This window comes from Tangfeifania sp., from assembly GCF_055108615.1.
On the sequence record NZ_JBSQIC010000029.1, the window covers coordinates 1 to 41,676 of the forward strand.

Annotated in this window: 42 protein-coding genes and 2 pseudogenes; 25 read left to right on the forward strand and 19 right to left on the reverse strand. The window is 40.0% G+C overall.

What is annotated here, in order from left to right; translation table 11 throughout:
• From ACTCNA_RS08355 to ACTCNA_RS08370, 4 genes are all read right to left on the reverse strand, one after another.
• Positions 1-1,445 (reverse strand): SusC/RagA family TonB-linked outer membrane protein (locus ACTCNA_RS08355; RefSeq protein ID WP_462947449.1); only part of this gene is annotated, 1,445 nt, incomplete at its 3' end.
• 697 nt (positions 1,446-2,142) lie between these two features.
• Positions 2,143-2,868 carry a YjjG family noncanonical pyrimidine nucleotidase gene (locus ACTCNA_RS08360; protein WP_462947450.1) on the reverse strand — a complete coding sequence of 242 codons (726 nt, stop codon included), beginning with the start codon at positions 2,866-2,868 and terminating at the stop codon, positions 2,143-2,145.
• Complete coding sequence (gene rsmI / locus ACTCNA_RS08365; protein WP_462947451.1) at positions 2,861-3,559, reverse strand: 16S rRNA (cytidine(1402)-2'-O)-methyltransferase; 699 nt, start codon at positions 3,557-3,559, stop codon at positions 2,861-2,863. Before rsmI ends, ACTCNA_RS08360 begins: the two co-directional genes overlap by 8 nt.
• Complete coding sequence (locus ACTCNA_RS08370; RefSeq protein ID WP_462947452.1) at positions 3,552-4,364, reverse strand: hypothetical protein; 813 nt, start codon at positions 4,362-4,364, stop codon at positions 3,552-3,554. The genes rsmI and ACTCNA_RS08370 overlap by 8 nt, the downstream gene beginning before the upstream one ends.
• Positions 4,365-4,439: 75 nt before the next feature.
• Here ACTCNA_RS08370 and ACTCNA_RS08375 point away from each other — a divergent pair, with 75 nt between their 5' ends.
• Positions 4,440-5,045 (forward strand): thymidine kinase, encoded by a 606-nt coding sequence (locus tag ACTCNA_RS08375; protein WP_462947453.1) that lies wholly within the window; start codon positions 4,440-4,442, stop codon positions 5,043-5,045.
• A gap of 16 nt (positions 5,046-5,061) precedes the next feature.
• Positions 5,062-7,536, forward strand: a complete 2,475-nt coding sequence (locus ACTCNA_RS08380; protein ID WP_462947454.1) for a bifunctional UDP-N-acetylmuramoyl-tripeptide:D-alanyl-D-alanine ligase/alanine racemase — start codon at positions 5,062-5,064, stop codon at positions 7,534-7,536.
• A 3-nt stretch (positions 7,537-7,539) separates the two neighbouring features.
• On the opposite strand, the gene ACTCNA_RS08385 is transcribed toward ACTCNA_RS08380, so the two are convergent.
• Together ACTCNA_RS08385 and ACTCNA_RS08390 are read right to left on the reverse strand one after the other, a co-directional pair.
• Complete coding sequence (locus tag ACTCNA_RS08385) at positions 7,540-8,226, reverse strand: Crp/Fnr family transcriptional regulator (protein ID WP_462947455.1); 687 nt, start codon at positions 8,224-8,226, stop codon at positions 7,540-7,542.
• Positions 8,227-8,591: 365 nt separating this feature from the next.
• Complete coding sequence (locus ACTCNA_RS08390) at positions 8,592-8,945, reverse strand: hypothetical protein (RefSeq protein WP_462947456.1); 354 nt, start codon at positions 8,943-8,945, stop codon at positions 8,592-8,594.
• Positions 8,946-8,977: 32 nt separating this feature from the next.
• Here ACTCNA_RS08390 and ACTCNA_RS08395 point away from each other — a divergent pair, with 32 nt between their 5' ends.
• From ACTCNA_RS08395 to ACTCNA_RS08415, 5 genes are all read left to right on the forward strand, one after another.
• Entirely contained in the window at positions 8,978-9,196 is a 219-nt protein-coding gene (locus ACTCNA_RS08395) for a DUF433 domain-containing protein (protein ID WP_462947457.1), read from the forward strand.
• 120 nt (positions 9,197-9,316) lie between these two features.
• The gene (locus ACTCNA_RS08400; RefSeq protein WP_462947458.1) at positions 9,317-9,775 is read left to right on the forward strand and encodes a transposase; all 459 of its coding nucleotides are present in this window, start codon (positions 9,317-9,319) and stop codon (positions 9,773-9,775) included.
• A gap of 792 nt (positions 9,776-10,567) precedes the next feature.
• Positions 10,568-10,768, forward strand: a complete 201-nt coding sequence (locus ACTCNA_RS08405) for a transglycosylase (protein ID WP_462947459.1) — start codon at positions 10,568-10,570, stop codon at positions 10,766-10,768.
• Positions 10,769-11,026: 258 nt separating this feature from the next.
• Positions 11,027-11,212, forward strand: coding sequence for a CsbD family protein (locus ACTCNA_RS08410; RefSeq protein WP_462947460.1), 186 nt, complete (start codon positions 11,027-11,029; stop codon positions 11,210-11,212).
• A gap of 8 nt (positions 11,213-11,220) precedes the next feature.
• Positions 11,221-11,529 (forward strand): lmo0937 family membrane protein, encoded by a 309-nt coding sequence (locus ACTCNA_RS08415; protein ID WP_462947461.1) that lies wholly within the window; start codon positions 11,221-11,223, stop codon positions 11,527-11,529.
• Here ACTCNA_RS08415 and ACTCNA_RS08420 read toward each other — a convergent pair.
• From ACTCNA_RS08420 to ACTCNA_RS08435, 4 genes and pseudogenes are all read right to left on the reverse strand, one after another.
• A pseudogene (locus ACTCNA_RS08420) lies at positions 11,428-12,267 on the reverse strand (IS4 family transposase); the annotation flags it as partial. The gene ACTCNA_RS08415 and the pseudogene ACTCNA_RS08420 overlap by 102 nt on opposite strands.
• 262 nt (positions 12,268-12,529) lie before the next feature.
• Positions 12,530-13,945, reverse strand: a complete 1,416-nt coding sequence (locus ACTCNA_RS08425) for an MATE family efflux transporter (protein WP_462947462.1) — start codon at positions 13,943-13,945, stop codon at positions 12,530-12,532.
• Positions 13,946-14,329: 384 nt separating this feature from the next.
• Entirely contained in the window at positions 14,330-14,965 is a 636-nt protein-coding gene (locus tag ACTCNA_RS08430) for a DUF3267 domain-containing protein (protein WP_462947463.1), read from the reverse strand.
• A gap of 2 nt (positions 14,966-14,967) precedes the next feature.
• Complete coding sequence (locus ACTCNA_RS08435) at positions 14,968-16,410, reverse strand: oligosaccharide flippase family protein (protein WP_462947464.1); 1,443 nt, start codon at positions 16,408-16,410, stop codon at positions 14,968-14,970.
• Between the two features lie 100 nt (positions 16,411-16,510).
• Here ACTCNA_RS08435 and ACTCNA_RS08440 point away from each other — a divergent pair, with 100 nt between their 5' ends.
• A complete protein-coding gene (locus ACTCNA_RS08440) occupies positions 16,511-17,644 on the forward strand; it encodes a glycosyltransferase family 4 protein (protein WP_462947465.1) in 1,134 nt (377 codons plus the stop codon).
• Positions 17,616-18,419, forward strand: coding sequence for a PQQ-dependent sugar dehydrogenase (locus tag ACTCNA_RS08445; protein WP_462947466.1), 804 nt, complete (start codon positions 17,616-17,618; stop codon positions 18,417-18,419). Before ACTCNA_RS08440 ends, ACTCNA_RS08445 begins: the two co-directional genes overlap by 29 nt.
• A gap of 78 nt (positions 18,420-18,497) precedes the next feature.
• On the opposite strand, the gene ACTCNA_RS08450 is transcribed toward ACTCNA_RS08445, so the two are convergent.
• The 3 genes from ACTCNA_RS08450 to ACTCNA_RS08460 all read right to left on the reverse strand — a co-directional run bounded on the left by ACTCNA_RS08450 (position 18,498) and on the right by ACTCNA_RS08460 (position 20,681).
• Positions 18,498-19,205, reverse strand: a complete 708-nt coding sequence (locus ACTCNA_RS08450; RefSeq protein ID WP_462947467.1) for a LolA family protein — start codon at positions 19,203-19,205, stop codon at positions 18,498-18,500.
• Positions 19,206-19,302: 97 nt separating this feature from the next.
• Positions 19,303-19,536, reverse strand: coding sequence for a hypothetical protein (locus ACTCNA_RS08455; protein WP_462947468.1), 234 nt, complete (start codon positions 19,534-19,536; stop codon positions 19,303-19,305).
• 29 nt (positions 19,537-19,565) lie between these two features.
• A complete protein-coding gene (locus ACTCNA_RS08460) occupies positions 19,566-20,681 on the reverse strand; it encodes an Sb-PDE family phosphodiesterase (protein WP_462947469.1) in 1,116 nt (371 codons plus the stop codon).
• 204 nt (positions 20,682-20,885) lie between these two features.
• On the opposite strand from ACTCNA_RS08460, the gene ACTCNA_RS08465 reads away from it, so the two are divergent.
• The 3 genes from ACTCNA_RS08465 (at position 20,886) to nagB (ending at position 25,353) form a co-directional block, all read left to right on the forward strand.
• Entirely contained in the window at positions 20,886-22,106 is a 1,221-nt protein-coding gene (locus ACTCNA_RS08465) for an ROK family transcriptional regulator (RefSeq protein WP_462947470.1), read from the forward strand.
• A gap of 68 nt (positions 22,107-22,174) precedes the next feature.
• Positions 22,175-24,496, forward strand: coding sequence for a glucosamine-6-phosphate isomerase (locus tag ACTCNA_RS08470; RefSeq protein WP_462947471.1), 2,322 nt, complete (start codon positions 22,175-22,177; stop codon positions 24,494-24,496).
• 38 nt (positions 24,497-24,534) lie between these two features.
• Positions 24,535-25,353, forward strand: coding sequence for a glucosamine-6-phosphate deaminase (gene nagB / locus ACTCNA_RS08475; protein ID WP_462947472.1), 819 nt, complete (start codon positions 24,535-24,537; stop codon positions 25,351-25,353).
• 221 nt (positions 25,354-25,574) lie between these two features.
• Here nagB and ACTCNA_RS08480 read toward each other — a convergent pair whose 3' ends face one another.
• From ACTCNA_RS08480 to yidD, 4 genes are all read right to left on the reverse strand, one after another.
• Positions 25,575-26,384 (reverse strand): metal ABC transporter permease, encoded by an 810-nt coding sequence (locus tag ACTCNA_RS08480; protein WP_462947473.1) that lies wholly within the window; start codon positions 26,382-26,384, stop codon positions 25,575-25,577.
• Position 26,385: 1 nt separating this feature from the next.
• A complete protein-coding gene (locus tag ACTCNA_RS08485; protein ID WP_462947474.1) occupies positions 26,386-27,132 on the reverse strand; it encodes a metal ABC transporter ATP-binding protein in 747 nt (248 codons plus the stop codon).
• Positions 27,132-28,007 (reverse strand): metal ABC transporter solute-binding protein, Zn/Mn family, encoded by an 876-nt coding sequence (locus tag ACTCNA_RS08490; RefSeq protein ID WP_462947475.1) that lies wholly within the window; start codon positions 28,005-28,007, stop codon positions 27,132-27,134. Before ACTCNA_RS08490 ends, ACTCNA_RS08485 begins: the two co-directional genes overlap by 1 nt.
• An 87-nt stretch (positions 28,008-28,094) precedes the next feature.
• Positions 28,095-28,373: a membrane protein insertion efficiency factor YidD gene (yidD, locus tag ACTCNA_RS08495; protein ID WP_462947476.1), complete on the reverse strand. Its 279-nt coding sequence runs from the start codon at positions 28,371-28,373 to the stop codon at positions 28,095-28,097.
• 346 nt (positions 28,374-28,719) lie between these two features.
• Between yidD and ACTCNA_RS08500 the strand changes: the two genes are divergently transcribed.
• Entirely contained in the window at positions 28,720-29,700 is a 981-nt protein-coding gene (locus ACTCNA_RS08500; RefSeq protein ID WP_462947477.1) for an ROK family protein, read from the forward strand.
• 639 nt (positions 29,701-30,339) lie between these two features.
• A complete protein-coding gene (locus tag ACTCNA_RS08505) occupies positions 30,340-30,834 on the forward strand; it encodes a phosphoenolpyruvate carboxylase (protein ID WP_462947489.1) in 495 nt (164 codons plus the stop codon).
• Positions 30,835-30,976: 142 nt separating this feature from the next.
• Here ACTCNA_RS08505 and ACTCNA_RS08510 read toward each other — a convergent pair whose 3' ends face one another.
• On the reverse strand, positions 30,977-32,125 hold the full coding sequence (locus ACTCNA_RS08510) for an AraC family transcriptional regulator (protein WP_462947478.1): 1,149 nt from the start codon (positions 32,123-32,125) through the stop codon (positions 30,977-30,979).
• Between the two features lie 114 nt (positions 32,126-32,239).
• Between ACTCNA_RS08510 and ACTCNA_RS08515 the strand changes: the two genes are divergently transcribed.
• The 11 genes and pseudogenes from ACTCNA_RS08515 (at position 32,240) to ACTCNA_RS08565 (ending at position 40,430) form a co-directional block, all read left to right on the forward strand.
• Complete coding sequence (locus ACTCNA_RS08515; RefSeq protein WP_462947479.1) at positions 32,240-32,740, forward strand: hypothetical protein; 501 nt, start codon at positions 32,240-32,242, stop codon at positions 32,738-32,740.
• A 6-nt stretch (positions 32,741-32,746) separates the two neighbouring features.
• On the forward strand, positions 32,747-33,394 hold the full coding sequence (locus ACTCNA_RS08520) for a hypothetical protein (protein WP_462947480.1): 648 nt from the start codon (positions 32,747-32,749) through the stop codon (positions 33,392-33,394).
• Positions 33,395-33,413: 19 nt separating this feature from the next.
• The gene (locus ACTCNA_RS08525) at positions 33,414-34,766 is read left to right on the forward strand and encodes a T9SS type A sorting domain-containing protein (RefSeq protein WP_462947481.1); all 1,353 of its coding nucleotides are present in this window, start codon (positions 33,414-33,416) and stop codon (positions 34,764-34,766) included.
• A 175-nt stretch (positions 34,767-34,941) separates the two neighbouring features.
• A pseudogene (locus tag ACTCNA_RS08530) lies at positions 34,942-35,118 on the forward strand (zinc-ribbon domain-containing protein); the annotation flags it as partial.
• An 81-nt stretch (positions 35,119-35,199) separates the two neighbouring features.
• On the forward strand, positions 35,200-35,499 hold the full coding sequence (locus tag ACTCNA_RS08535; protein WP_462947490.1) for a hypothetical protein: 300 nt from the start codon (positions 35,200-35,202) through the stop codon (positions 35,497-35,499).
• Positions 35,500-35,518: 19 nt separating this feature from the next.
• Positions 35,519-36,193: a tetratricopeptide repeat protein gene (locus ACTCNA_RS08540; RefSeq protein WP_462947482.1), complete on the forward strand. Its 675-nt coding sequence runs from the start codon at positions 35,519-35,521 to the stop codon at positions 36,191-36,193.
• 17 nt (positions 36,194-36,210) lie between these two features.
• Positions 36,211-38,220: a hypothetical protein gene (locus ACTCNA_RS08545; RefSeq protein WP_462947483.1), complete on the forward strand. Its 2,010-nt coding sequence runs from the start codon at positions 36,211-36,213 to the stop codon at positions 38,218-38,220.
• A gap of 3 nt (positions 38,221-38,223) precedes the next feature.
• Positions 38,224-39,015 carry an AIM24 family protein gene (locus ACTCNA_RS08550; protein ID WP_462947484.1) on the forward strand — a complete coding sequence of 264 codons (792 nt, stop codon included), beginning with the start codon at positions 38,224-38,226 and terminating at the stop codon, positions 39,013-39,015.
• The gene (locus tag ACTCNA_RS08555; protein WP_462947485.1) at positions 39,012-39,485 is read left to right on the forward strand and encodes a hypothetical protein; all 474 of its coding nucleotides are present in this window, start codon (positions 39,012-39,014) and stop codon (positions 39,483-39,485) included. The genes ACTCNA_RS08550 and ACTCNA_RS08555 overlap by 4 nt, the downstream gene beginning before the upstream one ends.
• A gap of 32 nt (positions 39,486-39,517) precedes the next feature.
• Entirely contained in the window at positions 39,518-39,691 is a 174-nt protein-coding gene (locus tag ACTCNA_RS08560) for a hypothetical protein (RefSeq protein ID WP_462947486.1), read from the forward strand.
• A gap of 1 nt (position 39,692) precedes the next feature.
• The gene (locus ACTCNA_RS08565) at positions 39,693-40,430 is read left to right on the forward strand and encodes a hypothetical protein (protein WP_462947487.1); all 738 of its coding nucleotides are present in this window, start codon (positions 39,693-39,695) and stop codon (positions 40,428-40,430) included.
• A 25-nt stretch (positions 40,431-40,455) separates the two neighbouring features.
• Here ACTCNA_RS08565 and ACTCNA_RS08570 read toward each other — a convergent pair whose 3' ends face one another.
• A complete protein-coding gene (locus ACTCNA_RS08570) occupies positions 40,456-41,379 on the reverse strand; it encodes a hydroxypyruvate isomerase family protein (RefSeq protein WP_462947488.1) in 924 nt (307 codons plus the stop codon).
• Positions 41,380-41,676: the final 297 nt, after the last annotated feature.

Consider the following 41,676-nt stretch of genomic DNA (forward strand, 5'->3'; position numbering starts at 1 on the left):
CGACCAAATTCTTTTAAATTAAGATAATCCATACCATACCTGGATGTGAAAGTGAAGTTCTCTAAGAAATCGACAGAAAACCATGGTGAAATTACAGCCTTATACTGTTGGGTATAACTTCTATCTCCATAATAACTTCTTTGAGCAACGGGATTATAACCATTAGAAGTATTCATATTCCAGCTTCCATCAGGCATTTTAACAGGATCTATAGGCAATTGCATATAGGCTTGTGTAATAGGATCTGAAAAATACCCCCCTCCTGCTCCAAGATTAATTTCAGAATAAGAAGCAGTTAAATTCAATCCAAAAGAAATATTTTCAGAAGCCTGATTCTCAAAATTAAAACGTCCTGAATAACGTTTCATGTCTTTTCCAACTACAATTCCTTCGTCTTCGTAGTATCCTCCTGAAAGAAAAAATTTCATATCATCAGACCCACCACTTACTTCAAGATTATAATCTTGTGTTTTACCATTCCTGGTAACCTCATCATACCAATCTGTATCACTACCTTTATCCTCTAAACCCAAAAAGCTGCTTAACAGGTTATCATCCCATTCACTGACATCATCGATCCAACCCGTATTTTTGAACATATGCGCAAGAAAATCAATCCAATTCTCCCGATCTAAATGTCTGTAATTATTTCTACTTGGAATTGAAGAAAATCCACTTTTCGCATTAAAGGTAAACTTTGTATCTCCAACTCTACCATTTTTTGTATCTATTACAATTACACCATTCGCTGCTCTTGCTCCGTAAATTGAAGTAGCAGATGCATCCTTAAGAACAGAAATTGACTCAATATCATGAGGGTTTAAAGAAGCTAAAGGATTGATAGTTTGGTCTTCATCTGAACGCATCCCAAATGCTCCGGTTGACATTGGAACCCCATCAATCACATAAAGAGGTTGTGTCCCTGAATTAAAAGAACCTAATCCTCTAATTAATACTGAATTATAACCACCAGGCTGCCCTGTTTCAGCACTCATGGCCAATCCAGCAACAGAGCCTTGTAAAGACCTAATTGGATCTGCATCAGTTGTTTTAGTAACAACCTCTTGATCAACGGTTGAAGCAGAGCCAGTGAAAGCAACTTTCCGTGTTACTCCATACCCCGTAACTACAACCTCATCAACACCAATTACATCTGGAACCATTTGAACATCAACAGTAGTCCCTTCAATTTCTTTTTCTACTGTTTCCATTCCAATAAAAGAGAAAATTAAATTTTGCGCATCTTCCGGTACTCGAAGCGAGAACTCACCATTAATATCGGTAACAGTACCCAATGTGGTACCCTCAACAACAATCGAGACTCCGGGAATTGGCTCGCCATCCTCAGCAGAGGTAACCGTACCGGTTATTACCCTCGTTTGAGCATTTACTGCCAGGCTTCCCATGAAAAGGAGAATCGTGAAAAATAAAGTGATCTTTTTCATAGAAATAGTTTTAAATTATTAATTAAACAGTTATAAAATTTTATTTTTTATTAATTATGCTTCCTCTTTTTTATTCTTTTACAACATCCCCCAAAGCAAGTAAATAACTCGTATTTTCTATTTTTAAAAAATCAATAATAAATGTTAAAAAACATAAAAACAGGGGCAAATTTATAAAAACAATCGAATTACCCAAAATCTGTAATTAAGGATTGAAATAAAAACAAAAAATGAAAGAACAATAGTCAAAAAAGTTAATAAGAAAAAGCCAGGAGGAGCGATTAATAACCTAATCTATGAAGGGTCATTGTGAAAAAAGAAGAGTGAGTTCCTCCCGGCTATCTTTCTTTTAACTATCGTTACCTAAATTGACAGATTAAAATCTCCTTATTAAAAGCATGAAAGCTTCGGTTTTTTTTTTCATAAAAACAGTTTTAAATTAGCAATTAAACAGAAAGTATTTTCTTCAAAAAATATTAAAATCCCCCAAACTCAGTTCTTCTGATTTCAACTTATATTTTTTACATTTCTCCCAAAATAAACTTGTAATTTGAATTAACTAAATGTTAAAAAACATTAATCACAAATTTTAAAAAAAGAATTGAATAAAAAAACGAATGTCCCAATTTTTTTTATCCAAATAAACAAATTACTGAATACAAATATCGAGGATTCAAACTTGAAGTTATGGAAAGAGTTATAAAATTCTTTTCAAATTGATTAGTTTATCAACTAAATAAACCAAATTCCTGTTCTGCTTAATAAATTTTATTTTTTGTTCATCATTTTGTTTGCCGGCAATGTAAAAAACTGCGTCAATTCCAAAATCAGTGGCTCCTTTAATATCCACTTCCCAGTCATCGCCCACCATCAAACTTTTGTTTTTGGGGGCATTGGACGACTTCGCCGCATATTCAAATATTTGCCGGTGTGGTTTGGGCGACTGGATATCTTCTGAAATGAATACTTTGTTAAAATACTTTGCCAACCCGGTGACTTCAAGTTTTTTAAACTGCACTTCGCGAAAACCATTTGTTATTATCAATAACGAATATCCTTTCACCGTTAAATATTCAAGCAACTCAATTGCACCTTCAACCAGCTTTTTCTGTTTCGGCATTTCGTTCAGGTAAAGCGAGTTCATTTCACCGGCATCAACCCCGCTGACATTCAACTCATGGAATGTTTTCTGAAAACGTTGCCGCACAAGCTCTTTTTTTACAACCTTTTTATTTCTGTACGCTTCCCAAAGCTCATGATTATATTTTGAGTAGGTGTTAAAAAAAAGAGTGAAGTCTGTGCTTTCATTCAGCTCCGGAAACTTCTGAAATGCCGCGTGAAGCGCATGAAATGAATTGGTGTGAAAATCCCAAAGGGTATTGTCGAGATCGAAAAAAATATGAGAGTACCTTTTTTTACTCATTTTCCCCTTTTTTGGGCAGGCCTTCCACAACAATCACAATTTCTCCTTTCGGTGGGTTTTCGGTATAATAGTCAGCGAGTTCTGTCAAGGAACCTCTTTTAACTTCTTCGAATAATTTTGAAAGTTCGCGGCAAACACATGCATTTCGATCGTTCCCAAAATGTTCAGCCAAATGTGTCAATGTTTTCACCAGCCGGAAAGGCGATTCGTAAAACACCATCGTGCGCACCTCTTCGGCAAGTTGCTGAAGGCGTTTTTGCCGGCCTTTTTTACGTGGCAAAAAACCCTCGAACACGAACCTGTCGGTGGGAAGTCCCGAAACAGCAAGTGCCGGTATAAGCGCGGTTGCCCCCGGGAGGCACTCCACTTCAATTTCGTTTTTTACACACTCACGAACAAGCAAAAACCCGGGATCGGAAATAGCCGGCGTTCCTGCATCCGAAATCAGTGCAACTGTTTTTCCTTCGGTTATTTTAGTTACAATTGAACCGGCAATTTTGTGTTCATTAAATTTATGGTGGGAGGTTGCTTTTTTCTCAATCCCCAGATGGTTCAACAATTTGGAAGAAGTCCGTGTATCTTCAGCCAAAATCAGGTCGGCTTCTTTTAACACGGTTATGGCGCGCAGGGTAATGTCGTCAAGATTACCAATGGGCGTTGGAACCAATATCAGTTTTCCCGGTTCATCCATTTTGAAACCTGCGTTTTACAAGGTTCACAAATTTGAGGCTGGTTTCGTTCTTTTTCCATTTAAAATTTTTGCGCAAGTAATCCACCGCTTCTTTAATATTCTGCATCGAATCGAGTGTTTTCACCGTTTCCAGAAATTTATCACTGTCGCCGTCGAACAGCTCACGGATGTACTGAAACCGATCGTTGATTCCAATGGTGGACCGAATGCTACTCACCGGCCGGTTCGATAATTTATACTCCAGCTTATTCTGGTCGGTAATAATATCGTTCACTGATTTCCCTTTCAAAAAGCTATCGCCCAGACGTGAATTGGCCTCTGTCCTTTCGTTATCTTCCTCCAGCATATCATCATCTTTTTCTTCCTGCTCTACATCATCTTCCCGGTGGGTTTCTCCCGTTGCTGGCATTTCCTGATTTTCAGGCCCGGATTCAGGTTCTTTTTTTTCTCTTTCCTGAATACCTTCTGAAGTTGGCCTTCCCTGATTTATTTCCCGATGCCCGGCTTCTTCCCCTTCTTCGGCTTTTTCCTGTCTCGGCAATTCATCTTTTTGAACCGAAGCAGCTTCAATTGTTTGCTGAACTTTCTCAACCTTTTTCTGCTCAGCATCGGAGAGTGGCTCAGAACTATTCTTTTGCATTTTTGCTTCAAAAAGTTGCATCAGTTGCAGTAATCCTTTGGCACGGGAATGAACAAACTCCATTTCGAGTGAGTCGATGTTTTCCTGCGATTTCAGTTCGGCAATTAACTCCTCGAGTTCGCTCATGTCTTTCAACAAAATTTTTATGAGTTTTTTATCTTCCATTCTTTGCCGGGCTATATTTTTAAAGTTTAATTTTGTAAAAGTACAAATTTAAATTTCTTATTGAACAGAGGCTGCATGTTTATTGAAAGGGATGTAAACAGCCCAAAAAAGCTGGGCGCAATTGAGGTAGTGACGGGTTCCATGTTTTCGGGAAAAACCGAAGAACTGATACGCCGTTTGAAACGGGCGAAATTTGCCCGGCAAAAAGTGGAAATCTACAAACCGGCCATGGAAACCCGCTACTCGGAAGACGAAGTGGTTTCGCATGACGAAAACGCCATTCGCTCATCTCCGGTTGATAATTCATCAAATATTTTACTGCTCTCGGGCAACGTGGATGTTATTGGCATCGACGAAGCCCAGTTTTTCGATAAAGGGCTGGTTGAAGTGGTGGTGAAACTGGCCAACATGGGGATTCGGGTGATTGTTGCCGGGTTAGACATGGATTTTAAAGGGCTGCCCTTTGGCCCCATGCCCGGCTTAATGGCAGTGGCCGATCATGTTACCAAAGTGCACGCCATTTGCGTGAGATGCGGAAGTATTGCCCAGTTTTCGCACCGCCTCTCGGAACAGGAACAGGTTGTGTTGCTGGGTGAAAAAGAAGCTTACGAACCACTTTGCCGCAGCTGTTACACTAAAGCTATCAAAAGCCCCTCCAAACCTCCCCAAAAGGGAGGCTAAAAAAGGATTTTAATTCATGATCATAACAAATTCCATACTGGAAATTTCACAAATAATTGAGGGAAAACTATTTGCTCCTTCTGATTTTAGTGATTGGAGGATTGAGCAAATTATAACCGACAGTCGCACATATTTTGGTGGCAAAAATGCCTTGTTTTTTGCATTGGTTGGCCCCCGAAACAACGGGCACCATTTCATTCCGGATCTTATAAAAAAAGGAGTTGCTGCTTTTATTGTTTCAGAAAAGAAATTCATTACCGGAGACGCAGCCTTTATTTTAGTTGAAAACACCACCAGCGCGCTGCAAAAACTGGCGGCTTTTCACCGTGCCCGGTTTCATTATCCTGTAGTTGGGGTTACCGGCAGCAACGGAAAAACCATTGTAAAAGAGTGGTTGCACGAAGTACTTTCCGGCCAGCTTAAAATAGTTCGCAGCCCCAAAAGTTACAATTCGCAGGTAGGTGTCCCGCTTTCTGTTTTGTTAATGGACAACCACTACGACCTGGCCATTTTTGAAGCGGGAATTTCGCAACCCGGAGAAATGGCTAAACTTCAGCCCATAATAAATCCTGATGTGGGGATTTTAACCAATATTGGCGATGCACATCAGGAAAACTTCAAATCGAAGAAGCAAAAACTACTGGAAAAGCTGCAGTTGTTTAAATCGGCAAATCAACTCGTTTTTAGTATCGATAATGCCCTGGTGGAAAAAGAAACCCAAAACTTTTGTATTGAAAACTCAATTAAACAAGTAAGCTGGTCGCTTCAGAATAAAAATGCGCTGCTCAAATTTAAGCATCAAACCATTGACGGCAAGTCTAACCTATCGGTTGTTTATAATGATGAAAAGTTTGAAATTACCGTTCCTTTTACCGACGAATCATCCATCGAAAATGTTTGCCATTGTTTTGCTGCAACATTGTTGCTGGTGAAAAATGCAGGCAAAACGGTAAATGCTTATACAAAGCTGGCCCCGCTGGCTATGCGCCTCGAGATAAAAAAAGGGGTGAACAACTGCCTGCTTATCAACGACTACTACAATTCCGACCTCACTTCATTTTCGATAGCACTCTCGGTTTTGCACCAGCAGGCCAAAAAAGGGCATTTAAAAAAAATGGTGATTTTATCCGATATTCAACAAACCGGAATTCCGCAAAAAAAACTGTATCGGCAAGTCAATCAGTTGTTAGTGCAATGGCAAATTGATGAGATTGTTGGCATTGGCCCTGAAATTAAGGCCCACTCAAATGAATTCACGCTTCAAAAAAGCTTTTACCCGGCAACCGGAACTTTCATTAAACGCCGCTACAAAAATCAGTTTAACAATGCTGTTATATTAATAAAAGGTGCCCGCAGTTTTACATTCGAAAAAATATCTGCGCTGTTACAGCAAAAAGCCCATCAAACGGTTTTGGAAATTGATTTGAATGCACTGGAAAACAACCTGAATGTTTTTCGTGGCCTGCTGCGCCCCGAAACCAAAATTATGGTAATGGTGAAAGCATTTTCGTATGGCACCGGCGATGTGGAAATTGCCCAACTACTACAATACCAAAATATTGATTACCTGGCAGTTGCGGTTGCCGACGAGGGTGTTGAACTCAGGAATGCAGGCATACAAACGCCAATTATTGTTATGAACCCTGAACAGCATAGTTTTCAGAATATAATTGACTACCGGCTGGAGCCCAATATTTACGGAGAAGAGGTTTTGCTGGATTTTAAAAAAACTGTTTTGCAGAACGCATTAAGCCATTATCCTGTTCACCTTAAAATTGACACCGGGATGAACCGGCTGGGATTTAAAACCAGGCAGGAAATCAAAAATATAGTTTCAGAAATTTCATCCGGCAACCTGCTGAAAATTAAGTCTGTATTTTCACACCTCGCAGCAAGCGACAATCCGGATTTCGACACGTTTACACAAGAGCAATTCAATTGTTTTGAAATACTTTCAGAAAAAATAACCCGGGCATTTCCGTATAAAATTGACCGACACATTCTGAATTCTGCAGGAATTGAGCGTTTCCCCAACAAGCAAATGGAAATGGTGAGACTCGGAATTGGATTGTATGGAATTTCGGCAACCGGATTACCGTTACAAAATATCAGTACGTTTAAAAGCACCGTTTCGCAGGTTAAAAAAGTTAGCCCTGGTGAAACCATTGGTTACGGAAGAAAAGGAAAAATTGACCGCGAAAGCGAAATTGCCATTGTACCTGTTGGCTATGCCGACGGGCTCGACCGCAAATTAGGCAACGGTACCGGGCAGGCCTGGGTACACGGGCAGCGGGTTCCAATTACGGGCTCTATCTGTATGGACATGCTCATGCTCGATGTCACGGGTAAAAATGTTTCGGCGGGTGATGAAGTGGAGTTTTTCGGACCTCACATCACGGTTTCTGAGGTGGCAGAAAAAGCAGGTACCATTCCTTATGAAATACTGACCGGGATTTCGCAACGCGTGAAAAGGGTGTACCTGTTCGAATAAATCTTATCCTAATTTACTCACGCGTTCCAGGCGATGCGAATTCAGAATTTTTATTTTGCGCCCGTCGATGGCAATCATCTGCTCGTTGGCAAAAGTGGAAAGTGTGCGAATGGCATTCGAGGTCGTCATGTTCGACAAGTTGGCAATATCTTCGCGCGAGAGGTAAACTTTAAGGGTCGTTCCGTCGTGCTCAAATCCGTATTTATCTTTCAACAGCAGTAATGACTCAGCTAATCTTCCGCGAATATGTTTCTGTGTTAATGTTACTGTACGTGAGTTGGAAAAGCCCAGCTCCCTGGATAATTTCTGTATGAGGTAATACGAAAACGAACTGTTTTTGAGCGCTCTGTTCAAAACAAAATCGGGACTTACAGTGCAAATCATCGACTCTTCCAGCGTGACTGCCGATGCAATGTGGTTTTCTTCGGCAAACAAGGCACGGTACCCGATTATGCCAAGCGGTTTGGCCATGCGAATAATTTGCTCGCGACCCCCAACGCCTTCTTTAAAGATTTTAACTTTACCAAAAACCAGCATCATAAACCCGGTTGGTTTGTCCCCCTCTTTAAAAACAAATTCATTTTTTTTATAATGAGCCAACGAGATATGCTGTTCCAATTCCTCTTTTTCTTCCTGGTTTAACAGGTGAAAAATTGATTTTGGATTATCCAGAATATCTTGTATCCCCAACTCAGAATTTAACATATATCAGTCAATAACATGTTTTAGAGCATCAAAGTTATAAATTTTAGGAAAATTGTCCCTTATTTTTGCTTTTATTTTATGCAAGTAGCTGACATGCTCCTTTAAAACCATAAAATATACCTCTTGCCCCCTCAAAACGTTTTTCATTTAAAGAACAAAAAGAGTGGGGATTTGGCGCGATAATGAATCCGCTGCGGCTTTGCCTGATAGGCGGAAATATGGGCCCGATTTATTTGTGATTTGCGAAATACCGGGAAAAGAGGAAACGATTTCCAGGATTAAAAAAGGTATTGAAGATATAGGATAAATCCTGTAAAAGAAAACTTCACAACAAATGAAGTCCTCCTTTTTTAAACGACCATTTTGTTCACCGGAAAATCTTCTCTTACCAGCCCGTATTCCAATTGAATCACACGGCTTCCGTAATTCGCATATTTTTCATTGCGCGTTACCTGGGTGATGGCCATTCCCTCTTTGTTTAGTTTTTTCAGCAGATTCATTATCATTTCACCCTGTTCCGAATGCAAATTCCCGGTAGGTTCGTCGGCAAGCAACAGTTTCGGGCTGCCTATAATGGCACGTGTAATGGCCACCCACTTAACAAAGTCTTTGTTCAGCATGGTTAATATTTCGAAAACTTTTACACGGTTTACTTTACGGATGCCGATTTGGGAATATCGACCCCCTGGGTAATATGTCTTCATTTTTTTGTAATTTTGACTAAAAATTAATAGCCATGTTATTTAATGAGAGAATAACACTTGAACCCGGGAAACGAAGTGGAAAACCTTGTATAAGGGGCATGCGGGTAACCGTGGCTGATGTTCTGGGGTATTTGGCATCCGGGATGAGTTTTGAAGAAATCCTCGATGATTTCCCCTACCTTGAGCGTGAAGACATCCTTGCATGTTTAAGTTATGCCGCAAATAAGGAAAAAATTGAACTCAGTGCATAATGAGGTTACTATTCGACCAAACCCTTTCACCAAAATCGATGCTCAGCGATGAACTGGTAACCGAAATTAACGGGGTTATCGTGGAATTTGGTTACGGGGAAGTGTTTAAAAAAAGGGAAAATGCACCCCAGCGTAGAGTTAGGCAAGAAACTTGCAATAACCACCGACCAGTATGGGTTAATTGTTGATTACCAGATAATGGAAGCAGAACAAGACAGGGATATTGTTGTGAAACTGGCCGACAGGTTGCTTAACCACTACAAGATTGCTTCATGGAGTTTTGACAAGGGATTTTGGCTGAAAACAAACAAAGAACTTCTGGAACTGGAAGTACCACAGGTAATTATGCCAAAACTGGGGAGGCGCAACAAAGAAGAGGAAACCCTGGAGCACAGCCCCTCCTTTAAGCGGTTGAAAAACAAGCACAGCGCTATTGAATCAAATATTAATGAATTAGAAAACAGGGGGTTGGACCGTTGTCCCGAACGAGGCTACCATCATTTCCAAAGGTACACCGGGTTGGGCGTAGCGGCCTATAACCTGGGAAAAAATTGCTTGAACAGCAGCGGGAAGAATTGAAAAAAGCACGGGAAAAGTTGCGACAGGCTGCGTAAAACTATCAATCAAGCCAATTTTTGAACCCCAAAATGAAAATTTACGGGATGAAAATGCTCGAAAAATCAGAAAATAGTAAAAAAGTTAACTTTGGGAGGTTACCTAACCCATTTTGGGAGGTTACCTAACCCATAAATAACCTGTTCATAAAATAAAAAACACGGAAAAACAAAAAAACTACCCGCACTTATGGGTTGCTTTCTTAAACTTTTTTGAAATGAGTGAGTTTTCTTAGAGGCACTAACTAAACCAACAAAAAATGAACAAATGCTAATCTACCCATTATCTGAAAGAATATTTTTAAACATTCATTATTCATTGTAATCTTTGTTACTATTATAAAATACAGTGTCAAAAATGAACTGCAAATAAAATTACATCCCAAAAGGCTGTCTGTCAGAGTAAAGATGAAGCATCAGAAAAAATAAAAATTTAAACACAGGAATAATTCTACCCATTAATTGTAGAGCTAAATACTCATTATGGGGAATTGATCTGCAATTTTACCAACTCTGTTAACTATAAAATTTATTTTATTTAAAAAGTATTTGAATATCGCCTGTTGAAAAATAAACTAAAAAATTCCTTTATAAGTGTCGCAATTAATTAATTTTTAAACGGTTGGATGTATTTCCTTAAAATAATGACTGTCCCAAAAACAAATTATTTCATCAATCTTTCAGTGAATAAAACTTTCGTATGGCACAATATTGTCATAAATTCACTAAATTTATTAAATAAATAAAAATAATTATTATGAAAATTGCAGGAGCGGTTTTATCAATTTTGGGAATTATTGGGGTGGTTTATTTTGGAATACAGGCAATGAATGAATCGGAAAATTTCAGCGTTTTGGGTGCCGAAGTTGCGGTAAGCACAGCCAACTGGACACCCGTAATTGTTAGCGGAGTAGTTTTGGTAGTGGGAGTAATTTTATTGATTGTAAGGAAAAAATAATACGATTTTCCACATTTTCTGTCCCCCGTCCTTTCAATTAGTGTTATCTAATAAATCATTGATTTACAGATAAATTATTTTGCAAACAGTGTGTATTTTTTTCACACAATGCCCCAGTTTTTCGCCACATTTACTCATGTTGTGGAATTCAATTTTTTCTGAAAATCAGCGATTTAAGCCTCATGTAAATATTTTGGCATAAAATTCTCATCTTATTATTCAGGAACAAATTGTTAAATAATTTAAAATAAAATTGTTATGAATGAATTACTTATAAAAGGAAACTGGAATGAGATAAAAGGTAAGTTGAAACAAAAATACAGTGATCTTACCGATGATGATTTAATTTATGCCGAAGGAAAAGAAGACGAACTTTTGGGCCGGCTTCAGAAAAAAACCGGAAAAACCAAAGAGGAGTTAAAAAAAGAAATCAATAAGCTATAAAGAACGCTATGAGAGGTTTATTGTACATCATTGCCATCATCCTGATTATAGGATGGCTTTTGGGTTTCTTTGTATTTTCACTTGGTCACTTGATTCATATACTCTTAATCACTATCAACCGACAAAAACTAAATTTCTGTCGATTTTATTTTTATGTTATTCAAATTCAATTGTTTACAAGCTGGTTTTCTGTTTTTTTAAAACCTACCGCCCCATTAAAAGAGGGACCTTTGTACGGTTGCAGGGCTCTTGTTACGGCTAGTCCTGCGCTTGGCGTAGGCACGCCTGCCTTCGGTTACTACCCACATCAAGTCTAAATGACTTATCAAGTGTATCCGAATAAGTGCCGCTACAGTCGAAAATGCTTTTTTGCTTTTCGATAATACCCTGATTACATTGAGCAGCAAGTGGGCTATGAGCGTACACCAAATCTGCGTTTTTATGCCATTCTCCGTATCCGAATAGAAAAAATGCAACTGAAAATTCTGTTTCAGTTTTTTAAAAGTCGTTTCTATCGTCAATCGGTATTTGTAAATCAGGGCGACTTCTTCCGCCGTTATATCCCAATTGTTAGTGATGAATTTGTATTTTCGCCCCTGTTCGTCCCGGTAATAAACCAATCGCAGGCAAAGTGTTTTTTCCTGTTTCTCTTTTTTATATTTCAGGTGAATATGTTCAACCCTGTACACGCCATATTCATCTTTTTTTAGTGGTTTGTCAAAAATTACATCCTGAACTTCGGCCCTCGCATTATCTTTCAACCGGCAGACAAAATAGACTTCTTCCTCTGTCCACTCTGCAAATTGCAGGTAATAGTTGTAGGCTTTGTCGAAGACCAACATGCTGCCTTTTGACGGGTTCAGATGCTGTAAAAACTTCTTGTCGTGCATTTTTGCCTCGCTGATTTTGGCAAACACTGCCGTGTCGGCGTGTACATCGGTCAGCATGTGTACTTTCAAGCCCCCCTTTTTCTTGCCATCGCCTTTCGGATTACGGCCTACGCCTTTCATCACGTCCGAAAACAGCGTTATGGTGGTTGAATCGAAGGCATAAAACTTCTCAAAACTTACCTTTTCCTTTCGGCTGACCGACTAAATTCTTTGTTATATCTTTGCCCATGTTGCAGTTTTTTTGTAGCAAAACAAACTTACAACATTGGGGCGAAACCTTGCGGAAGTAGCCCCATTTTTACTGAAATTTTAACCGGTCAGTAGTGATTTTCCGTATTATATTTATTTCCTTTATTTCTGTTTTTAGTTCTCAGTTTTTCTAAAATTGGCTACAAAGTTAGGGGTGAATTTGATTTTTCAAAACCCCTTAATTTATTTCTTCTTCGATTATTGTTTCCTGTGATACCTCGTCAGATAACTTTGTCTCTTCAGTTATCACTTTAGTTTTCCATGTTCCCTTTGCAAACCATAAAATAGTTATGATTGCCGCAACAACATTGGATACAGGAAATGCTATCCACAAACCTACCTCTGCAAGTTTAGTGTGCATAGATAGGATATAGGACAATGGAAATCTTAAAATCCACAACGAGATTATTGACAGAACCATAGAAACCATGGTATTTCCTGTTCCTCTGAGAGCTCCACTTAAAGCCTGTTGTACTCCGATAAAACCAAATGCTAAAGCCATTATTTTAATAAATAAGGCACTTGACCGGATGGTTTCAATCTCCCCCGGAATGAATATTGCAGAAATTTGATTGGCAAAGAGGAATACAATTATACCCACAAGAGTTAAAAAGATAAAGCTAGTTAAACTGCTCAATTTTACAACTTTTTCAACCCTATCCAATTTTTTAGCCCCCATATTCTGTCCAACTAATGTTGAGGCAGCCATAGACAAGCCCATTGAAGGGATAATAACAAAACTACGGATTCTGTTTCCTATTCCATAGGCTGCAAGGGTATGTGTTCCAAAAGTTGCGACAAGAAAAGTCATTACTATCATTCCCAATGCTCTGGTTGACTGTTCAATTGAGGCTGGAAATCCAAGCTTAAACATTTTTTTAATCAGGGGCATATCTGGTTTCAGGTCTTTTAGATGTAATTGAATCTGATATTTCCCCTTTATCAATAACATTATACCGATTATCGCGGCAAGTCCCTGCGTTGTGATTGTAGCTACTGCGGCTCCGCCAACACCAAAAGCCGGTATAAACTTATATCCAAATATAAACAAAGGATCAAGAAATAGATTCAATATAACTGTTCCTAAAACAATATAGGCTGGCGTTTTCACATCCCCAACCCCTCTCATTAATGATTGGAAAACCATATACGTAAACATAAAAATCATTCCGATAAAAGAGATTTTCATATATGAGACTGCACTTGAATAAACGCCTGGCTCTGCACCCATTAAACCAATCAAAAAAGGAGATAGTATGTAACCAATAACTGCTAAAATAATAGAAATAATTACAACCATTATTAAAGTTTGAGAAGTAATGTGATTGACGGCTTTTTGGTCATTCTTTCCTTTATATTGGGCGACAAGAATTGTTCCTGCCATGGCTAATCCGCCACCCAATGAAATAATTAAAAAAATAAGGGGGAAACTAATGGAAACAGCAGCTACAGCATCTGTGCCAAGTCTTCCTACCCAAAAAGTATCAGTCAATTGATATGCTGTTTGTAAAATATTTGCAAATATTATCGGAACGGCTAAAACTATTAGCGATTTTAGAATAGACCCTTCAGTTAAGTTATTTTTTTGATGCATGTTAATTACCTGATAAATTAAAATTGGTTACCACTCAGCAGCGAAATTAACAATAAATTGTGTATAATTTTTTGACAATAACAGACAGCCAATAAATATTAACCCAACTTGTTAAAAATGCCACCCAAAATCAAAAAAAATGCAGTGTTCCCCCTGTAGGGGCAAAACAAATTTATAAAGCCCTGGGGTATAAAACCGTACCCTACTATATGAAAAAACCTGTGTTACCCGAAATATGAATATCTTAAACCCATCCGGCTGGAATACAGAATTTTATGATAGTAAGATAACAAGTTGGGTTAACTGATATTTTTATAAAAATGTAGATGAGCAAAACATTTACATTGCGAGTTGCAGAGGTCACTATAATTAACCCCCAAATACTCATTTCTCTCTGTAAAAGTAACTTTGCTTCTCATCCTTTACATCGAAAGTAAAAACCTCCTTTTTTGTATCATCATAAAAAACAGAAAGCAAGCCAATATCACCGGCGCAAAAGAGGCTGTGCGCACTCATAACAATCAGGAAAAAGTAAAACAGTGGCTGATTCCAATACAGAATTATTCCTGCAAGGGTAATAATTTTCACCACAATAAGTGGAGTCAGCGCTACAAAAGTAAATTGTTTCCGGTTCAGTACATGACGGTCGGCCTCGGCATAAAAAATGAATTTCTTCAAATACCCGCCAAAGGCAACATGTTTGGCACCGGTAAATTTTAGCGCGATTCCATGTAAAACTTCATGAATAATAATTAACAAAGAAAGGCTAAACCCGAGTGCCAAAAGCGAAATAAGCAATGGTTGGGCTTCATTGCGAAAAGCCAGCACGAGTGCACGGGCCAGAAAAAACATGCCGGTTAAAACCATCAACAACTGGTAAACGGCAAACATTTTTACAATTTTACTGTCGCTGCCGGTAAGTTGCTGCAGCACAAAATCTTTGATCTGCCCGTGATTCAGTTCGGCAATTATTTCATATTCTTCCCCATTTTTTAATTCTTCAACTGTTAAATTCGCCATTTCTATTCGTATCTGATTATTTTATAAAGGTCTTTTAAACTAATTAAACCTAAAAAGAAAGCAAAAATAACAGAAACAAAAATCATAAGCAGGTATCCGTAAACCCAGTTTGAAAAAAATTCAGACAACCAGCCGAAAAGAGCAACCGCCCCCACAAAAAACAACAGTTTGAAAATGTACATCCATTCAATTTTCAGCTTTAAAATAAAAACCGCAAGCGCAAGTTGTACTGCACCCGTAAAAAGCTGGGTAACCAGGCTGCTGTATGCCGATCCGTAGGCCTGAAGGCGTGGAATCAGAACAAGATTAAGAACTACATTCAGCACCATTCCTGAAAATGCCATAATATTAAGCTGCTTTAAGCTTCCGTTGGCCGTTAAAAGTGTTCCAAAAATGTAGGTAGTTGCAATCCCAATGAAGCCGATCATCAGGATTCCGAGAATATCTGACGAATAAGCAGTATTTGATGTATAGAGAAGCGACATGATTTCGCCATCGTAATAAACACTTGACAATGCAACTACTACAGCCGGCACTATCAGCAAAGAATAGGAAAGCTTCACCATATCGCCAATGGGCTCGCGCTGCTTAATCATTCGTGCAAAAATAGGAAGCAGCAACCCTGCAAACAGGGCCCCGAACATGGATACCGCATCGAGCAATCGAAAAGCCTGTGCATAAATTCCGGCTTGCTCTTTACCGTTTGAACCGGGAAGCAGGCGTTCGAGCATCACCGAATCAATGCGGTTATACAACGACATCAGCAAAATAAGGAGTGCGTATGGATACGATTTTCGTAAAAAAACAAAGAAAAACCTCCAGTTAAACCGTACTTTAATCCTGCCCGATTTTTTCAGCACGATTGCAAACGTGATAACAGCAGTTAAAATATAAGCTGCTGTTTGAGCATACACAAACCACTCGATGGTAAAATGAGGCCTGAAAAAATCGTTAAACAACAGCACGCTGCATATTATAATCATTATGCTGCGGTCGAGCACCGAAACCAGGCTGTCGGTGCGAAAAAGATGCAGCCCGCTGATATTGGAACGCAGATATAGTGTAAATGAGATTAGAAACTGATTAAAAATCAGGAAAAACAACAGGTGTAACTGAACTTTATCGTACCCGATTATGAATGCTACAGTTAAGCTGAAAACTGCATAAACAATGGCCAGCACAAGCTTCAGCCCGACTATATTCGACAAATGTTTTGGGAGCAAAAAATTATGTTGGGCAATATTCCGGTTGTTGTAATTGGTAATTCCCACATCGAGCAGGATGTTGAGGATCATTGAAAAATTAAACAGTGCAAAATAGAAACCATAACTCTGGTCGCCCACCATGTTTTGCACGGTGCGGTCGATCCCAAAAATCCAAAAAGGCTTTATTAAAAGATTGAGGAAAAGCAGTAATATGAGGTTAGTTACAAATTTGCGTTTCAAAACCCGTCATTTAACATGGTTGCTTCATAATTTGAACGCGTAAAAGTAAAAAATATTTAATCAGACTTTGTACATTTACCCAAAATAGAAAAACGGATTAATGGTTATTGCCGTAAACACCCGGTTATTAATTGAGGACAAACTGGAAGGAATTGGCTGGTTCACGTTTGAAACGCTGAAACAGATAACGCAAAATCACCCCCAGCATCAATTCATTTTCATTTTCGACCGCCCCTGCAGTGAAAAATTCATTTTCGCTAAAAACATTACTCCCGTTGTTATTGGCCCTCCTGCCCGGCATCCGGTTTTATGGTATTTATGGTTCGAATTCCGGATTCCGCGCATACTGAAAAAATACAAGGCCGATTTGTTCCTTTCGCCCGACGGATATCTTTCGCTTAACACCAAAACTCCGCAGCTGGCTGTTATTCACGATATAAATTTTGTGCATCGCCCCCAGGATTTACCCTGGTTGAAAGCGAAATATTACAACCACTTTTTTCCGAAATTTGCCCGGAAAGCCACCCGCATTGCAACCGTTTCAAACTATTCTAAAACAGATATAACCCGCTCTTTTAATATTGATGTCGCCAAAATTGATGTGGTTTACAACGGAATAAACACGGTATATAATCCTACCCCAGCTCAAAACCAGAAAGCGACCCGCGGGAAATACACATCCGGCAGTGAATATTTCCTGTTTGTGGGCGCGCTGCATCCGCGAAAAAATATTACCGGGCTGCTTGAAGCTTTCAACATTTTTAAAATGGAGGATGAAAAAGGAATTAAACTACTCATCGTTGGCGGGCAAATGCACAAAACCGGGAAAATTTCCAAAACGTACAAAAACATGCAGTTTAAAAACGATGTGGTATTCACCGGACGTGTTACAACTTCTGAGCTGCATTCCATTTTGGGAGCAGCCCTGGCACTCACCTTCGTCCCGTTTTTCGAAGGTTTCGGAATCCCTGTGGTTGAAGCCATGAGCGCCGGCGTTCCGGTAATTTGCGCCAACACAACTTCACTGCCCGAAGTAGGTGGCGACGCGGTAATTTATGTTGATCCCAACAATTCCGGACAAATTTCGGATGCCATGACCCTTTTGGCCGGCAACCCGGAAAAACGCAGCGAACTGATTCAAAAAGGTTTCACCCAAAAAGAAAAATTCAGCTGGGGGAAAACAGCAAAACTTCTTTGGAAGAGCATTGAAAAAGCAATTCCCGATAAATATTAAACACCTTCCAAAAAAAATTGACAAAAAAGACATTTTATTAAACCTTTTTGCTCCCTGCTTTTTTGTATATATCCAGGCGGTTGTTGGCTACATCCGTGAAGCCGAAAAAGAAGAAGGTGCTGTAAAACCACCAGCTCCTGAAATGGTGGAAACCATGGATTATTTTATGGAAGTGGAAACATTTGCCGACAACCTTGAAATTCCATGGGCCATTGATTTTATTAATAAAAACACGGCACTGATAACAGAACGCACCGGACGATTGAGGATTGTTAAAAACGGGGCACTTCAGGCCGAAGCGGTAAAAAATACACCACAAGTATTGCACGAGGGACAGGGAGGTTTGCTCGATGTGGCAGTCGACCCGGAATATGAAGAAAACGGATGGATTTACCTGGACTACAGTCATGAACTTAAAGAATATGAAGGGAACCGGCCTCCCGCAATGACCCGTTTGGTACGGGGAAAAATTAAAAATAACCCACATGCCGGGAATGGAGCAACCCAACTTTTACTGGAAACCCTCCATGCCGTTTGCGGGCTTGATTTTTACCGGGGCGATTTATTTGAAAAATGGAAAAACAGGCTTCTGGTAGGTGCATTGAAATACGAAGAAGTACGACTGCTGCAAATAGAAGAAGACCGCGTAGTTCATGAGCAGGTCATTTTTAAAGGAGCCGGCCGTGTGCGCGATGTTTCAACCGGCCCCGACGGTGCTATTTATGTAGTATTGAACAAGCCAGATAAAGTGGTTCGACTAACACCCGAAGAATAAAATATTGTTGAGCTGATTAACTTAAAAAAGGCTGTTTTCAATAAAAAGACAGCCTTTATTTAAAACTATTCTTCAGCATCAGGGTTTTTCAAAAATGGAATCATCGAGCGGAACACCAAATTCTATTTCTTCAAAAATAATATTGGCCGAACCCATGGGTGATTTCTGTTCAATTTTCGTGGCCATTTTAATGCCGTCAAAATCTTTGTAATCACCCATAATTTGCTCGATAGTAATTTCCTGTCCCTGTGCTTCCACTTTTCCTTTTACTGAATGCACCAGATAACTGTCTGTATCGATGTAATAATTTCTTTCCACCCCATCTTCGCCGGTTAGTTTAATATTGAACACTTCGGCATCGCCTAAAAATTCTTTCCCGAGCAACTCGGCGGTAAATCCCTTTTCTTCGTAGTTGTACAGTTCCCCGTCAATATCGGCCTGGGTCATGGCCTGCTCCAGTTCCGCCCCAGTAAGCGCCTGAGGTTCAGAGCTAATCCACGGTGCAAGCATCCATCCTTTTTCGCCGTTATAAGTACGAATCATTTTTTGACCCTGCATTTCCATTTCCATCCTGAATTTATCGGGACGCTTCATTTTCATGTTCATAGGAATTTCCATTCCCATCTGTTCAACTTTTGCCTTTATCCTGTAAGACTCTATATCTGACAGTTTTTCCTGACCGATGGCTTTGAAGTGCTTATCTAAAACATCCTGCAGATTTTGGGCCTGGACAATATTTGCAGCAGCAAAAACCAGGATAACCAGAGTTAAAATTGTTTTTTTCATTTTCCAGAAATTTAGTTTTAAAATTTTGTGACCATTAAATATTTATAAGTAAAAAATTTACTGTTGAAATTACAATAAAATGTTGTTTTCTCCACATTCAGAAATAAATTTCAGCAAAAATCTTATTAAACGGAATACCTTTTTCAATTAACAAATCGCAGACTTCAACCTCTTTATTCCCGCTGCAAATACTGTAAATACGCGGAACCTGCCCGGGCGAGAGGCTTATTTTAACTACCTGCCCCGGAATAAATTCAAAATCACGCTTAAAGGAGATGACATGAACTCCCGGAGAAATTTCTTCGTTGTTGGTTAACTCATACGCTTTCATTTATTGCAAGGCCCTCTTGTGTTATTCCTTCAGTTATTGGCGAAAGAAAAGGTTACCACCAGGTTTTCGGTTGAACTAACTGTCATATTATTTACCTGGTAGTACACCTCAAGATTATTCATGGTACTCAACTGATCTGAATTGCCCCGCAATTCAACGGGAGTAACACGGTGAGCTTCCAGGGTAACTTTTGCAGGCGCATCGAACCCGATTCCGGGCTGAACGAGCTCAAGCTCAAAATCGACATCCGAAGTATTTTCTATCTCAATTACTTTCGCCTCTCCGTTTTTTAACTCAAGCGGAGCTTTATTTATTTTGAGTGAAGCAAAGAATAAAGGCTCCAGCAACAAAGCCTTTCCCATTAAAGTATTATTGTAATATACAACAGTACGTTTCTTAAAAAGCGCTTCCCGCACGCCTCTTTCTGTCCGGCTACTGGCAAAAACAAGCGTTAACGGACGATGACTGTTTTCCACATCATAAGCCATACCAATGGGCGGGTGAATATCAGTATTGGCAAACATGGTCAGGTTTTTTTCGTTGGCCCAGTCGATTGCTTCCGGGTAATAACTTTTATAATTGTACACCTCAATCCCGTGCAGCAAATCGCTGTTTAGCAGTCGTGTATGCTCAACCCACCAAAGTGTGGTATCAGGTTGCTGGGCTTTCCAGCCCGGGTGGTTCCAAAAAATAAATGCGCCCTGATCGCGGGCCTCCTGCAAAGCATCAAAAACATCATCGCGTTCGAGCAGGTTAGCATTTTTTATGAACAGCGTATTCAGATGGCCGGGAGGCATTCCCCGGGTAATTTCAGCACCTTTCACCAATATCAAATTTAATTTTTCGGCCAGCGGGCTTGCTATTTCGTAGGAGCGATTGTGGTCGGAAACAACATCTTTTGAATGAGGCCTGTACTCAATATGGTCGGTAATTGAAATCACATCCAGCCCTTCGCGCCAGGCTTCTTCAACCCTTACGGTTGGCCAAACTGTGCCGTCGGAAAAAACAGTGTGCATATGAAAATCACATTTTAATGTTTGATAGCCCGGAATATCGGGAATATGGATAACATTCCGCGTTTGCCCCATTGAAAACTGAGCTGTAATTAAAAGAACCGAAAGAATTAAATAGGTAAATTTTTGCATCGTTGTATGGTTTTAAAAAGTTCTTGTTTTTAAAAATAAATATCTGTGTTTTTATTGAACTATCAAGTATTAAGTTTATTAAATAATCAATAATTGTAAAGGAATAATTAATTTTAGAAAAAATCAGCCTATCTTTTTAAAAATATTAAAAAGACTTTTGGTTTAAAAGTAAATAATTTCAATCTTTGTTGATATTCGTAAACTATGGAAAAACTATTTAAACATACCGGAAACCAAAGCCAGGGTGTTGAACAGAAAAAAGTTACACACAAAAAACAAATTTTACGGACCCTCTATTTTCGCGGCCCATTATCCAATTCAGAGTTATCGAAGGTTATAAAACTCAGCACACCAAAAATCAACAGCTTGTTAATTGAGCTTATAAACGACGGGTTGGTAAACGAACTTGGCAGGGGCGATTCAAGTGGTGGTCGCCGGCCTAACATTTACGGCCTCGTAGAGAATGGTTTTTATGTTGCCGGAATAACAATAAACATCAACCGGACCATCATTTCCATTTTTAACAGCAACAATAAAGAAATAACTGAACCTCAGTACTTCCCTGTTAAAATGCAGGCCGATTTCAATATTTTCCATCAGGTGAATGAAAAGCTCGATGAAGTTGTTCAGAAATATAATATCGACCGAAAAAAAATATTGTCAATCGGACTTGAATTACCGGGGTTGATTAACCAGAAACAAGGTGTCAACAAAACCTATTTCCCTGAAAATAAAAACCTTTCGGAGGAACTGAATAAAATATTCGGAATGCCGGTGTACTTTAGTCACGACTCAAAGCTCCGTGCATTTTCAGAACAACATTTCGGGTTGGCCAAAAACAAGAAGAACGTAATAATGATTCAGGTTGACTGGGGCCTGGGTATCGGAATCATCATAAACGGAAAGCTGTACTCCGGGAAATCAGGATATTCGGGTGAGTTCGGCCATTTACCCATTGTTGACAACGGCGTACTTTGCAGTTGCGGCAAACAAGGTTGCCTCGAAACCATAGTTTCAGCTACTGCTATTACCCGCATGGCAAAACAAGGGATTGAAAATGGTACTTCATCGCTGATAAGCGATTTGCTGAACGGTGACCTTGAAAAGATTGACATATCAACAGTTATTCAGGCGGCCAACCGCGGCGACCAGTTTGCCATCTCCATTTTTTCTGATGTGGGCTACTGGCTCGGAAAAGGAATTGTTTACCTCATCCAGATTTTCAATCCTGAACTTATAGTGCTTGGCGGAAGGGTTGCCGAAGCCCGGCAGTTTATTGCGGCTCCAATTCAGCAAGCCATTAATACATTCAGCAACAGAGATATTAGCGACGACACCGAAATTAAATTTTCTGAACTTGGCCAAAAGGCCGGACCAATGGGTGCAGCTGCCTATGCGATTGAAAAAATGGCAGCACTTAAATAAATACGTATTGCGAAGCAGTACACTTTGAATTATACTTAAATAGAGCAAACATAAAAAATGATAAAACGATGAAAATTAATTTTTCAAAAGTAGAACAGGCATTTTTCGATGAGTCGGCAATTAAAAAAATTTCAACGAAAACACCTTACATAGCAGTAGATAGCTTTCCAAAGCTGGGGCTACTTTCAGCCCTGAGTTTTTTGGAATGGGTCTCAGAAAATCCCAATGGTGTTGTAACATTGCCTACCGGAAAAACTGCACAATACTTTATAGATTTCACCCACCTGCTGCTTGACAACTGGAACAATAAAAAAGGAAAAGATATACTCGAAAAATACGGTTTATCCGACATGAAAAAGCCCGAATTAAACGGGCTCCATATTGTTCAGATGGGTGAATTTTACCCCATAAATTCAGAACAGCACAACAGCCTGTGTAATTTTATTGAAAAAAATTATATTGAAGGTTTTGGCCTCGACTGTGACAAAGCACTGCTTATTGATTCAAACAAAATTGAACTGGCAGAAGAAAAATCATTCCGCGAGGTTTTTCCGGATTATAAAATTGACCTGACTTTACGTTACCGCGAAGCAAAAACTTACAACGAGCAGCTGCAGAAAGAGTCGATATTCAAAATTGACCAGTGGTGCACTCAATACGAAAGCAAAATCAGGGAAAAAGGCGGAATTGGATTCTTCCTTGGCGGAATTGGCCCCGACGGGCATATTGCGTTCAACACCCGCGGGACACAACATTTTTCATCAACCCGTCTTACAGAAACCAATTTTGAAACACAGGCAATAACCGCTGCCGATTTGGGAGGCATTGAAGTTTCGAGCAACCGCCTCGTAATTACTGTGGGGCTGGGCACACTTGGCTTTAATCCTGAAAACAAAGCCATAATTTACGCTGCCGGCGAAGCCATTGCCGAGGTCATAAAAAATTCACTGGAAAGCGAACCGCACGTACTTTACCCGGCCACTTCGCTGCAAAAACTGAAAAACAGCCGTTTTTACCTCACCGAAGGAGCTGCTGTAAAACTGGAAGATGCCGTTGAAAATTATTACGCCACCGGACCGTGGACGCATCAAAAAACAGAACGTGCCGTAATGGAACTGTGCAAAAAAATAAACAAATTCGGAGGCAAACTGCAACTTGAAGATCTAAAAGCAGACAAATACTGCAGCCGGATTCCGGATCTTAACAAAGACACCGTTCAGTCAGTTATTGACTCCATTGAGGCGAAAATAAAAAAGGGGATGGTAAAAGAAACCAACCAGGTTTTTTACCACACCGGCCCGCACCACGACGATATTATGCTTGGAATTATGCCCCTTACCAACCGGCAGTCGCGCGATGCAAGCAACGAAATGCATTTCTCCGTGTTAACGTCAGGCTTCAATGCCGTAACCAACACCTTCCTCTACGATTTGCTTATCGACACAAAAGACCTCATGAGCCAGGGAAAAATTGAAATGGTCGATTACCCCGATTTCTTTAAAGACGGGTACAAATACAAGTGGGATAAAGACATTTACCATTATCTCGACAATATTGCGGCCCAAAACCCCGAGGAAAAAAGACGAGGAGTATGCCATCGTGTGGTGAGGGCACTCGTATCCATCTGGGGAATAAAAAATAAAAGCGAGCTGATGGATGCAACCCACGAAATTTTAACATCACTACGCAGCAGCTACGATGGCAGTAAAAACCCGCCAAAAATCCAAAAACTGAAAGGGATGATCCGTGAGCTGGAAGAAGAACTTGTTTGGGCACACTACGGCACCATGGTAAAAAATGTGCATCACCTCCGACTTGGGTTTTACCAAAGTAATTCGAAAGGGAGCCAGCCCGATATGGAAAAAGATGTAATGCCCATTCTCGAAGATTTCAGAAAATACAAACCCACGGTAATCAGCCTAACAATGGATCCGCAGGGCAGCGGCCCCGACACCCACTACAAAGTGTTGCAGGCTATTGCACGCGCCGTGGAAGAGTGGGATAAAGAAGAGGATTTGAGTAACCTCAGAATTGTGGGCTACCGGAATGTCTGGTTCCGCTACAACCCGTGGGATGTGGAAGTGATTGTGCCCGTTTCATTAAATGCACTGGCCACACTCGACAAATCGTTTTCGGAATGCTACGTAACCCAGGTGAATGCCTCGTTCCCAAGCTACCAGCTCGACGGCAAGTTCAGCGATCTCACGCAAAGCATCTGGTTTGAACAGCACAAACAAATCCAGTTGCTGCTGGGTAAAAATTACTTCTACCAAAACAGTTCGCCACTTCTCAGAGCTACCCACGGAATGGTTTACATCCGCGAACTTAATGTAGATCAGCTTCTTGAGGAAGCTTCAAATCTTGGAAAATCAATGGAAGGAATTTTTTAATTCAAACTAATACAAAAAAATATTTTATAAAAAGAATTATGAGAATATTAATTCATGAAAATTATCAGAAAATTAGCAAGTGGACAGCTTACTACATTGTCAACAAAATCAATGCATTTAATCCAACACCGGGAAAACCGTTTGTGCTCGGACTTCCAACGGGGTCGTCGCCCGTTGGAACTTACAATGAATTGATCGAGTTGGTTAAACAAGGCAGCCTGTCGTTTAAAAATGTAGTAACCTTTAACATGGATGAGTACGTGGGAATTCCTGAAAGCCACCCGCAAAGCTACCATTACTTCATGGATAAAAACCTGTTTAACCACATCGACATTCCGCGCGAAAACATAAACATCCTCAACGGAAATGCGCCCGACCTGAAAAAAGAGTGCGAGGAATATGAACAAAAAATCAAAAGCGTGGGCGGAATTCATCTTTTCCTGGGGGGGATTGGCCCCGATGGGCACATTGCTTTTAACGAACCCGGCTCGTCGTTAAAATCGAAAACACGCATCAAATCACTCACTTACGACACTATTCTGGCCAACTCGCGCTTTTTCGACAACGACATCAACAAGGTTCCCAAAACAGCACTCACAGTAGGAGTTGACACGGTTATGCAGGCCAAAGAAGTGATAATAATTGTTAATGGTTACAACAAAGCCAGGGCTTTGCAAAAAGTTGTTGAAGAAGGTGTAAACCACATGTGGACAGTATCTGTGTTGCAAATGCACCCCGAAGGAATTATTGTATGCGACGATGATGCCACCATGGAACTAAAAGTTGGAACTGTGAAGTATTTCAAGGACATTGAAAACAAGGAACTCTCTGATAATCCTGAATTTAAAAACATTTAATTTTTTTTGAAAATGTGTGAAATGAAGTGCTGCAAACGTTTAATTTTTGCGCATTGATTTCATTGGCTTAACAACAACTTCCTTTCCGCACGACGGGCAGTTGTAAGTTTCGCAGCCGGTGCACGCGAAACAGTTGCTGCAAACCCGGTCGGTATCAAGGTTTGAAAACCTGGAACCACAAGCTGCACAAGTGTAATACTTTTCCTTTCGGCCAACCATCACTAAAAAAAATGTTTATACAACCTGAGCAGGGCAAAAATTATTACCAACGTAAAAATAATGGCGGCCCCCGAGGGGATGTCGAGATAGTAAGAAAAAAACAGTCCGGAAATGGTGCCGATAAAGGCAAACACCGAAGAAAGAACCAGCATTTTCCGGAAATCTTTGGTGAAAAGATTTGCCGTTGCCTGCGGAATGGTAAGCAGCGATAAAATAAGAATAATACCCACCACCCGTATATTCAGCACAACGGTTAGTGCAATCAGGGTAATTGTCAGGTAATTAAACAGGGCAACAGGCAAACCGGCAGCCCGTGCAAATTCTTCGTCGAAAGCGATGTACAGAATTTTACGAAAATAGAAGGCAAAAAACAGGATTATCACAACATTCAGGATAAACATCCAAACCAGCTCCGAAATGGTAACCGTGAGTATATTTCCGAAAAGATAGCTCATTAAGTTGGGCGTGTACCCCGGAGTTAAAAAGACAAAAATGATCCCGAGCGCCATCCCCAGCGACCACCAGATGGCAATGGAAGAATCTTCGCGAACATGCGCCACTTTGGTAAAAAACTGTATTCCCAGGGCCGACATTACAGCAAACAGGACAGCACCCAGAAGTGGATTAAATCCGAGCAGAAAAGCCAACCCGATACCACCAAATGAAGCATGCGTAATTCCGCCGCTCACAAAAACAATACGGCGCGAAACGATGTAACTGCCAATAATCCCACATGAAATACTGGCAAATACGGCAGCCAGAAAAGCTTTCACAAAAAAATCGTATGCAAACAGTTCAATCAGATTACTCATTTTATCCGTGGCGTTTTAAAACGGTATGCGGAATTTCTCCGTGTGTAATTATTTTAATGGGGCAGTTGTAGCTGTCCAGCTGCTCCTGGGTGATAATATTGTCGGGGTGATAGTGCAAACTGTCGTTTACACAGGCAATGGTTTTTACGTAGCTTGAAATGGTACCCACATCGTGCGAAACCAAAACGATTGCCATTTCCTGGTTTAATATTTTCAGCCGCTCGTAAAGTTCCCCTTCAAACCGGTTATCCACAAAAGTATCGGGTTCGTCAAGAATTAAAATTTTCGGGTCGCTAAGCAATGCCCGGCACAAAAACACACGTTGCATTTGCCCGCCCGACAATTCGCCAATTGCTTTATCCCGAATGTTCGACACTCCCATTTCATCAAGCAGCCATTCCACTTTTTGTTTTACCTCGCGGGTGTTAATTTTTTTTGGGTTTTTCATTAACGACCCCGAACGCACGACTTCATAAACGGTTATAGGAAAATTTTTATCGATGTGTTTTACCTGTGGCAGGTAACTAATCGGTTTTTTCTTCATTCTCATATCCTCTCTGAAAATGATTTTCCCTTTCATCGGTTTCAGCAATCCCAAAATAGCTTTCAGCAAAGTAGTTTTTCCTCCGCCGTTGGGACCGATTACACCCAGAAAATCGTTTTCAAAAATCTCGAGATTAACATCGCGCAGCACCGGTTGCTTGTCGTAACCAACCGATAAATTTTCTATTTTAATTAATGCATCCATCAAAAGTTATCGGTTAAAATGTTGGTCAATTCCACCAGGTTTTCAGCCCAGTTGGGGCCAAGCGGGGTGACTTCCACTATTTCGCCACCAACCTCTTCGGCAAAAACACGGGCATGGTCGCGATCGAATTCGCTCTGAATAAAAATTACATCGATATTTTTATCTTTGGCAAGTTTCACAACTTCCGACATGTGTTTTGGAGTGGGCTCTTTCCCGTCCAGTTCAAGCGAATGCTGAACCAATCCGTATTCGCGGGCAAAATAGGAAAGGCTCGGGTGAAAAGTGATAAACTCTTTCCCTTCAAAATTTTTTAGTTTTGTTCTGATTTCATTGTCCAGCTCATCGATTTCTTTTACAAATTGAATGTAATTGGAGTTGTACTTGTCGCTGTTTTCGGGTCGAAGCTCCGAAAGCTCTTCCATAATCCGTTGGGCCATTTGTTTTACCATTGGCGGCGAGAGCCAGGTATGTGGGTCCACACCGTCGATGTGCGCATGATCGCCATGCCGGACTTCACTGCCGGTAATTAAATCAAGTCCTTCAGAAAGATTCACAACTTTCATGTTTTTATTGGACTGCTCAATTTTATCTTTCCACGAATGTTCAAAACCAATATAACCAATGCGGAACCAAATTTCGGAACGGGCAATTTTTTTAAGCTGCGAAGGCAGCAAAGTGTAGGTGGCAGGACTTGCACCGGGCGGTATCAGCACGCTAACTTCAAAATCGTTACCACCAATTTTTTCAACAAATGTTTTTTGTGGCAAAATACTTACAGTTACTACCTGTTTTCCTGAATCCTGATTGTTTGTTTTTTTTGAATTACAGGAAAAAAGCAGTGCAGTTAAAGTAAGTAAAAAAAATAGTTGTTTCATTTTAGCTTTTTCTGAATGTGTTGAATAAAACAATAAAAGACAAATTTAGTTTTTCGAAATGGAATTTCCTTCCATATTTTTAAAATATCAAAGGTTCATTTTTTTGACCTTGATTTTTGTTTTGGGAGGAACAGGATCATAACCTTCGGTACCCCAGGGGTGGCATTTTGCAATTCGTTTTGTGGCCAGCCAAAATCCTTTAAACGGTCCGTGAATTTTTATAGCCTGAACCGCATACTCCGAGCAGGTGGGGTAATGACGGCACGAAGCCGGGGTTAAAGGCGAAATGGCATACTTGTAAAAGTAAACCGGCACCAGTAAAATCCAACCCAAAACTCTCAAAACTATTTTTCCGACCCGTTTCATTAAACTCAGTTTCAGGCAAAATTAAAACTAATTTTTACTTTACTTTGTTAATATGACTTTTGTAGGTACTCTTATTTCCGTCTTCAGTGTACTTTTCCCTGCAACTAAACTCATTAGCAGTTTTTTAACCATCCAAAAGAAGATTCAACAAGGTAAGTCCGGGTAAATATTTTTCTATACCGATGTACTGTTTTTATTCAGAATAAATAACACTAAAAGAAGCATGTACCCGAAAAGAATTCCATAATATTTTTAAATTTGTTGTTCAAGTTTTTAAAACAATTTAAAACCAGAATAAATTTCTGAAATCACTTATCGATTACTACTAATAATTATAAAATATTTAATGATGAAAAAAGTTGCAATTGGTGTAGATGTTGGAGGAACCAACACGGCTATTGGGGTAGTTGACCCCGAAGGAAATGTAATGGTGAAAGATAATATTTCAACTCCCTCGCACGGAGATATCGAAAAGTATATTTCTGACTTGGCCGATGCAATAAAAGAACTGATAAAATCAGTTAAACTTTTAAACAAAGACATTGAAATTCTGGGTATTGGCATTGGTGCCCCCAACGGAAACTATTACAGCGGAACCATTGAATATGCGCCCAACCTTTCATTTAAAGGAGTGGTTCATGTTGTAAAATTACTTCGCACCCATTTTTCCGATTTGGAAGCCGTTGCACTTACCAACGATGCCAACGCCGCTGCCATTGGCGAAATGATTTACGGCGGTGCAAAAGGAATGCAAAACTTTGTGCTCTTTACGCTGGGAACCGGCGTTGGAAGCGGCCTTGTTGTTAACGGCGACCTGGTTTACGGACACGATGGTTTTGCCGGCGAGTGCGGCCACACCACGCTGGTTCCCGGAGGCCGAATGTGCGGATGCACCTCCCTAGGTCACCTCGAGGCATATTGCTCGGCACCCGGCATGAAACGCACTGCTTTTGAACTTCTGGCCTACTATAATGCTACCGACAGTGTTTTGGCCAATAAATCGTACAACGAGCTCGACTCGAAAATGATTTATGAAGCAGCAAAAGAAGGCGATAAAGTTGCACTTGAAGTATTTGAAAAAACCGGTGCATGGCTGGGACAAGGACTGGCAGACACTGTTCACCACCTGAGCCCCGAGGCCATCTTCCTTTTTGGCGGGCCTACTGCTGCCGGCGATTACATTTTCAAGCCAACTAAAAAACATATGGAGAAACACCTCCTGCCCATTTTCAAAGACAAAATTAAAATTTTGCCTTCGGAACTCAAGCCCGGCGATGCAGCCATCGTGGGAGCAAGTGCACTGGTTTGGAAAGAACTGGAGAAATAATATTTCACCAACAGGATGTTATGTACTCCACTGCAAAATTGGAGTTACAAAATGCGTAAATAGAGAAGGTAACGACCAACACGTTGCATCAGTACTATAATTTTGTGCTGAATAAGGTTGAACAGGAGCCGTGTACGAGGCCCGTACGCACGGTTCCGTGAGAGGGATAAAGATGGGATAAGTAAATATTATCCTGTCTTTACCCTACTCGATTTTATCATCAAAATTCCGGGAACAAGATTCTTTCCCTGTTAAACGGACTTTGAAAACTCACTCTTTTTTGTTCTTTTTCAGCAGAAATGAATTCTTATCCTTCTCTTTATTTTTAAAGGATTTAACAATGGAATGAGCCGCCAGCGGTGCTGTGAGATAAACGAAAACAATTATGAAAAAATAAAAAATGCCCCGGCCAGCATCAATATTGATATAATTAAATTGAACAACATTATTCAATTTTAGTTTATAGAATCAACATCGCGAGAACAATAATTGACAGGATTGAAACAAATGTACCAAACTCCGGTTTTATTAATGAATATTTTTTCACGCCGGGTATCCTAATTTATGAAAGGATAAATTTCTTAACCCCAAAAATATAAAACAACTGCCCAAAACCCCAAAGCCTGGAAAGCATTCATCCTGGAAGAACTTGGGAATAACCGCCCGTTTATCAGCAAAATCGATTTTCTGAAATCGGAAAAATCAAAACAGGTTGTCCGGACTTTCCAGGTAATTGAAAACCACATCAACCACTATTCGGAAAGGGCCCTGGGCTCGCTGATTATAAGCATGACCCGCGATGTTACCGATTTGTTTACCGTCTTCCTGTTTGTAAGGGAAGCCGGGTTGTCGCATTACACATCGGGTGGATTGGTGTGTCCGTTGCCGGTGGTGCCCCTGTTTGAAACCATTGATGATTTAATTAAAAGCCCCGAAATACTGGATGCTTTTTTAAGCCACCAGGCAACCAAAAACAGCCTGAATTACATTAAAGAGCAGAAAGGCTGGAAAGAAACGGTACAGGACGTAATGATTGGTTACAGCGACAGTAACAAAGACGGCGGGATTCTGACCAGCACGTGGCATTTGTACAACGCCCGGATTAAACTCACCGAAACAGCTAAAAATTATTAAACTCTACAGCGACCTGGTTGAACGAGAAAAAGTAAAAAATGAAATTCTTACCATGTTGTTAAACGAACTCGCTTTAACCCGCGAAATGATGCTCGCCCTGCTGGGAAGTTCCATACGGGAAAGGCGCAAAAACCACTATTATTCAGTTCCTCCTGTTCTCACGGAATCGCCCGGGGGTTACTCCCACTTTATCTTTAAAAATACGGATAAATGAACTGAGCGACCCAAACCCTGCCGCCTCCGAAACATAGTTTAATGAAAACTGATGAGACGTGTTTCGCGTCAGTAAAGTTTTCGCTTCCTCAATCCGGTAGCTGTTTACAAAATCGCTGAATGTAGAGTTAAATTGGTTGTTTATCAATTTTGAAATGTATGTCCTGTTGGTTTTCAGCCGATTGCAAATATGAGTGATTTTCAGGTTCGGATCGCGATAGATTTTATCATTTTCAAATAACTGAACCACCTCATTTTTCAGCTGTTCTGAGTTTGAGAAACTTAATCCGTGAGCAGGAACTTTCTGCTCGTCTTCAGCCAGATCGGCCACCGAATAATTCTGAATATACCCCTGAAACCCAATAAAAAAAAGCAACACGCTGAAAATCAAGGATGGGATCAGCAACCACCCTGCAAATTCGATAAAAACGGAACGACCGATAACATTAAAAATGAAACTCATTAACGAGGTTGCCACAAAAGAGTAAAGCAGATATTTTACCCATACAATGGTTTTATCCTCAAGATTGGAATAGAAGTTGGCCACCCTGTTGTTATACTGAATGACCAGTTTGCGACCAAAAACCAGGCTGTAAATAACCGTGGCTGCAAAAACAAGCCGCCAGATAATTAAAATGATCCCCTGGGTTTGGACAAGCGAAGAAAGTTCTGACGCCGGGTTCCTGTTCAGTAAAAAATGTTGGAGGTACTCCATCTTTTCTGCTTCACCCATTAAAACATAAACAAATAATGTGGCCACAGAAACTATAAAAGCAGGCATAAGCAACAGCAGGTTCCGGTAATTTATGGTCGGCTCAACTGTTAACAGCCTGATGTACCAGTAATACATTGGATAAACAGCAAGCGATGCAAACGTGTAAACCGGATCCATTACCAAATAAGCCCCAAATTCCTGCTTAAAAAACAAGGCATGCGACAGGTACAATAAGAAAGCAACAAACATGAAAAGCCCCAGAAAATGTTTAGCCCGGTTTTTCTTAATGGGCGAAAGCAAAAAAACCACCGCCCAAAAGGCTGTAACATACATGGGAGTGTACACAACCAGATCGTACCACATTATTTAGACAGTTAGTATTTAGACAAAATATAATTAAGCCTGCAATTTACCTTTTAAGCATCAAATTTACAATATGAGAATTATAATTGGATATTCCGTGAATATATTTACCGCATGGGGAATGCAAATAACCAAAATCTTTACTTTCCGCTTTTGAAGCACTGGTTCAGGTACGCCGGTATTGCTCTGTTGTTTTTGGGCGCGATATCCGGGTACCTCTACTTTTGGGGTGGCAAACCCGATTTTTTAACCACAAAGGTTTTTGCCATACTTACGTCCTATATGGAAACCCGTACATTTGTTGTGGCCCAAACAAATATGCTCGATGAAATAGCGGCCATTTTTCTGATTTTGGGTTTAATTTTCATCGCATTTTCATCGGAGAAAAACGAGAAACCCGAACTAAATGCGCTCAGAATTAAAGCACTTGTTTACGCTGTATTTATTACTTCAGGCTTTTGGATTGTCTGTTTTCTTTTCATTTACGGCTGGCCGGTTTTTCTTTTTGCCACATCTGTTTTCCCATTATTCCTGCTTGCATTTATCGTTGGTTTCAGAATTATGATTTTCAAATTCCATAAAAACAATAAAAATAACCATTTCGTTAAAAACTAATTAATCATGAAAAAGTACATTTTACGTTTAGCTGCAATTTTAATTTTAACCGTGCTTACATTTTCATCGTGCAATTTAATCGATGGAGACGACAAACCTTTAGGCGGTGAACCATCACCAATGGGAGAAGTAAACAATACTTTCGGAATAACAGCCGTACCCGATGGCGTTAGTGATGCAGAAGCAGTTGTTACTGCCCGCAATGGCGAAGTGTCAACAATTTCCTACTCTGCCACCATTACAAATCCTGCTGTTTTGGAAATGGTTTCGGCCATGCCCGATGTTTCTGTAAGCGGCAACAGTGCAAGTGTAAGCCGCGATTACAGAATCACAACAAAAGGGTTTCAAAGTGTTTACGAAGAAGGCAATCTTACTATTATGGATTATGATGCAAAAGAGGGCGACACCTATTCGTTGAAACACAACGGTAAAAAACTGGAAAGAAAAGTTACGAAGGTTTCGAAAGAAGATGCTTACGAGTGGGGCTTTTTTCTGATAAAAACCACTCATGTGCAGGAAACCGGGAGGGGAATTCCGGGCGTTTCCAAAATTGAATTTATTGGCAACCACAAATGGGGAATGGTTGGGTTAAAACTTTATTTTGAAGACGGTACCGACCAAACTTTTGGGATTATCAGTTCGGCAAGTAATTAAAATTAAAAAAATTTAAGAAATGAAAATCAAACTTGTTATTACACTTTTCACCTCTTTTTTACTCTTTCTTGCCTTCAATTTTTCGCAGGCCCAAACATGGGTTCCCGTAGGCGAACGAGGTTTTTCTGACAGTGAAGCTTACAGTCCGCGAATTGAGATCGTAAATGATACGCCCTATGTTGTTTACATTGACAGGCCTCTTGGAGACAAGGCTACGGTAATGAAATTTAATGGAAGCGAATGGGAACCTGTTGGCAGTAAAGGATTTACCCAAGGAGAAGTACGCAGTCCCCAGTTAGTAAACAAAAACAACACACTTTATTTGGCTTTCAGCGACGAAGCTTATGATGACAAAATTTCAATAATGCGCTTTAACGGGAATGAATGGGTTTATGTGGGCAATCCCGGATTCACTTCTTTCGGCAGCGATTCTTTTAGTTTTGCCGAAGATGACGGAGAACTGTGGATTGCTTACAAGGATGCAATTCATAACAGCAAAATAACAGTAATGAAATATACTGAAGAGGGATGGATTACTGTTGGACCGCCGGGTTTTGGCACCCTTTCTAACGTAATCCATCTTGCTGTGGAAGGCAACACCCCTTATGTAGCTTTTCGTGATGATGACCACGACATTAAGGCAAGTGTTATGAAACTGGAAAATGATGACTGGGTTCTTCTTGGAGAAGCTGGTTTTTCAGGGGGTGCATACGATTCTTATCATGGAATTGCTGTTCGCAATGGAGTTCCTTACGTAGCTACCTGGGGCAACGATGCCAGGGCAACTGTTTACCAATTCAAAGAATCAGAATGGGAATACCTTGGCGAACCAAACTTTTCGGAAGGACAAGCCTCCTCATTATTCATCAAAATTTCTCAAAATGGTACTCCTTATGTTGTTTACAGAGATGCAGGTGATCTCAACAAGCCCGTGTTAATGAAATACTCTGGAACTACGTGGGAAAAGGTTGGCGAGGAAATATCTTCCAGCCAGGGAACCAACACAAGTGTTGCTTTTGACAGCAACGGAAATCCTTATGTTGCTTTTAAAGATCACGCCAAATTAAGACGTGCATCAGTTATGAAATTCGGTACCGCAACCGGAAATATTAACCATTTAACAGACAAAATTGATTTTCGGATTTATCCTAATCCCAACAAAGGTAATTTTACACTTGATTTGTCAAAATATAATACGAATCCGTTTTTTGTTGAAATTTCTGATATTTCGGGAAGAACAATTTTCAACAGGACGTTTGAAACCGGGGGAAAACATACAGTTGAATTACCACATAAAGAAAAAGGTTTATACCTGGTTAAAATAGAATCCGGTGATCTCATATTCACTAAATCCGTTTTAATCAGCAACTGAATGAACTATTTATCAATCATTATTTCGATAAACTTATTCTCCAAAATTACTTTAAAAAAAAGAGGCTGTTTTTAATTTAAATTCAGCCTCTTTATTTTTTACAAAACTAATTTTGATTGGTAATCAACATTTTAATTAAATTTATTCCATCAATCAATTTAAACTTTCTTTTTAAATGAACTCATATAATTGTAGCATTTGCAAAAACCAGGTGAATGAGAATGATAAATTTTGCCCGCATTGCGGCGCTCCTGTTATCGCAAATTCACCTGAAACAAAATCAATAATTCACTGTCCGAAATGCAATCATACAAATCCTGAGAATGTCTCTTTCTGCGAAAAATGTGGCACTTCATTAACGGCCACCGGATCATCAAAAAATCAAAAATCCGGACCTCAAACTTTCACATCGGCAGGAACTTATTCCGGCAAAATGATTAAAGGAAAAACCTCAAAAAGCTGGAAGGTTCTACTTTATATAATTCTGTCAATAGTAATTATTGGGACGATTTCAATTGTAATCTGGTTTCAGCACGACCCTGACGCTGGTGAAAAGTTAAAGACCATTGCCGGTGGAATTTTGGTAGTAGTCATTTTCATCTTTTTTGTTATTCGTGGAAATAAAAAAGGCAGAAGAAGACGTGGCAGCGGTCATGAATACGACCAGGGAATTAACGATAACGACAATGATTTCAGCGGAGACTCATCGGATGATGGCGGCAATGATGATTAATAATTTCAACTAAACCAAAATGGCATTTTGTACAAATTGCGGAAAAGCATTGGAAGAAAACGAAAAGTTTTGCTCAGGCTGCGGAACTCCAACCAAAACGGGCTCGCCAAAACCACCCTCGGAAAAGGAGCCGGAAAAACCGAAATACACAAAAGAGGGCCGGAAAATTATTGATGCAGGGCCAAAACCAAACCACCACCGTTACACTCCTCCACCCCGGCCCCCGGTTTCTTCAACCAGAAAAAAGAAAAAGCGTGGTTTTGCGGGATGTTTAATTTCAGCGTTGGTAATATTTGCAATTCTTGCAGCAGGTTTTTTTCTCATTGTGAATTATGCCAACGATTGGTTTGATGATATCACTTCAGGAATAACTCAGGTCGAGCAAGAAGAACTGGAACAAGCACTAAACGAGAAAAAAGAGAACAGAAATTTACTTAATACAAAAGATACAAACAGTGCAGACAAATACCATTATGGGATTGATGTTGAACCGGATCAGTTAGAGGCGTTTAAAAGGTATAATACTTATGCTCAGCAAGGTGATCTCAATGCAATGGTTAAACTCTCAGAATATTACGAACAAGGTATATGGGTAGAAAAAAATCTACAAAAGGCCAGGGAATTACTTCGGCAGGCAGCTAAGGAGGGATCACTGGAAGCACAATGGGAACTTGAGTATTTAGAAAATAACTAATAACTTACCGTAAACAGATGAAATACAGATATAAACATTATCTAATGTTTTTTAGCCTTTTTGTTATTTGCAGTTTTGCAGATGCACAGCAATCTCAAATCAAGGAAACTAAAAAAACAGCTAAAGTATATATTAAAGCAGAAACAATTAAAGCAATCGAATCGAAACTAATCGAAGGGCTCGAAGCCGAAAGAAATAGCAAGGTAGTGAGCAATGCGATAAAAAAATTTTGGGAGTCGACCAAAAGTCTTAATGCACAGCAGATTGAGATGCTCGCAGAACATTACACAAATGTTTCAAAAACAAATCTTAAAAAACTGGCTGATTTGTCGCCATCGCAACTAAACTGTTATGCCCATGACATTTTTGGGCGAATAAAAATTGATACAAATACATTAAAACAAATTATTTACCGCGAAGGCGATAAAGCTGGCACAGCTACATTAAAAACTCTGGCCGAAATTGATAACGCTTTTGCAAAAACAGGTGAAGTATCAACAAAACTCCTAGCGAAGCTCAAAAGTGAGGCCAGTGGATTGCACCCAAAACAAGCAAGGGCGTTTTACGATTTACTTAAAGCTAAAGTTTCAAACGATTGGGCCGATATAAAAAACATTGACAAAGCCGCAGAAGGCATAGGGCGATATGTAGGTACTTTTGTTGACGGTGTTTTTGTACTAAACGACGCATATGACATTTACTACAGCAATGAGGACCCTGATATAAAAGCAATAAAAGCAACCAGCAAAATTATCGATTACGGAACAACAACTGGAAGTGCCGCCGGAGCTACAGCATTAGGCGGAGGTCTTGGAGCCGGATTAGTGATAGCCTTTACCGCCAATCGCGTTTCAACCTTATACACCGAAGTAAGTATGCTCCAAAAAGAACGCGAGATCGCAAGAAATGCAGAACAGAATGAGAAGCTGTACAATGGTATTTTGGTTCGTCGGCAACTCGTAAATATTAGTAGTAAAATAAAATCAGGAGATCTTGCCAAAGCCGAATTTCTGTTGGTTAAGCTCGAACAATTTCTTTATAAACACAACGTGGATAATTTTGAGAAACTGATAGAACTACATAAAGAGCTAAAACAAAAAGCAAAAAATGCTGAACGCAAGCAACAAGTAAACCAGGTAATAAACAAAGCCAGGTACCCCTATCGCGATGCTTTTGACCTATACCAAAGAGGAGTTGAATTAAATTGGGCAAAAAAGCATGCCTCCCGGTCATTAGAAATTTTAAGAGAGAATTTAAAAAAGTACCCGGAAATCAAACAACATACAGCAATACAAGCAGTCCGAAATCTAATACATGCTATCGAAACTAAAATTTCCGAAGCACCGGATTTGGCAGTCGCAGAAGTTGATTGTCCGGAAGAGGTATACAGCGGACAATCTGTGGATATTAATATTTTAGTAAAAGGAGGTATTCCATATTACAGGGCAGTTGGTGCAGTGCCAGGTAATATTTCCGACGGAATGGTTACGCTGTTCTGGGAAGCCCCCGCCGAGGCAGGGAAAAACCGGGTAACTTTTAAAATTAGCGATTGCATGGGTGCAACGGCAAGTATTTCAAAGACCATTCAAATAGTTGGGCACAATGAAATAATTGAACAGCAGAAAACAGTTAAGGAAAATACTGAATTTTACTACGGAACATGGCAAATAAAAGTTAGGCCTCAAGGTAGTGTTGATGGCGACATAGAGTTTGTTACATCGGAAGAGGAAGCTGTAAGCAGTATTGAAAAAAGTGTTTCCTACTTTGAAAGGAATCCGGTTTTTGCAAAAAACACAAGTAATTTTTCAGATTTCGCCGATATAGAATTTTTGCCGCAGGAAAGGTTCTCCTATAAAAAACAAGGGCCACTTTTTATTATCAAAGCTGCAGAACAGGATTACCAACTAAATTTTGCAGTTCAGTTAATAAATGAGAAAAATTTGAGGGGAAAAATGTTTGCATTTTCAAAAAATTCCCAAGGTTACGTAATAAATAAACAAGACATCATTGGAACAAAAATCAAATAAATTATGGCATTCTGTTCAAATTGTGGAAATGAAATGAATAATGGGGCTGCTTTCTGCGGAAACTGCGGCACCCCGGTCGGTCAGCAAACGACTACTGTTGCTGCGCCGCCAAAAGGAAATGTAACTTTTGATGTAATTAATCGCGAACGGTTAAACATGGTAAAAGTGGATTTGGAAAATGGGGGTTTCCGTTACGAAGCCGGTGCCATGCACTACATGCAGGGAAACCTGGAATTGCAGTCAAACATTCCGGGGATGGGTAAAATTTTTAAATCGATGATAACCAAAGAGAAAGTGGTGAAGCCCTTAATTACCGGAACCGGGACTGTTTTTCTGACACCTTCGTTTGGCGAATTTACCATTCTCGAATTGCAAAATGATGAATGGATTCTCGACCAGGGTGCTTACTATGCTTCAGAAATCGAAGTTGAAATTGGCGCTTATACCAACCGTGCTATCAGCGCCATGTTTTCAGGCGAAAAGTGGTTTCAAACCGTTGTTGCCGGCATCGGGAAAGTGGTTATCAATTCCGCCGGGCCGCTGGAAGAAATTACGATGAACAACGACAAACTGGTAGTTGACGGACGATTTGCGGTGGCGCGGACTTCAGGAATTGAATTAAAAGTCACCAAAGCAACCCGGGGAATATTTTCTACCGTAATTTCAGGCGAAGGACTGGTAAATACCTTCACCGGCACCGGAAAAGTCTTGATCGCACCGGTCGACAATTATTTCAATACATTGATTCACACCATGCGCGCTATTAACAACAACGTTTTAAGACTTCAAAAATGAAAACAAAAAATCTGTGTATAAATGCTATGTTGGAAATCCTCCTTTTTTTCGGATTCTCAGGGAATTTGCAGGCGCAAAAAGTTTTAAATGAATCGGAAACCAGGTGGGCGCTCGAAGCGCAGGCTGAAATGGAGAAAGCATTAAACGATCCGGCATTAACCGACCAGCAGCGGATGGAAATGGTAGAACACAGCACCAGGGTTTTAAAAGAATACGGACAACCATCCGCTTTCCCCGACGATGCCATCCCGCTAAAGAAACAAACCGATGCTCGCTTTGAGCAGCTAAAAACTAATATTTCAGAACTTTCTGACTGGTCGTTAAACCTTGAATTTCAAACCCTGGACCAAAAAAATAAAATCATCAACTCCATGCAAATTTCGATGGTTGAAGAGCAAATAAAATACACGATCAGGCATTCGACAAGTACCTGCAAAACAGCAAAAACCGGAAGCTTTAGTTTTTACTGATAATTGCTGCCCTTGCCATTGCCGGATTTTGGATGTATGGTACGTTCAGCGATGAAATGGATACTCAAAATGCATTACAAATTGGACTGTTCATCGGGTTAATATTTATTGTGATTGGATTCTTTTCCGGGTTATCGAAACCCAAACGCGACTGGGAAGGCGTTGTAATCGATAAAAAAGTTACAAAAAATTTAATTATCAGGTAAAATGAATGAATTAGTTTCAGCAATAAAAAACAAACAACGAACCACGGCGCGAACATTTAGTCTGCTTACCATTTTAGCAGTAGTTATTATGGTATTACCATTTCTCGGTGGAAATCCTTTTACCGGAATGTGGGCGCTGGCTTTTCTGGGAATTTTTCTTTCACTGTTCTTTTTTGTAGTTGCCCTGCTTTTTGGCCGCCGCGCTAAAAAAATGGACAATTTGCAAACTGGCGAAAAACTTTTAGCGCACCTGCAAATGACCGACGAAATGAAAAAACAATACGCCACCACTCTTCGCAGCGAAACCCGCGAAAAGAACAAGGCAATTATATGGGTTGTAGGTGTTATGTTTGCAATTATTACCATCCCCTTTTTGTTTTTTCTTGAAGCTGATGAAATTGTAGGATTCATCTTAATAATGGGTTCAATTTTTCTGATTGTTTTTACCGCTTCAAAATTTTTCCCGGAATATTATTACCGCAAAAACCTGAAAGGTGACAACCAAATTCTAATTGGCGAAAAGTACGCCTATTTTAACGGCTATTTTCACAACTGGGACTATGCGCTGTCGGGGCTTTCAAAGGTAAAAGCCATCAAAAAACCTTTTCATGGCATCTATCTTGCGTATTATTACACCGACCTTACCTGGCGGCACAGCCATGAAATTAAATTTCCGCTGCCCAAAAACTTCGACCCAAAACCAATAGTTGAACGATTAAGAAGTTCAAACAAAAAGTGAGTGTTATTTCATTTTCTTCAAGATTTTACACCTCAAACGAATCCACTTCCCTGTACGCTTCAATCAATCGTCTTTCACCTTCAGCTCCTTCTCCCGAAATGCCGTGCTCCATTCCTACCACACCCCTGAAACCTTTATCGTAAATGTGTTTAAATACATTTTTGTAATTGATTTCCCCGGTGGTCGGTTCTTTTCTGCCGGGATTATCACCCACCTGGAAATAGGCAATTTCGTCCCATGTTAAATCGATATTGTGAATCAGGTGGCCTTCATTTTTCTGCATATGGTAAATATCGTATAATATTTTGCAGGCCGGGCTGTTCACCGCTTTGCAAATCATGTAGGTTTGATCGGATGTACGTAAATACAGATCAGGCGAATCCGAGAGCGGTTCGAGCACCATGGTAAGTCCGTGCGGCTCAAGAATTTCAGCCCCCCGGCGCAGCGCTTCAATTACATTAGCATGCTGAATACCGATGGGTAATCTGCGTTCAAATGCACCCGGAACCACGGTCATCCATTTGGCATTTACCCGTTTGGCTGCTTCAACCGATTTACGGCAGCCATCCAAAAAAATATCAAGATGCTCTTTTTTACCCGCAGCAAGCGTGTTGGCCATGTTCCCTCCTTTGGGAACTACAAAAACGCCCATTGTCATGCCAAGCTTTTCAAGCGTTTCGCCAATTTTAGTCTGGGTTGCCACATCGCGGTTCATCAGACCATTGTCTTCAAAAGCGGTAAACCCCTGGTCGGCCATAAACTTAATCTGGTCAATTAAATCATCACCGGCCAGATTATTGAACATCCCAAAATGAGGAGCATAGTTTAATTTGAATTCTTTGGCATTAGATGCAACTGATTCGGAAACGGAAGCTCCCATTACACCTCCCAAACCCGCCATAGCAATACTGCTCGCAGCCGTGTTTTTTAAGAAATTTCGTCTTTTCATGATTTTATTGGTTTAAGAATGAATATTCCGTATTTGTAAAAATAATGAAATATCGACGAATTACTTCCAATGAAATGTATCTTCTTCAAAATTCACATTGGCCTTTTGGGCTCTTTTTATGGATTTTAGCATCTGAACCGACCTTGTAATAACAAAAACAGGCTGATCTTTTTTTGACCAGCCTTTACTATCTCTTTTGCAGATTAGTACTTAAACTTCAAAAGAATCAACCTGTCGGTAGGCCTCAATTAAAGCCTTTTCGCCTTCAATTCCTTTTTTACTTTTACCGTGCTCGCA

Coding starts and splice junctions, on each gene's coding strand:
- ACTCNA_RS08360 (WP_462947450.1), bottom strand. CDS start 2,868: ATGAGTAAAAAAAGGTACTCTCATATTTTTTTCGATCTCGACAATACC.
- rsmI (WP_462947451.1), bottom strand. CDS start 3,559: ATGGATGAACCGGGAAAACTGATATTGGTTCCAACGCCCATTGGTAAT.
- ACTCNA_RS08370 (WP_462947452.1), bottom strand. CDS start 4,364: ATGGAAGATAAAAAACTCATAAAAATTTTGTTGAAAGACATGAGCGAA.
- ACTCNA_RS08375 (WP_462947453.1), top strand. CDS start 4,440: ATGTTTATTGAAAGGGATGTAAACAGCCCAAAAAAGCTGGGCGCAATT.
- ACTCNA_RS08380 (WP_462947454.1), top strand. CDS start 5,062: ATGATCATAACAAATTCCATACTGGAAATTTCACAAATAATTGAGGGA.
- ACTCNA_RS08390 (WP_462947456.1), bottom strand. CDS start 8,945: ATGAAGACATATTACCCAGGGGGTCGATATTCCCAAATCGGCATCCGT.
- ACTCNA_RS08395 (WP_462947457.1), top strand. CDS start 8,978: ATGTTATTTAATGAGAGAATAACACTTGAACCCGGGAAACGAAGTGGA.
- ACTCNA_RS08400 (WP_462947458.1), top strand. CDS start 9,317: ATGCACCCCAGCGTAGAGTTAGGCAAGAAACTTGCAATAACCACCGAC.
- ACTCNA_RS08405 (WP_462947459.1), top strand. CDS start 10,568: ATGAAAATTGCAGGAGCGGTTTTATCAATTTTGGGAATTATTGGGGTG.
- ACTCNA_RS08410 (WP_462947460.1), top strand. CDS start 11,027: ATGAATGAATTACTTATAAAAGGAAACTGGAATGAGATAAAAGGTAAG.
- ACTCNA_RS08415 (WP_462947461.1), top strand. CDS start 11,221: ATGAGAGGTTTATTGTACATCATTGCCATCATCCTGATTATAGGATGG.
- ACTCNA_RS08425 (WP_462947462.1), bottom strand. CDS start 13,945: ATGCATCAAAAAAATAACTTAACTGAAGGGTCTATTCTAAAATCGCTA.
- ACTCNA_RS08430 (WP_462947463.1), bottom strand. CDS start 14,965: ATGGCGAATTTAACAGTTGAAGAATTAAAAAATGGGGAAGAATATGAA.
- ACTCNA_RS08440 (WP_462947465.1), top strand. CDS start 16,511: ATGGTTATTGCCGTAAACACCCGGTTATTAATTGAGGACAAACTGGAA.
- ACTCNA_RS08450 (WP_462947467.1), bottom strand. CDS start 19,205: ATGAAAAAAACAATTTTAACTCTGGTTATCCTGGTTTTTGCTGCTGCA.
- ACTCNA_RS08455 (WP_462947468.1), bottom strand. CDS start 19,536: ATGAAAGCGTATGAGTTAACCAACAACGAAGAAATTTCTCCGGGAGTT.
- ACTCNA_RS08460 (WP_462947469.1), bottom strand. CDS start 20,681: ATGCAAAAATTTACCTATTTAATTCTTTCGGTTCTTTTAATTACAGCT.
- ACTCNA_RS08465 (WP_462947470.1), top strand. CDS start 20,886: ATGGAAAAACTATTTAAACATACCGGAAACCAAAGCCAGGGTGTTGAA.
- ACTCNA_RS08470 (WP_462947471.1), top strand. CDS start 22,175: ATGAAAATTAATTTTTCAAAAGTAGAACAGGCATTTTTCGATGAGTCG.
- nagB (WP_462947472.1), top strand. CDS start 24,535: ATGAGAATATTAATTCATGAAAATTATCAGAAAATTAGCAAGTGGACA.
- ACTCNA_RS08480 (WP_462947473.1), bottom strand. CDS start 26,384: ATGAGTAATCTGATTGAACTGTTTGCATACGATTTTTTTGTGAAAGCT.
- ACTCNA_RS08485 (WP_462947474.1), bottom strand. CDS start 27,132: ATGGATGCATTAATTAAAATAGAAAATTTATCGGTTGGTTACGACAAG.
- ACTCNA_RS08490 (WP_462947475.1), bottom strand. CDS start 28,007: ATGAAACAACTATTTTTTTTACTTACTTTAACTGCACTGCTTTTTTCC.
- yidD (WP_462947476.1), bottom strand. CDS start 28,373: ATGAAACGGGTCGGAAAAATAGTTTTGAGAGTTTTGGGTTGGATTTTA.
- ACTCNA_RS08500 (WP_462947477.1), top strand. CDS start 28,720: ATGATGAAAAAAGTTGCAATTGGTGTAGATGTTGGAGGAACCAACACG.
- ACTCNA_RS08510 (WP_462947478.1), bottom strand. CDS start 32,125: ATGTGGTACGATCTGGTTGTGTACACTCCCATGTATGTTACAGCCTTT.
- ACTCNA_RS08515 (WP_462947479.1), top strand. CDS start 32,240: ATGGGGAATGCAAATAACCAAAATCTTTACTTTCCGCTTTTGAAGCAC.
- ACTCNA_RS08520 (WP_462947480.1), top strand. CDS start 32,747: ATGAAAAAGTACATTTTACGTTTAGCTGCAATTTTAATTTTAACCGTG.
- ACTCNA_RS08525 (WP_462947481.1), top strand. CDS start 33,414: ATGAAAATCAAACTTGTTATTACACTTTTCACCTCTTTTTTACTCTTT.
- ACTCNA_RS08535 (WP_462947490.1), top strand. CDS start 35,200: ATGATTAAAGGAAAAACCTCAAAAAGCTGGAAGGTTCTACTTTATATA.
- ACTCNA_RS08540 (WP_462947482.1), top strand. CDS start 35,519: ATGGCATTTTGTACAAATTGCGGAAAAGCATTGGAAGAAAACGAAAAG.
- ACTCNA_RS08545 (WP_462947483.1), top strand. CDS start 36,211: ATGAAATACAGATATAAACATTATCTAATGTTTTTTAGCCTTTTTGTT.
- ACTCNA_RS08550 (WP_462947484.1), top strand. CDS start 38,224: ATGGCATTCTGTTCAAATTGTGGAAATGAAATGAATAATGGGGCTGCT.
- ACTCNA_RS08555 (WP_462947485.1), top strand. CDS start 39,012: ATGAAAACAAAAAATCTGTGTATAAATGCTATGTTGGAAATCCTCCTT.
- ACTCNA_RS08560 (WP_462947486.1), top strand. CDS start 39,518: ATGTATGGTACGTTCAGCGATGAAATGGATACTCAAAATGCATTACAA.
- ACTCNA_RS08565 (WP_462947487.1), top strand. CDS start 39,693: ATGAATGAATTAGTTTCAGCAATAAAAAACAAACAACGAACCACGGCG.
- ACTCNA_RS08570 (WP_462947488.1), bottom strand. CDS start 41,379: ATGAAAAGACGAAATTTCTTAAAAAACACGGCTGCGAGCAGTATTGCT.